Annotated in this window: 51 protein-coding genes and 1 pseudogene (1 of these 52 running past the window's edge); 23 read left to right on the plus strand and 29 right to left on the minus strand. The window is 59.3% G+C overall.

Features of this window, described 5'->3' with window-relative positions; genetic code table 11:
• Nucleotides 1-569: 569 nt before the first annotated feature.
• From JMN37_RS08595 to JMN37_RS08610, 4 genes are read right to left on the minus strand one after another with little or no spacing between them, the layout of a single operon-like run.
• Nucleotides 570-1,694: a cysteine desulfurase family protein gene (locus JMN37_RS08595; protein ID WP_070363537.1), complete on the minus strand. Its 1,125-nt coding sequence runs from the start codon at nt 1,692-1,694 to the stop codon at nt 570-572.
• Nucleotides 1,695-1,699: 5 nt separating this feature from the next.
• Complete coding sequence (locus tag JMN37_RS08600) at nt 1,700-2,854, minus strand: THUMP-like domain-containing protein (RefSeq protein WP_252931737.1); 1,155 nt, start codon at nt 2,852-2,854, stop codon at nt 1,700-1,702.
• Nucleotides 2,851-3,708 carry an NUDIX hydrolase gene (locus JMN37_RS08605; RefSeq protein ID WP_070362603.1) on the minus strand — a complete coding sequence of 286 codons (858 nt, stop codon included), beginning with the start codon at nt 3,706-3,708 and terminating at the stop codon, nt 2,851-2,853. The genes JMN37_RS08600 and JMN37_RS08605 overlap by 4 nt, the downstream gene beginning before the upstream one ends.
• Nucleotides 3,709-3,732: 24 nt before the next feature.
• Complete coding sequence (locus JMN37_RS08610) at nt 3,733-4,575, minus strand: ABC transporter ATP-binding protein (protein WP_070362604.1); 843 nt, start codon at nt 4,573-4,575, stop codon at nt 3,733-3,735.
• A gap of 210 nt (nt 4,576-4,785) precedes the next feature.
• Here JMN37_RS08610 and JMN37_RS08615 point away from each other — a divergent pair, with 210 nt between their 5' ends.
• Nucleotides 4,786-6,810 carry a maltotransferase domain-containing protein gene (locus JMN37_RS08615; RefSeq protein ID WP_252931739.1) on the plus strand — a complete coding sequence of 675 codons (2,025 nt, stop codon included), beginning with the start codon at nt 4,786-4,788 and terminating at the stop codon, nt 6,808-6,810.
• 34 nt (nt 6,811-6,844) lie between these two features.
• Nucleotides 6,845-9,049 (plus strand): 1,4-alpha-glucan branching protein GlgB, encoded by a 2,205-nt coding sequence (gene glgB, locus JMN37_RS08620; protein WP_252931748.1) that lies wholly within the window; start codon nt 6,845-6,847, stop codon nt 9,047-9,049.
• A gap of 56 nt (nt 9,050-9,105) precedes the next feature.
• On the opposite strand, the gene JMN37_RS08625 is transcribed toward glgB, so the two are convergent.
• From JMN37_RS08625 to rho, 19 genes are all read right to left on the minus strand, one after another.
• Nucleotides 9,106-9,984 (minus strand): tetratricopeptide repeat protein, encoded by an 879-nt coding sequence (locus tag JMN37_RS08625; protein WP_252931749.1) that lies wholly within the window; start codon nt 9,982-9,984, stop codon nt 9,106-9,108.
• A 3-nt stretch (nt 9,985-9,987) separates the two neighbouring features.
• The gene (locus JMN37_RS08630; protein WP_070362607.1) at nt 9,988-10,293 is read right to left on the minus strand and encodes an MTH1187 family thiamine-binding protein; all 306 of its coding nucleotides are present in this window, start codon (nt 10,291-10,293) and stop codon (nt 9,988-9,990) included.
• A gap of 10 nt (nt 10,294-10,303) precedes the next feature.
• On the minus strand, nt 10,304-10,591 hold the full coding sequence (locus JMN37_RS08635; protein ID WP_370296028.1) for an Rv1322 family protein: 288 nt from the start codon (nt 10,589-10,591) through the stop codon (nt 10,304-10,306).
• Between the two features lie 15 nt (nt 10,592-10,606).
• Entirely contained in the window at nt 10,607-11,299 is a 693-nt protein-coding gene (nucS, locus tag JMN37_RS08640) for an endonuclease NucS (RefSeq protein ID WP_070479532.1), read from the minus strand.
• 45 nt (nt 11,300-11,344) lie between these two features.
• Entirely contained in the window at nt 11,345-11,818 is a 474-nt protein-coding gene (locus tag JMN37_RS08645) for a DUF2550 domain-containing protein (RefSeq protein ID WP_252931751.1), read from the minus strand.
• Nucleotides 11,819-11,987: 169 nt separating this feature from the next.
• Entirely contained in the window at nt 11,988-12,362 is a 375-nt protein-coding gene (locus JMN37_RS08650) for a F0F1 ATP synthase subunit epsilon (protein ID WP_070362610.1), read from the minus strand.
• 9 nt (nt 12,363-12,371) lie between these two features.
• Nucleotides 12,372-13,865, minus strand: a complete 1,494-nt coding sequence (atpD, locus tag JMN37_RS08655; protein WP_252931753.1) for a F0F1 ATP synthase subunit beta — start codon at nt 13,863-13,865, stop codon at nt 12,372-12,374.
• Between the two features lie 3 nt (nt 13,866-13,868).
• On the minus strand, nt 13,869-14,843 hold the full coding sequence (locus tag JMN37_RS08660) for a F0F1 ATP synthase subunit gamma (RefSeq protein WP_070362612.1): 975 nt from the start codon (nt 14,841-14,843) through the stop codon (nt 13,869-13,871).
• Nucleotides 14,844-14,895: 52 nt separating this feature from the next.
• Nucleotides 14,896-16,566, minus strand: coding sequence for a F0F1 ATP synthase subunit alpha (gene atpA, locus JMN37_RS08665; protein WP_252931755.1), 1,671 nt, complete (start codon nt 16,564-16,566; stop codon nt 14,896-14,898).
• Between the two features lie 9 nt (nt 16,567-16,575).
• Entirely contained in the window at nt 16,576-17,409 is an 834-nt protein-coding gene (locus JMN37_RS08670; protein WP_252931757.1) for a F0F1 ATP synthase subunit delta, read from the minus strand.
• A gap of 5 nt (nt 17,410-17,414) precedes the next feature.
• The gene (locus JMN37_RS08675) at nt 17,415-17,984 is read right to left on the minus strand and encodes a F0F1 ATP synthase subunit B (protein WP_070362615.1); all 570 of its coding nucleotides are present in this window, start codon (nt 17,982-17,984) and stop codon (nt 17,415-17,417) included.
• 47 nt (nt 17,985-18,031) lie between these two features.
• Nucleotides 18,032-18,277 (minus strand): ATP synthase F0 subunit C, encoded by a 246-nt coding sequence (locus tag JMN37_RS08680; RefSeq protein WP_252931759.1) that lies wholly within the window; start codon nt 18,275-18,277, stop codon nt 18,032-18,034.
• A 106-nt stretch (nt 18,278-18,383) separates the two neighbouring features.
• Entirely contained in the window at nt 18,384-19,178 is a 795-nt protein-coding gene (gene atpB, locus JMN37_RS08685) for a F0F1 ATP synthase subunit A (protein WP_070362617.1), read from the minus strand.
• A gap of 441 nt (nt 19,179-19,619) precedes the next feature.
• The gene (locus tag JMN37_RS08690) at nt 19,620-20,081 is read right to left on the minus strand and encodes a Cg1360 family ATP-synthase-associated protein (protein WP_252931760.1); all 462 of its coding nucleotides are present in this window, start codon (nt 20,079-20,081) and stop codon (nt 19,620-19,622) included.
• 11 nt (nt 20,082-20,092) lie between these two features.
• Entirely contained in the window at nt 20,093-21,235 is a 1,143-nt protein-coding gene (locus tag JMN37_RS08695) for an MraY family glycosyltransferase (protein WP_070362618.1), read from the minus strand.
• Nucleotides 21,236-21,895: an L-threonylcarbamoyladenylate synthase gene (locus JMN37_RS08700; RefSeq protein ID WP_070362619.1), complete on the minus strand. Its 660-nt coding sequence runs from the start codon at nt 21,893-21,895 to the stop codon at nt 21,236-21,238. It abuts the gene before it with no gap.
• 37 nt (nt 21,896-21,932) lie between these two features.
• Nucleotides 21,933-22,799 carry a peptide chain release factor N(5)-glutamine methyltransferase gene (prmC, locus tag JMN37_RS08705; RefSeq protein ID WP_256472885.1) on the minus strand — a complete coding sequence of 289 codons (867 nt, stop codon included), beginning with the start codon at nt 22,797-22,799 and terminating at the stop codon, nt 21,933-21,935.
• Nucleotides 22,786-23,859, minus strand: a complete 1,074-nt coding sequence (gene prfA, locus JMN37_RS08710; RefSeq protein WP_071573404.1) for a peptide chain release factor 1 — start codon at nt 23,857-23,859, stop codon at nt 22,786-22,788. Before prfA ends, prmC begins: the two co-directional genes overlap by 14 nt.
• Nucleotides 23,859-25,679 carry a transcription termination factor Rho gene (gene rho, locus JMN37_RS08715; protein WP_252931762.1) on the minus strand — a complete coding sequence of 607 codons (1,821 nt, stop codon included), beginning with the start codon at nt 25,677-25,679 and terminating at the stop codon, nt 23,859-23,861. The genes prfA and rho overlap by 1 nt, the downstream gene beginning before the upstream one ends.
• Before the next feature lie 304 nt (nt 25,680-25,983).
• Here rho and JMN37_RS08720 point away from each other — a divergent pair, with 304 nt between their 5' ends.
• The 5 genes from JMN37_RS08720 to mobA all read left to right on the plus strand — a co-directional run bounded on the left by JMN37_RS08720 (nt 25,984) and on the right by mobA (nt 31,235).
• Complete coding sequence (locus tag JMN37_RS08720) at nt 25,984-27,726, plus strand: long-chain fatty-acid--CoA ligase (protein WP_070479523.1); 1,743 nt, start codon at nt 25,984-25,986, stop codon at nt 27,724-27,726.
• Nucleotides 27,727-27,788: 62 nt separating this feature from the next.
• Nucleotides 27,789-28,907, plus strand: a complete 1,119-nt coding sequence (gene moaA / locus JMN37_RS08725) for a GTP 3',8-cyclase MoaA (RefSeq protein ID WP_252931764.1) — start codon at nt 27,789-27,791, stop codon at nt 28,905-28,907.
• 6 nt (nt 28,908-28,913) lie between these two features.
• A complete protein-coding gene (locus JMN37_RS08730; protein WP_252931765.1) occupies nt 28,914-30,146 on the plus strand; it encodes a molybdopterin molybdotransferase MoeA in 1,233 nt (410 codons plus the stop codon).
• Between the two features lie 17 nt (nt 30,147-30,163).
• Complete coding sequence (gene moaC, locus JMN37_RS08735; RefSeq protein ID WP_070976335.1) at nt 30,164-30,643, plus strand: cyclic pyranopterin monophosphate synthase MoaC; 480 nt, start codon at nt 30,164-30,166, stop codon at nt 30,641-30,643.
• Between the two features lie 10 nt (nt 30,644-30,653).
• Complete coding sequence (gene mobA / locus JMN37_RS08740; RefSeq protein ID WP_252931767.1) at nt 30,654-31,235, plus strand: molybdenum cofactor guanylyltransferase; 582 nt, start codon at nt 30,654-30,656, stop codon at nt 31,233-31,235.
• Between the two features lie 7 nt (nt 31,236-31,242).
• Here mobA and JMN37_RS08745 read toward each other — a convergent pair whose 3' ends face one another.
• Nucleotides 31,243-31,731: a molybdopterin-binding protein gene (locus JMN37_RS08745; protein ID WP_252931770.1), complete on the minus strand. Its 489-nt coding sequence runs from the start codon at nt 31,729-31,731 to the stop codon at nt 31,243-31,245.
• A 215-nt stretch (nt 31,732-31,946) separates the two neighbouring features.
• Between JMN37_RS08745 and JMN37_RS08750 the strand changes: the two genes are divergently transcribed.
• The 7 genes and pseudogenes from JMN37_RS08750 to JMN37_RS08780 all read left to right on the plus strand — a co-directional run bounded on the left by JMN37_RS08750 (nt 31,947) and on the right by JMN37_RS08780 (nt 43,086).
• A complete protein-coding gene (locus tag JMN37_RS08750; RefSeq protein WP_252931772.1) occupies nt 31,947-33,236 on the plus strand; it encodes an MFS transporter in 1,290 nt (429 codons plus the stop codon).
• A 56-nt stretch (nt 33,237-33,292) separates the two neighbouring features.
• The gene (locus JMN37_RS08755) at nt 33,293-37,027 is read left to right on the plus strand and encodes a nitrate reductase subunit alpha (RefSeq protein ID WP_252931774.1); all 3,735 of its coding nucleotides are present in this window, start codon (nt 33,293-33,295) and stop codon (nt 37,025-37,027) included.
• A pseudogene (narH, locus tag JMN37_RS08760) lies at nt 37,027-38,607 on the plus strand (nitrate reductase subunit beta); the annotation flags it as partial. The gene JMN37_RS08755 and the pseudogene narH, both read left to right, overlap by 1 nt.
• Nucleotides 38,608-38,750: 143 nt before the next feature.
• Nucleotides 38,751-39,446: a nitrate reductase molybdenum cofactor assembly chaperone gene (gene narJ, locus JMN37_RS08765; RefSeq protein ID WP_252931778.1), complete on the plus strand. Its 696-nt coding sequence runs from the start codon at nt 38,751-38,753 to the stop codon at nt 39,444-39,446.
• A gap of 15 nt (nt 39,447-39,461) precedes the next feature.
• Nucleotides 39,462-40,220, plus strand: a complete 759-nt coding sequence (narI, locus tag JMN37_RS08770) for a respiratory nitrate reductase subunit gamma (protein WP_071568634.1) — start codon at nt 39,462-39,464, stop codon at nt 40,218-40,220.
• 120 nt (nt 40,221-40,340) lie between these two features.
• Nucleotides 40,341-41,126 (plus strand): molybdate ABC transporter substrate-binding protein, encoded by a 786-nt coding sequence (gene modA / locus JMN37_RS08775; RefSeq protein WP_252931780.1) that lies wholly within the window; start codon nt 40,341-40,343, stop codon nt 41,124-41,126.
• A gap of 22 nt (nt 41,127-41,148) precedes the next feature.
• Nucleotides 41,149-43,086, plus strand: a complete 1,938-nt coding sequence (locus tag JMN37_RS08780) for an ATP-binding cassette domain-containing protein (RefSeq protein ID WP_252931782.1) — start codon at nt 41,149-41,151, stop codon at nt 43,084-43,086.
• Here the strand turns inward: JMN37_RS08780 and JMN37_RS08785 are convergent.
• Nucleotides 43,083-43,337 (minus strand): MoaD/ThiS family protein, encoded by a 255-nt coding sequence (locus tag JMN37_RS08785; protein ID WP_177221715.1) that lies wholly within the window; start codon nt 43,335-43,337, stop codon nt 43,083-43,085. The two genes, JMN37_RS08780 and JMN37_RS08785, sit on opposite strands and share 4 nt — an antisense overlap.
• Nucleotides 43,338-43,382: 45 nt before the next feature.
• Between JMN37_RS08785 and JMN37_RS08790 the strand changes: the two genes are divergently transcribed.
• The 4 genes from JMN37_RS08790 to JMN37_RS08805 are packed head-to-tail and all read left to right on the plus strand — an operon-like array spanning nt 43,383 to nt 46,536.
• A complete protein-coding gene (locus tag JMN37_RS08790) occupies nt 43,383-44,552 on the plus strand; it encodes a molybdopterin molybdotransferase MoeA (RefSeq protein ID WP_252931784.1) in 1,170 nt (389 codons plus the stop codon).
• Nucleotides 44,553-44,563: 11 nt separating this feature from the next.
• Nucleotides 44,564-45,046 carry a MogA/MoaB family molybdenum cofactor biosynthesis protein gene (locus JMN37_RS08795; RefSeq protein WP_370296032.1) on the plus strand — a complete coding sequence of 161 codons (483 nt, stop codon included), beginning with the start codon at nt 44,564-44,566 and terminating at the stop codon, nt 45,044-45,046.
• Nucleotides 45,036-45,527, plus strand: coding sequence for a molybdenum cofactor biosynthesis protein MoaE (locus JMN37_RS08800; protein ID WP_252931786.1), 492 nt, complete (start codon nt 45,036-45,038; stop codon nt 45,525-45,527). Before JMN37_RS08795 ends, JMN37_RS08800 begins: the two co-directional genes overlap by 11 nt.
• The gene (locus JMN37_RS08805) at nt 45,514-46,536 is read left to right on the plus strand and encodes a ThiF family adenylyltransferase (RefSeq protein ID WP_252931788.1); all 1,023 of its coding nucleotides are present in this window, start codon (nt 45,514-45,516) and stop codon (nt 46,534-46,536) included. The genes JMN37_RS08800 and JMN37_RS08805 overlap by 14 nt, the downstream gene beginning before the upstream one ends.
• Here JMN37_RS08805 and thrB read toward each other — a convergent pair.
• The 4 genes from thrB to argS form a co-directional block, all read right to left on the minus strand.
• Nucleotides 46,533-47,462 carry a homoserine kinase gene (gene thrB / locus JMN37_RS08810; protein WP_252931789.1) on the minus strand — a complete coding sequence of 310 codons (930 nt, stop codon included), beginning with the start codon at nt 47,460-47,462 and terminating at the stop codon, nt 46,533-46,535. The genes JMN37_RS08805 and thrB overlap by 4 nt on opposite strands.
• Before the next feature lie 30 nt (nt 47,463-47,492).
• Nucleotides 47,493-48,845: a homoserine dehydrogenase gene (locus JMN37_RS08815; RefSeq protein ID WP_252931807.1), complete on the minus strand. Its 1,353-nt coding sequence runs from the start codon at nt 48,843-48,845 to the stop codon at nt 47,493-47,495.
• 97 nt (nt 48,846-48,942) lie between these two features.
• The gene (gene lysA, locus JMN37_RS08820; RefSeq protein WP_252931791.1) at nt 48,943-50,274 is read right to left on the minus strand and encodes a diaminopimelate decarboxylase; all 1,332 of its coding nucleotides are present in this window, start codon (nt 50,272-50,274) and stop codon (nt 48,943-48,945) included.
• 9 nt (nt 50,275-50,283) lie between these two features.
• The gene (gene argS / locus JMN37_RS08825) at nt 50,284-51,936 is read right to left on the minus strand and encodes an arginine--tRNA ligase (RefSeq protein ID WP_252931793.1); all 1,653 of its coding nucleotides are present in this window, start codon (nt 51,934-51,936) and stop codon (nt 50,284-50,286) included.
• A gap of 234 nt (nt 51,937-52,170) precedes the next feature.
• Between argS and JMN37_RS08830 the strand changes: the two genes are divergently transcribed.
• The 5 genes from JMN37_RS08830 to JMN37_RS08850 all read left to right on the plus strand — a co-directional run.
• Complete coding sequence (locus JMN37_RS08830; protein ID WP_252931794.1) at nt 52,171-53,847, plus strand: L-lactate permease; 1,677 nt, start codon at nt 52,171-52,173, stop codon at nt 53,845-53,847.
• A 48-nt stretch (nt 53,848-53,895) separates the two neighbouring features.
• Nucleotides 53,896-54,681: a (Fe-S)-binding protein gene (locus JMN37_RS08835; RefSeq protein ID WP_252931796.1), complete on the plus strand. Its 786-nt coding sequence runs from the start codon at nt 53,896-53,898 to the stop codon at nt 54,679-54,681.
• Nucleotides 54,678-56,207 carry a lactate utilization protein B gene (locus JMN37_RS08840; RefSeq protein WP_252931797.1) on the plus strand — a complete coding sequence of 510 codons (1,530 nt, stop codon included), beginning with the start codon at nt 54,678-54,680 and terminating at the stop codon, nt 56,205-56,207. Before JMN37_RS08835 ends, JMN37_RS08840 begins: the two co-directional genes overlap by 4 nt.
• 2 nt (nt 56,208-56,209) lie before the next feature.
• Nucleotides 56,210-56,854: a LutC/YkgG family protein gene (locus JMN37_RS08845; protein WP_252931800.1), complete on the plus strand. Its 645-nt coding sequence runs from the start codon at nt 56,210-56,212 to the stop codon at nt 56,852-56,854.
• A gap of 80 nt (nt 56,855-56,934) precedes the next feature.
• Nucleotides 56,935-57,671: the 5' end (the start) of an alpha/beta fold hydrolase gene (locus tag JMN37_RS08850; RefSeq protein ID WP_330166369.1), read on the plus strand. It continues 841 nt past the right edge of the window; only the first 737 of its 1,578 coding nucleotides appear in the window; its start codon is at nt 56,935-56,937; its stop codon lies off the right edge, out of view.

Raw genomic sequence — 57,671 nt, forward strand, 5'->3', positions numbered from 1 at the left:
GTTATACGACCATCGCTGAGCATAGACAGGCACTGAGTGCATAACTACGAGACAAAGTCCCTCGTGATGCACTCCAACAAAACATCCGCAGCCCCGATTGTTCAACACATCTAGCCCCACAACCTGCACACATAGCTTAAAAAACACTCAGAAACCATCGCAGCAAACCCAACATGTTCAACAAACCCACCGACACCTGTCGACGGGTGTTCAACAATCAACCCACCCGTATATTATGCGCTCTAGTGCAACAGTAGGTAAGAGAATACTAAGCAAATCGGGATTACCAGGCACGACATGTGTCATTCGACACGTGTCGCCGACACTATTAATGCACAATCTTTTTATACCAAAAACCTTTCATGGTCTGGTGTAGCCAAACTTAGGCCCTATGGATGCGTTAGGCAGACCTTTTCGTGATCGTTGAACAGTTGGTACCCCCGTGTTTTACCCCCGTTGGGTTGGGTCGAAAGTATGAAAGGCCCGAACCAGCATGATGCTTGTACTGGTTCGGGCCCGGCAAACAACGCCAACACATCGACGTTAACTCGCCCACTATCGCGTGAGATCTACATGTTCCCCGCCGCTCGCGCCTTCGCAACTACATCAGCGATGTTCTGGACAAAGTAGTCGACGTCCTCACGTGTGTTCGTTCGCCCCAGCGAAATTCGTAGCGCGCCCAAGCCGAGCGCTTCCTCCACGCCCATCGCCTCAAGCACATGACTCATTCGGGTCACACCACTTGCGCATGTAGACCCAGTTGATACAGCGATGCCCAACGAGTCGAGCAGCATCAGCATCGCGTCCCCGTGGGCACCGCGGAACATGAAGTGGGCATGCCCCTCCACAGCTGGCTCCTGGGTTGTTACCACCACGTCCGGGACCTCACGCTGTACACCTGCCACGAGTGCATCGCGAAGTTCCTTCACGCGTTCGCGTTCACGATCCATCTCAGAGCATGCTTCCGCCAGTGCTACAGCTGTTGCAGCGGCAGAGGCCACGTCTACCGTCCCTGGTCGCAGTCCACGTTCCTGGCCGCCACCGTGAATCGATGCGGTCGGCGCCGGCGAGCGTTTCGCTAGCAGTAGGCCGGTTCCGCGTGGCCCACCAAACTTATGTGCGCTCGCTGCCAATGTGGTAGCACCGAGGTCGTGGAAGTGAACGGGGACCTTTCCAACGGCCTGCACAGCATCCACATGAACAGGAGTGTTCTGAAGCGCAGCTCTGCGAACAACCTCCTTCACTGGCTGGAGTGCGCCAGTCTCATTGTTTGCCCACATCACTGCGGCCACAGCTGCCGGAGTGTCAAGCGCCTCGAGGTCCGACAGGTGGCCGTCGTCGCCTACCGGGAGCCAATCCACGTGCTGTGCTCCTAGTGCCTTGACAGTCTCGAGCACTGCCGAGTGCTCAACCGGTGAACACACCACCCGGTCCCCTTGCTTGCCACGCATGGCTTCGTAGAGACCGCGGACCGCGATGTTGTCTGCCTCGGTGCCCGAGCCTGTGAAAATCACTTCAACCGGGTCCGCGCCAAGCAACTCCGCGACTTGTTCTCTTGCATCGGCAAGCACCGCGTTGGCTTGGCGTCCCGCTGCGTGTTGCGCACCGGGATTCAACGCACCTGCGTGTTCAACCCAGGCATCGATTGCTACCTGACGCATCGGAGTAGTTGCAGCGTGATCGAGATACTTCATGCGCACTACCCTACGCGCTGATGCTCCCTTGCCTCGCAAATGTATGCAGTCGGGCTGTTGCCTGTTCGCGCAATAAGTACCGCCATCTGTCGGTGCCCTTTCAGCTTCATCTTCTTCCGAAGCTGGTCCGGGTTGACGTCTACCCCGCGTACGAGGATCTCAAGCGCCCCCGCTTGGTAGTTGGCCAGTGCTGCCTTAAGACGCTTGAACGGCACAGCCTCTAAGAAACGGAAGCCACTCGTTGCTGCGGGAAGCTCATCACCCGTAAGAAATGCAATGTGCGGGTCCACCATCCACAAGCTGTGCCGGTGCGCCCAGTGGCGAACTAGCCCGGCGCGGATGATCGCTCCGTCGGGCTCGATCATCCAAGTACCTGGTTCGGCGACAGTGGTGTCGTCAGGCTCGTCCGACCTCACTATCTCTCGCGAACCGTCCGCGCGCAGCACCACCGCTTCGCGAATGCCGGATCCGAAACCTTCTGTGTACAGGCAGGTTTCTTTGACGCCGCCATCGAGAGAGACGACGCTGACGAGCCCGCTCCACTCGCTGTAGTCGATTCCGGGTGCACACTTTACTGCGAGTTCTCTGCCACGATGTGCTTCCACGAGGTCTGGCAGGGGTGGTAGGAGTTTTGCTGGGTCGGTGATTCGTCGGCCGTTGGCGCGTCGTGCTGGGTCAGCCACGATGACATCGGCGCGGCTAATGGGTTGCAGTGCATCGGCTTGGCAGAGGAGCACGTTGGCGTCGGCAAGGTTTGCTTGAGCCATCGCAAGCCGTACGCGATCGAGATCGGAGCCTATCCAAGAGAGCTGTTGTTTTCTTATCGACGCCCCTTCGCTTCCCACTGAACAGGTCACGTCGTGGACCGTGGCTGCTCCGAAATCCTTGATCAGCTGCGCTCTGTATTCGGCAACGAACTGTGGCGTTGCTTGTTGCGCGGCGTCGCTATCGGTAAGCCAATGTTCGGGCATCTTCCCACGGGCGCTGCGCTGCGCAGCGAGTAACTCCGAAACGACACGGGCATGATCGCCGAATTCCTTTTCCAGTACGGCTCTGTCGCGAATTAGCGTACTTGGAATGAGTTCGAGGTCCGGTCCAAGCGCCAGAATCTTTTGCAGGTTGTCCCGTAGGAACCCAACCTCGTCCAAAGTAAAACTCATTTGGGCGTCCCGATCCTATCTGTCGGGTGCTGGTGGAAAAACTCGTGGTAGCGCGGATCATCGGCGGGGTCTCCGATGATCGGGCGCATGTCGGCGTTGCGTGCAAGTTTGACCGCATCCTCGAAGGTGTCGCAGGAGCACAGCTGTTGGAGTTGCCCCCATGTTGATGGCACGAAGCGAACGAGCCCGGCGCGCCATCCTTCCATGAGTAGCTTCGGGGAGAACCAGTTTGCGTCGTCTGCCTCGCCGGTTTCCGCGTCTGGTTCTTGTCCGATGGGTGCTTTTGCGAGGAAGCTGAAGGTGTCGAACCAGTTACCTCGGTGCGAGCAACCTACCCAGCGTGCAAATGGGATGAGGAGGTCGCTGCAGACGTTGAGTTCATTGGCCTGCAGCATGTCCGTAAGCGAGATCTCGTGCGAGACGAGTTTGAGCCGTTGGTCGTGGAAAGGACGTGCGTCGCCGAGTAGGGTTCCTTCGTCGTCAACGGCGAGCAGTGTTCCGGTTTCTTCGAACAATTCGCGAACAGCAGCAAACAGCAGGGCATGTGCCTTGTATTTGGTGACGCCGAGCCTTCGTGCAACAGAGACTGCCGACTTGCCAATCCACAGGTCTCCGTCATTCCAGGCGCGGGGTGGGAAGTCGCGACTATCGACGCCACCTCCGGGAAAAACTGTCATGCCTGGGTAGTTTTTCATGCTCATGACTCGTTCTTGCATCCACACCTTGATTCCGTCGGGAGTGTCGCGGATAAGGATGACGGTGGCAGACAGGCGTGACCCGTTGAACCCACTGGTTTCTGTTGCGTCGACGGCGTCTGTTGCGTCGACAGAAAATGCGCCGGTTTTGCGGTACACGGTGCTCCACCTCCTCGCGTGGTGTTATGCGCGGTGCGCACCACTTCGTGCGCTTCGTGCACGGCGTGCATAGAACCGGCCGTCGTCGTGCTGCACTTCGATTGGCTGGTGATACGCCTTAGAGACGTTTTCACTGGTCAATACGTCTTCGATAAGACCTTGGGCGATCACTGTTCCTTCGTCGAGCAGCAAGGCATGTGTAAAACCATATGGGATTTCTTCCAGATGGTGGGTGATCATCACCATAGCTGGCGCATCGGGGTCGAGTGCGAGGTCGCCGAGGTATGCGATGAGGTCCTCGCGTCCGCCGAGATCCATACCTGCCGCCGGTTCGTCCATGATGAGCAGTTCTGGGTCGATCATGACCGCGCGGGCGATGAGGACGCGCTTCTTTTCTCCATCTGAGAGCGTTCCCCACGTGCGGTCGATAAGGTGCATAGCCCCGACCTGTTCCAGGACTTCGAGTGCTTGCTCGTAGTCGACGTCCTCGTACTGCTCGCGCCAACGCCCGACGACCGCGTAGCCTGCGGAGACGACGACGTCACCTACTTTTTCACTTGGCGGAATCATCGAAGCAATCGCTGAGGACGTCAATCCGATTGCCGCGCGAAGGTCACGCATATCTGTTTTACCGATGCGCTCTCCGAGTACGAATGCGACGCCGCGCGATGGGAACTCTTGGGCAGCCGCCATTCGAATCAGTGTGGTTTTGCCGGCGCCATTTGGGCCGACGATGACCCAACGTTCGTCGAGCTCCACCTGCCAGTCGATAGGGCCAACAAGCGTGTTGCCTCCGCGAATAAACTCGACTCCTCGGAAGTCGATAAGCAGATCTGGATCAGTGGTTGGTTCGTTCACGGCTACCATTCTGGCTTCTTTCTACTTCGGCGTCTTGGTGGATAGAAAAACAAGCGACTGAGTTCTCAGTGTAACCATATCGTTGTATGAGAATCGCCACGGATGAAAGCGAACCCTTATGTCGATATTTAACGCGAGAGTTAGCTAGTCTGAGAGAAGAAAGAGCACACCTATAGGTGTGTCCGACTTCCATCGGCCACATGTGAGGACAAAAACGACATGGTTGCACGCTTTGGTATCGACGACGTACGCCCTCAAGTTTCCGGGCGAACTCTTCCGGCAAAGGCGGTGGTAGGTGAGGTTGTGCCAGTCTCTGCCCTGGTGTGGAGAGAAGGCCACGACGCTATCGCTGCAAGCTTGGTTATTACGGATCCGAATGGAGAACAGTACTCCATTCACATGCAGCAAGAACCGTACCGCCCGGACTACACCCACGCGGTGTTTGTCCCCGATGCTCAGGGTCTGTGGCGCTACCGCGTCGATGCCTGGAGTGACGTCATGGCGACGTGGCGCAACGCCGTCACAAAGAAGCTGGAGGCCGGGCAGACTACCGAAGAAATGGCGAACGACATCGCCCACGGCATCCACCTTTTTGAAGCCGCAATTGCGCAGACTCCGGCCCCAGACCGCGAGGTGCTCGAGCGGGCCGCTGCGGCGCTTGATAATCCCGCGCTGCCACTGGCTGAACGAATTCTCGCCGGCATTTCTGACGAAGTACTCGAAGTTCTCAATGCTTTTCCGCTTCGGGAGCTCGTCACCCATGGGCCTATTTGCGATATCTACGTAGAACGACGCGATGCGCTGGTGAACTCGTGGTACGAGCTCTTCCCGCGTTCCACCGGCGGTTGGGACGATGAAGGCAACCCGGTTCACGGTACCTGGGCTACCACTGCGAAGGCGCTCGATCGCGTTGCTGCAATGGGCTTTGACACGGTCTACTTCCCTCCTATCCACCCAATCGGTGAGATCAACCGGAAGGGCAAAGACAACACACTTGTCGCCGAGGAGGGTGATGTCGGCTCCCCGTGGGCGATCGGTTCACGAGACGGTGGGCACGATGCCTTCCACCCGCAGCTCGGTGGTGAGAAAGAGTTTTGCGCGATGCTTGACCATGCGCACGAACTCGGATTGGAGGTAGCGCTGGATTTGGCCTTGCAGGCTGCGCCGGATCACCCTTGGGCGAGCGAGCACCCCGACTTCTTCACCATCTTGGAAGACGGCACGATTGCTTACGCCGAGAACCCGCCGAAAAAGTACCAGGATATCTACCCGATCAACTTCGATAACAACCCGGAGAAGGTCTACGAGGAGATTTACCGGGTTGTCATGTACTGGGTAGACCTGGGCATCCGAACGTTCCGTGTGGACAATCCGCACACGAAGCCGGTGAACTTCTGGCACTGGTTGATCACCCGCGTCCACGAGACGCACCCCGACGTCATCTTCTTGGCCGAAGCGTTTACCCGCCCACCAGTGATGTACGGGCTGTCGAAGGCAGGGTTCTCCCAGTCCTACACTCACTTCACCTGGAAAGTATCTAAGAGTGACCTCATCGACTTCGCTGAGCACATGGTCGACGTCGCGGATGTCTCGCGCCCGAACCTCTTCGTGAACACGCCTGACATCTTGCACGCCTCGCTGCAGTACGGAGGTCCAGCCGCGTTCGCAATTCGCGCCACGCTTGCCGCCACAATGAGCCCATTGTGGGGCGTATATTCCGGCTTTGAGCTCTTCGAAGGCGAAGCCGTCGCAGAAGGTAGCGAAGAGTACAACCACTCCGAGAAGTACGAACTGCGCCCACGCGACTTCCAGACAGCCCTCGATAACGGGCAGTCTCTAGAGCCTTACATCACTTCGCTGAACCGCTTCCGCAAGGCGCAGTCTGCGCTGCAGCAGCTACGTCAAATTCGCTTCCATCACGTGGACAACGACCAGATCCTCGCATACTCGAAGGTTGATGCGATCTCTGGCAACGCGGTCCTCGTCGTCGTTAATCTTGACCCATGGAACGCGCAGGAAGGCACGCTGTACCTCGACGCGCCGGCAGTTGGTCTCGAATATGGTGCGCAGTTTGCCGTCCATGACTTGGTAACTGACGCGTATTACGACTGGGGATCAGAAAACTACGTGCGCCTCGCACCGGAAGTCAACGTCGCTCACATTCTGAAGCTGCCTGATGTTGCGCCGCAGAAGCGAGAAGCGCTCGCATTCCGACAAATTTCAGATCACGACTACCGCCCATAACAACCGCGACCAAACAGACGCTAGAAAGATCATTATGTCTGCAAATTCAGTCAACCCAGCACTGCTGATCCCGGCACACGATCGGCACCGCCTCCTCGAATGCAAGCACCACGCACCGCACGACTTCTACGGATGGCACGCAGCACCCGAGGGCTCCCTCATTCGCACCCGATTCCTGGGCGCAACGAACGTCGAGTTACTCATCCACGATGAGATCCGGCAAATGCAGTCCCTTGGCGACGATATTTGGGCGATCGGCTTGACCGACACCACTGCGCCCGACTATCGCTTCAAGGTGCACTACCCCGAGGGCGACCCGGTGACCGTCGCCGACGCATATCACTTCCTGCCTACACTCGGCACGCTCGACCTGCACCTGATTAGCGAAGGCCGCCACGAGCGTCTCTGGGAGGTGCTCGGCGCCAACGTCCGTACCTACGAGACGACGCTCGGCACCGTCACTGGTACCTCGTTCGCTGTATGGGCCCCGAACGCACAGGGCGTAGCCGTCGTCGGTGACTTCTGTGCGTGGAACCCAAACCAGTACCCGATGCGCGTCCTCGGTTCGACTGGAGTGTGGGAGATCTTCATCCCGGGCATTGAGGCAGGCACCACGTACAAATTTGCAGTACAGACGTCCGACGGCCGTCGCATCGACAAGGCCGACCCTCTGGCGAAGCAAACGCTGACGCCTCCAGAGACCGTCTCCGTGGTTGCCGCCCCTTCCGAGTTCGAGTGGACAGATGAGGATTGGGCGCAAAAGCGCAGCGAAGCAGACCCGACCAACTCCCCAATGAGCGTCTACGAGTGCCACGTCGGCTCATGGAAGAAGGGCGCAACCTTCCAGACGATGCGCAACGAGCTCGTACCGTACCTCGTGGAAAACGGCTTCACCCATGTCGAGTTCCTCCCGGTGGCCGAGCATCCATTCGGTGGCTCTTGGGGCTACCAGGTCACGGGATACTACGCCCCAACCGCCCGTTGGGGAACTCCAGATGATTTCCGCGCACTCATCAACGACCTACACGCTGCAGGCATCGGGGTCATCGTCGACTGGGTCCCCGCACACTTCCCAAAGGATGACTGGTCGCTCGCCCGCTTCGACGGCACCGCGTTGTACGAGCACCCCGACTGGCGCCGTGGCGAGCAAAAAGACTGGGGCACCTACGTCTTTGACTTCGGACGCAACGAAGTTCGCAACTTCTTGGTCGCAAACGCTCTGTACTGGTGCGAAGAGTTCCACATTGATGGCCTCCGCGTCGACGCCGTCGCGTCAATGCTCTACCTTGACTACTCCCGCCAACCCGGCGAATGGCTTCCAAATCAGTTCGGTGGGCGCGAGAACTGGGACGCTGTCCAGTTCCTGCAAGAGATGAACGCTACGGTTCACCGCAACCATCCAGGCATCGTGACCATCGCGGAGGAGTCCACCGCCTGGCCAGGCGTGACCGCTATGACGGAACACGACGGCCTCGGTTTCTCCCTGAAGTGGAACATGGGCTGGATGAATGACACACTCGAGTACTTCTCCCTCGACCCGATTCACCGCTCATACCACCACAACGAAATCACGTTCTCCCTCGTGTACGCGTTTTCCGAGCAATATGTCCTGCCGTTTAGCCACGACGAAGTAGTCCACGGCAAGGGCTCGCTTTGGCAGCGCATGCCAGGCGACGACTGGAACAAGGCCGCAGGCCTTCGCACGCTCTTCGGCTATATGTTCTCCCACCCAGGCAAGCAGCTCCTCTTCATGGGCTGTGACTGGGGCCAGACCACCGAGTGGGACGAAGCGAACTCAATCAACTGGGATAATATTTCTGACGGCTGGGGCCACGAGTACCACCGCGGTATCCAGCAACTAGTTCGCGACCTCAACCGAGTGTACGTCGACACCCCTGCGTTGTACGCGCAGGACAACGTGCCTGCCGGATTCCAGTGGGTCAAGGGCGACGACTCACAGCACAACATCCTCGCCTACCTCCGGTGGGATACCGAGGGCAACCCTGTGCTGGCCGTCATCAACATGTCCGGAGCTTCCCAGCCAAATTACCGGATCGGCCTGCCGGTCGCCGGTGAGTGGGAGCTACTCATCAACACGGACGCAGGCGTCTACGGCGGTGCCAACAACGACCTGCCACACACTGTGCACAGCGACGATGTTCAGTGGGATCACTTCCCTCACTCGATCGAGCTGCACGTACCAGCAATGAGCGCACAGCTGTACAAGCTAAGCCGCTAGAACGCTAGAGCCCGGGCCTCAGGAGTTCCTGCAGGCCCGGGCTTTTGCATGTCACGCTAGAACAGCGCACTCGCAAGCTTCGTACGAGCGGCGAGCACACGCGGGTCGCCGGCGTCGAAAAGCCCGAAGAGCTCGAGCAGTCGCTCCTTCGCCTCTGGAGACTGCTTGATCAAGCCCAACAGACGGTCGAATGCTTTCTCAGGCGCACCGGACACGAGCTCAGCATCAGCAGCCACCAGCTGTTTCGCGACATCGTCAGGGTGCTCCGCAGCATCAGCAATAGGATCAACCGACAAGTTCGCAGGGTCAAGCCGCTTGACGACGGCCACCGTCGCCTTCGCCTGCGCAACCTCCTTGTTACCAGGCTCCTCGCTCAGCATCGCATCGTAGATAGCCGTAGCCTGATCAAAATCACCTGCCTGCATCGCACGAGCTGCCTCTTCCAAACGCGGGTCCTCTGCTGGGGCAGCATCCTCAACGGGCTCCTCGTCTAGGCCCTGCAACTGCCTGCCAACGTTGCTCACCAATGCCTCGAGCCAAGGCTTCAATTCTTCCTCCGACTGATCCCCCTCGAAGCTCGTCAGTGGGCGCCCAGCAGCAAGCGCGAGCGTAGTCGGAACAATCCGTACACCAAGCGCCTGCGCGATCTGCGGAGTGGCATCAGCATCAACGTATGCGTACGCGAATCCTCGCTGACCGGTAGCCAACTTGGTCAACGTCGCCCGTAGCGACTCCGAATCAGCTGAACGCGCACTACCGACATGAACGACAACCGGAATCTGCATTGAGCGCTGCAGTACCTTGGATTCCAAATCTGCCTCAGTAATCGTAAATACTGGGACAAACCCCTCGCGCTGCATTTCCTCGCGGGCCTCCGCTTGCTTCGCTACCTGAGCTAAATCAACGGCCCCTGCCGTAAATTGTGGTCCTGTCACGTCCTAGTTCTCCTCAAGATGCTTGTTCAAAGACTCCATCTTCTGGTGGAGCATATCTGTAAACCCACGGCGGATATCCGCCTTAATCACCAGCGAAACACGTGGAGACACTTCCTCCACCGCTTGCGTCGCACGCTTAATAACGTCCATGACTTCGTCCCATTCACCCTCAACCGTGGTGAACATGGCTGTCGTCTCATTCGGCAGCCCCGATTCACGAACTACTTTCACGGCGCGTGCCACGGCCTGCGACATCTCCGCGTTCGGCGTGTCAGTGACGGCTGGTGCTACTGAAAATGCTGCAATCATGCCTCATACCCTACCGCCTCGACCAACAATGTCTATGCCAGTGTCGGCGATCATCCGCCCCGCGCCCCACTTCCTTCGGCCACGCAACGACATGGGCTACTCCCGGAGGAATGTTCTGATTACACCCCGGGCACACGTAGAACTTCCGCGCTGCGGAAGAACCAATCTGACGCACTTTGTAGATCTCACCATGCGTCCACCGCGGCCCTTCCATTTCCTGGGTGCCGATAAAGGTGGACCCATCCCGCGGGAGTATATAGCTCGGCTGGATGTTTTGACGCCGATTTCTTCGCGGCACTGCTACATCGCTCCTCTAAAACAGGCGCAGCTCGTCTGATTCGATTCCACGCAGGTCGTCATAGTCCAGCACAATACAGCGAAAACCACGATCTTCCGCGAGCGTGCGGGCCTGAGGCTTAATCTCCTGCGCAGCGAATACACCCTGTACTGGACGAAGTACGCTATCGCGGTTAAGCAGTTCAACATACCTGCTGAGCTGCTCGACGCCGTCGATCCCTCCCCGGCGTTTCACCTCAACGGCAACTGTCTTGCCGTCTGCGTCCTTGGCGAGCAAGTCGACTGGGCCAATCGCCGTCGGATACTCACGGCGGACGAGCGTAAACCCATCGCCGAGCGTAGAAATATGCTCAGCCAACAGCTCCTGTAGGTGCGCTTCCACCCCGTCCTTCACAAGACCTGGGTCTTCACCGAGCTCCACGTTGGTATCAGACACGATCTCCTCGACCGTTATGCGAAGCTGTTCGCCTTTTGGGTTCTCCACGATCCACAACTCGTCCCCCGTGTCTTCCCCATCAATATCCACGACGGCTTGTTCACGTATCGTGCACGGCGGTGTCATCCAGTTCAGTGGTTTATAAGCACGGTCGTCTGCGTGGATCGACACAGACCCGTCAGCTTTCATCAAAATAAGGCGAAGCGCAGACGGCAAATGCGCATCGAGACGACCAACATAATCTACTGAACAGCGAGCAATGACAAGACGCATGGATACTAGGCTACCGGTCGTGTCATTCTGCACGGAATTATCCCGCTAGTAGCGCTGATCGCGGCCGCGGTCACGCAGCGCACGCCGACGCAGCGCCTCGTAATCAACCTTTTCCTGCCGCTCATCAGGTGCAGACTCAATCCATGAAATCAACGCCATCTGCGCGCGCTTCTGGCCCGCGAATTCAATATCGCCATCGGCACCGTGCAGCAGTACGGCTTCCTTAATCCCTGGCATGAACGACTGCTCTTCTAGACTCAGCGCTCGCATTCCCTCGAAGCTGGTCTGGGTGCGCTCAATGCACATGTCGTACTGGAATGACAAGGACCGCAGTTTATAAAAACGGAGCTCCTCCGCGTGATAGATCAGCACACCGTGGCGCCAACCGTGGACCCCGGTGGCCGGGAGTTGTCGGAACAGGCCTATCGCGCCGGAGTTGCGGAACATTAAAAAGCGCCACACACACACAGTGATAACAAAGAACACAAAGAACAATGCCACGTACAGTAAAACGATCACATTGCACCTCTGCTTCGTTCAAACCGACCTTGATGAAAGTATGCGCTTCATTTTAGCGACCTTCGCTGCCAGTGCAAGCAACGAAGAAACGGAAAGCCCCGCTGCTAAAACAGCGGGGCTTTACAAGGTTGAGCGTGGCGCTCTACCTTCCTCCTACGCGGTGACCGCGTTAGCGAGATTCACTGCGACGGACGGCAGCAAGCTCGGCCTCTGCACGAGACTTCGCGAGTGCGTCATCAATGTTCTGAAGCTCTGCCTGAGCTTCATCACGATTCACTTCGTGGGCGAAGATGGCGTAATCCGCAAGAATGGTCACTTTGTCACCTTGCACGGAAAGGAACCCACCCTGGACGGCGGCGACGATGCGCTCGCCGTCGATTGGGCGGATGGTCACGACACCATTGTCCTTGAGCTGACCAAGGATGGGTTCGTGGCCAGGCAGAATGCCGATCTCACCTTCGGTAGTCTGAGCAGTCACGATGCTTGCTGGACCCTTCCAGAGCAAACGGTCTACCGAGACTAATTGAGCGGTAAGTTCAGCCATTATTGCCTCCTAGCCCTGCAGCTTCTTGTAGGCAGCCTCAACGTCATCCAAGCCACCCAGGCCGTTGAATGCCTGCTCTGGGTATGTATCGAATTCACCGTTGCACAGCTTCTCGAAGGCGTCGATGGTCTCCTCGAGAGGTACGTAGGAGCCCTCGTCGCCGGTGAACTTTTTAGCGACGAAGAAGTTCTGGCCCAGGAAGCGCTCGATCTTACGAGCACGCATAACCGTGACCTTATCCTCTTCGGAAAGCTCGTCCATACCGAGAATTGCGATGATGTCCTGCAGTTCCTTGTTCTTCTGCAGAATACCGATAACTCGCTGTGCAACCTCGTAGTGACGCTCGCCAACGATACCTGGCTCAAGGATGCGCGAGGTCGAGGTCAGCGGATCCACTGCTGGGTAAATACCCTTGGAAGCAATGGAACGCGAAAGCTCGGTGGTTGCGTCCAGGTGAGCGAAGGTCGTCGCTGGAGCCGGGTCGGTGTAGTCGTCAGCCGGAACATAAACTGCCTGCAACGACGTAATCGAACGGCCCTTGGTCGAGGTAATGCGTTCCTGGAGAACACCCATCTCGTCTGCCAGCGTTGGCTGGTAACCCACGGCCGATGGCATACGACCCAGCAGGGTCGAAACCTCAGAACCAGCCTGGGTGAAACGGAAGATGTTATCGATGAACAGGAGCACGTCCTGGTTCTGAACATCGCGGAAGTACTCCGCCATGGTCAGGCCGGACAGCGCGACACGCATACGAACCCCTGGCGGCTCATCCATCTGGCCGAAAACAAGGGCCGTATCTGGAAGAACGCCCATGTCCTCCATCTCGAGGAAGAGGTCCGTACCCTCACGGGTACGTTCGCCGACGCCGGCGAACACGGAGGTACCGGAGAACTCGCGTGCAATACGCGTAATCATCTCCTGGATGAGAACTGTCTTACCGACACCAGCACCACCGAAGAGGCCAATCTTGCCACCCTTCACGTAAGGGGTAAGCAGGTCGATGACCTTAATGCCGGTCTCAAGGATCTCGGTCTTGCCTTCCAAGTCCTTGAACGCTGGTGGCTCGCGGTGGATGCCCCATCGCTCACCACCGACGCCGACCGATGGGTCGTCCAAGCACTGACCAAGCGCGTTAAACACGTGGCCCTTGACCTGGTCGCCAACCGGAACGGAGATCGGATTGCCGGAGTCACGTACCTGTGCGCCACGAACCAGACCGTCGGTTGGTGCCATGGCGATCGTGCGGACGAGGCTGTCGCCCAAGAACTGGGCTACCTCAAGCACGATGGTGCGGGACATTTCGCCGAGGTCGATGTCAACCTCAAGCGCGTTGTACAAAGCGGGCAGCTCGCCACGCGGGAACTCCACGTCGACGACTGCGCCGATGACGCGCACGACGCGGCCATTCTCAGACCCTGCCGGGTTCTGAGCGAAATCGGACTCATTCTGAGCCTGACCCGTTGGCTCCTCGCCGAGCTCGTCGTAAGAGTGAGCAGTAGTCATGATTTAGTCACTTTCTCCACTACCAGACAGCGCGCCAGCGCCGCCGATAATCTCGGTGATTTCCTGGGTAATTTTTGCCTGACGGGCTTGGTTAGCCTCACGGGACAAGTTGTTCGCCAATTCGGTCGCATTGTCCGTAGCGTTCTTCATCGCCGTACGACGTGAAGCGGACTCCGCTGCAGATGCCTCCAAGAAAATCGAGTACAGCGAGCGAGAAACATACGCCGGAAGCAGTTCGTCCATCAGCGTATCCGCATCAGGTTCGAAATCCATGTCCGGTTGCACATCCCCACTTGTGGTGAGCATGTCTTCCTGCTCGTACTCGTAATCCTCAAGCACCGGCTCAATCGGCAGCAACTGGTGCACCCTGGCTTCTTGTGTCAACATCGACACAAATTCTGTGTACACCACGTGAACCTGGTCGAAGCCACGAACCTCCTGACCCTCAGGGCCATGCAGGCCCTCGCGCCACTTAGCGGTCCCTTCAGAGCTCGCCATGAAGCCGTCGATCAGGTGGCGACGAACGTCGTGGGTCGCTTCCCACGAAGGCTTCTGGGACCAACCGGTCCAAGAGCCTTCGACCTCCATATCGCGGAAACGGTAGTGGGTTACGCCCTTACCGCCCGTGATGTAGCGGACGACTTCGTAGCCAGCTTCCTCAAGCATGCGCTCGAGCTCTGCTGCCTTCTTCAACACGTTGTGGTTATACCCGCCGGCCATACCGCGGTCTGATGTGACCACGAGGACTGCTGCGACTCGACCATTCTCACGCTCACGGAGCATGGGGTGATCGAGGGAGCTCGCAGCTGCGAGGCGTTCCATGACGTCTTTCAGCTCGTCGGCATACGGCTTTGCCGCTTCGACGCGCTGCTGTGCCTTGGTGATCTGCGAAGTCGCGATCAGCTCCTGGGCTTTAGTGATTTTCTTCGTGGAGTTTACAGACCTAATACGGTCACGTAGTTCGCGAAGTGTTGCCATGGTTTACTCTCCTCCCTTCCTATATGTAGACGTTTACGTCTTGTTCCAAGAACTACTTCTTGGAACGGCCGACGTTAAGGGTATTTTTCTTGACCTCACGCTTGTCCAGCGGATCCGCCTCTGGCTCGCGCACGATGTGCTCACCGGTGGAGGACTGGAACGAGCGAGCGAAGTCATCATTGACGCGCAGCAGCGTCTGCTTGCTCGTATCGTCGAGCGCAGCGCCACCGGAGATCTGTTCGTAGACTTCCGGAGCGACGGAGCGAATGTGCTCCTGCAGCTCGAACTCGTAGCGACGCACGTCTTCGACGGGAACGACGTCAAAGGCGCCTTCGTTTGCAAGCCAGATAGATACGATCTGGAACTCAACAGGCTGCGGAGCGTTCTCCGACTGCTTGAGGAGCTCTACGAGACGCTGACCGCGCTCGAGCTGGCGCTTCGAAGCTGCATCGAGGTCGGACGCGAACGCAGCGAACGCTTCCAGGTCACGGTATGCAGCAAGGTCGAGACGCAGGTTACCTGCAACCTTCTTCATACCCTTAGTCTGCGCAGCGCCACCGACACGGGACACGGAGATACCCACGTCAATAGCTGGGCGAACACCCTGGTTGAAGAGGTCGGACTGGAGGAAGACCTGGCCGTCTGTAATCGAGATGACGTTGGTAGGAATGAACGCACCCACGTCGTTAGCCTTCGTCTCGATGATCGGCAGTGCGGTCAACGAGCCTGCACCCAGCTCATCGTTCAGCTTCGCAGCACGCTCCAGCAGACGAGAGTGCAGGTAGAATACGTCACCTGGGTATGCCTCGCGGCCTGGTGGGCGACGCAGCAACAGCGAGATGGCGCGGTATGCCTCTGCCTGCTTGGTCAGGTCATCGTAAATCACCAGCACGTGCTTGCCCTGGTACATCCAGTGCTGGCCCAGTGCTGCACCGGAGAACGGTGCGAGCCACTTGAAACCTGCGGAGTCGGATGCAGGAGCAGCCACGATCGTGGTGTACTCAAGCGCACCATGCTGCTCAAGGGTTGCACGAACACCGGCAATCGTGGAGCCCTTCTGGCCCACTGCGACGTAAATACAACGAACCTGCTTCGACGGGTCACCGGTTTCCCAGAAGTGCTTCTGGTTCAGGATGGTGTCGATGCAGACTGCAGTCTTACCAGTCTTACGGTCACCAATGACGAGCTGACGCTGACCACGACCGATTGGGGTCATGGCGTCAATAGCCTTGATACCGGTCTGCATTGGTTCCTCAACCGGCTGGCGGTCGAGAACGCCTGCAGCCTGCAGCTCAAGCGCGCGCTCTTCGTTGGATTCAATTGGACCAAGGCCGTCAATTGGCTGGCCCAGTGGGTTAATAACGCGGCCGAGGAATTCCTCCCCAACCGGGATGGACAGAACTTCGCCTGTCCGCTTTACTTGGTCGCCCTCGGTGAGGGTCTCGAAATTACCCAGAACCACGACACCGATCGAATCGGTCTCAAGGTTCTGTGCGACGCCAATGACGCCGTTCGGAAACTCGAGCAGCTCATTCGTCATGCATCCTGGCAGCCCGGAAACCTGGGCAATACCATCTGCAGCCGAAGTCACCACGCCGACCTCCTCACGGGAGGCCTCCGCGGAGTAGCTCGAGGTGTAGTTCGCTATCGCGCTACGGATCTCATCGGAGGAGATCGTCAGCTCCGCCATGTTCTTCCTGCTCTCGGTAGTTTGTTCCAGCATTATCTCTTACTAAAGGGTCGCGTTGGCGAGAAGGTCGGTGCGCATGCGGTTCAACTTACCGCGCGTCGACCCGTCAATTAGTTCATCGCCGACTCGGATGGTCAGTCCACCGAGGAGGCTGGGGTCAACCTCAGAATGGATCGCCATCTCACGACCGTAAATGTTCTCAAGTTTCTGTGCCAGTGCATCGCGCTGCGCATCAGAGAGCGCCTGTGCGGTGACCACACGTGCCACGGCCTTCCCACGCAACGCGGCGACGTCAGCTGCCAGAGCTGCGAGATCGTCTACCGGGTGGTGTTCTGGACGGCCAATGACCTGCAAAGCTAGCGCTTCAGTAACCGTGGTGACCTTGCCGTAAATGACATTCGCAAGCAGACCGCGCTTCTGTGCGGCTGTAGCGGTTCGGTCGGAGAGAAGCTGAGTAAGCTTCCGCTCCTTCTCAAGCAAGGTGGAGAGTTGGTACAGCTCGTTTTCGACCTGCTCCAACTGCCCTTGAGCCTCCGCGCCCTTCATCAGCGCGCGTCGACCTAGGTTGATCAGGCCTGCGCGGAATTCGCGCGGGTTTGACCACTCCTCGGAAGCTGCTGCAGCAAGGATCTGTGCCGTAGGCTCTGCCACCTTGGCACCGAAAACATCGTTGATGATCCCGCGACGCTGCGCGGCATCAAGCGAGCTATCAGCGACAGCGATGCGCAGTGCACGCTCGGCGTCCAGCTGATCCACGGTCAGGAACAATTCCGTACCGAGCTGCAATGCAACAGCAACGGTGTCCCCTGCCCCTTGAATCAACTGATCAAGCTGCTCAGAAACTTTTGTTTGTGCTTCGCGACTAGCTGCCTTCATTTCGCCTACTTCCTCGTAGAAACGTTGTCGAGTTCGGCGAGGAAAGCATCAATCGTGTTCGAGCGGCGGGTATCATCCGAAAGCTCGGTACCCAGCAGACGCTCTGCCAGACTGATGGAGTTCTGACCCATCTCGTTGCGCAGTTCAGCGACGACCTGCTCGCGGGAAGCCAGAAGCTGCTTTTCGCCTGCTTCAACAATTCGACGAGACTCTTCCTCAGCGCGCTCACGAAGTTCTGCCTGAATCTCCTTGCCCTTTGCTCGGGCAGCTTCACGGATCTCAGCAGCTTCGGCACGTGCCTCAGCGAGTTCAGCGTTGTTCTTTTCTAGAGCAGCCTTAGCCTCGGCCTGGGCAACCTGAGCACGCTCAATGCCGCCCTTGATTCGGTCTTCGCGCTCCGCCAGTACTTCCTGGAACTTCGGAAGGACAAACTTCCAGAAGAGCAAGAACACGATGACGAAGACAACGGTCGACCAAACCACGTCGTACATGGCAGGCAGGAGAATGGACGGCTCCGTCTCGAGCGGAAGCTTCTCTCCCTCTGCCAACACGAAAATATCGTTGACGTTAGTCATTGGTTGCTCCTGATCTAAAAAGTGTACGTGGAATTCGTGAGTTCTTTTTAGAACAGGAAGCCTGCAACGAGGCCAATCAGGGCAAGTGCCTCAACGAAGGCGATACCCAGGAACATGGTGGTACGCAGCTGGCCGGCCATCTCTGGCTGACGTGCCATACCCTCAACGGTCTTACCGACCAGCATGCCGATGCCGATGCCAGGGCCGATGGTTGCGAGGCCGTAGCCGATGGTGCCGAGGCCACCGTAGTTGGTGACGGTCTCTGCTGCCTGAGCAAGAATGATGTCGTTCATGTGAAAGTCGTTCCCTTTCTTGGTGTTTGCCTGCAACGCTTCCTGCAAACAAACGAGTGACAATTTGTATGGGGTTTATTCAGTTTGACCAGTAGGTTGCGCTTTGTTAATGCGCGTCTGCATGCAGCGACAGTTCGATGTACACCGCAGTCAACAGAGCGAAGATGTACGCCTGCAGGAAGATAATGATCAACTCATACAGGGTGAACAGCAACGCCGCGATCAGGGTCAGCCCTGACACACTCGTCCAGGCCGAGATCTGCCAGAAGAAGAAGTTCGTAGCAGAGTACAGCAGAACGAGAATGATGTGGCCAGCCAGGAAGTTCGCCATAAGACGAAGTGCCAGCGTGACCGGACGCAGAATGAACGTCGAGAAGAACTCGATCGGCACAACAAGGAAGTGCAGAGCGAACGGCAACCCAGGAATCACGGTCGAGTGCTTGAAGAAGGCAACGCCGTAGCGCTGCACGCCCGCGTAGATCATCGCGATGTAGGCGACAACGGCCAGCACAATCGGCATACCGATACGTGCGTTTGGCGAGATGTTGAGGCCAGGGATGATCGTGGCGACATTCATGAACAGGATCGTGAAGAAGATTGTCGCGATTACCGGCAAGAAACGCCGGCCCTCTTTCTTCCCCAGCGTGTCTTCGGCGATGTGGATGCGGACGAAATCCACGCCCAATTCACCGATATTCTGCAGACCCTTAGGAACCAGTTTTGGCTTCCTAAAAGCAATAACAAAGAGGACCACCAGTACTGCCGCCATGAACAGGCGAACCAGCATGATGCGGTCCAGCGCGAACCAGCCATTGGCGAAATCTTCACCAATAAACTGGTCGAACGTGTGCCCCGGGAAAAATTCTGGACCCAATTGGGGTGCGTGGAATGTACCCTTCATGGCCAAAGTTGTAACGCTCAGCGTTCTCTCCCGTTCTCGGGCCGCACTTAACGTGCGGTGCGATGGACGTCTCCAACAAGCTGTCTCCGTGGCGGACTCCGTCGCACATCTTCTACCACGGGACAGGGGATGTATTTTCGTGCTTCTTCCAGCGAAAAATAAGGAAGCAGCAGACCTTAACTAACCCGCCCGATACTTTAACAGGTCACAGCGTATTTTCACGCTTTAGGGGGTCTTCCAAAGCTTCTTCTGAGCATTTTTCGGTTACACGCCATTAAATATGGCTGGTACTGGCGTTTTCACCTAAAATGTTACTTCCCCCACACCCGTTCCAAAAAGGGGTAGACACCCACAAATTCGGTAGGAATTCCCCTACATTCCGACATAGAAAAGCGTTGCCACCCCAAGGCGAGGGGGTAGCAACGCAAATGTCTGTATGTCTTAAGGCTTCTGAATATATGCCGTTCGTACGCTCAGTACCCCCATAGCTTCGGCGCCTAACGCAACAACAAGTGCCGCGATCGTAGTTACACCGAATGCTGTCGAGTCGTAAAACGTTGCGTTCCGAAGCCCGAGCAAGATAAGCACGATGACGACCATCTTGATGAGCCAACCTCCGAGGACGACAGCCATCGTGGTTGTAGGGGTGGAATTAGACGTCGCAAGAACACTGATAGCGGTCAACAGCACAAAGCCACCACCAATACCGATCCCCATCAATACAGCCCAAAGACCTGGCGCGCCGCTCACGGCTCCCCATGCCATCAGCGAGATGATAAGCAGCGCCAGCAATGCCAACGTTCCAAAGCGCAGTGCACGCAGCAGCGGTCGCCGTTGGTTCTCATACTGCTCAGTGTCTGACACTTCCAGGTTCGGCGTCACAGGGTTCTTTGGAGTATCCACGATTGGACATCCTACACAGATACTGGGCCAATCTTGCCTTTCAGCCATGGAATGAGCGTCGCAACAAAGGCCACCACCAACGAAAGGACGGTAAAAGCTACAGCAAATCGGGTGGGGACGATCGAAAAGCTCACCGCACCGAGGGCTACTGCAGAAATCCACATATAGAGGACCAAAACAGTGCGTCTGTGTGTATGCCCGAGGCGAAGCAGTCGGTGGTGAATATGTCCGGCGTCTGCCTCCCACGGTCGCTGTCCACGAATCACCCGTCGAATAACCGCCCAAATCAGGTCAAGCAACGGCAAGGCAATTGCAGCAAGCACAACGATGATTGGGCTCACTAATGCCACCATGTCCGCAGCCCCATAGAGTGACATGTTGATCTTGCCCGACGCTGACGTCGACGCGGCTGCCAGCAGCAATCCAATAAGCATCGCGCCTGAGTCTCCCATGAAAATTCGGGCAGGCTCGAAATTATGCGGCAAGAACCCGGCACAAATTCCGACGAGAATCGAGCAAATGATCGCCGGCGGGTAGGCCGAAACAGCACCACCCTGGTCGTGGAGCACAGTGAGGGAGAAGAGAAGGATAGCTCCCCCGGCGATCATCCCCAGGCCAGCAGCGAGTCCGTCAATGCCATCAACAAAGTTCACAGCGTTGATAATCAACACAGTGAAGAACGCGGACAACAACATACCCTGCACTTGATCGAGGATTAGCGTGGTCCCCTCCCCAAACGGGACGTAAAAGACGGTAAAGACCAGTCCAAGAAAGCTCATGAGGCCAGCTACCAAGAGTTGTCCGCACAGCTTTACGACGGCCCCAAGCTCGTAGAGGTCGTCGATAATTCCAAGAATCACGATGCCGCTCGCACCAGCGAAGACTGCCGTCATCTCGGGCGTCACCGGTGCGAACCCACGTGTGAGCGCCGGGAGCTGCTGCGCAAGAAAAAGGGCGCACACGAGCCCTGTAAACATGGCAAGGCCACCGACAGAAGGCGTCGGCTGGGTATGCACATCGCGTTTGCGGATCTCTGCCACCCTGCCCGTCCGAACGAGCGCTGTGCGCACCACGCCTGTGAGCAGGTAGGTGATCGCTGCGGCAACAAGCAGAACCAAGCCCAATTCACGCAGCGGGACTCCGGCGCCGCCCATCTACTTCCTCCGCAACTGCTCTGGGTCAAGTTTTAGGACTTGAGCAATGCGTTCCGTGCTGATAGCTCCCTCTCGCAGGATGACTGGGCTAGGGCCAGAAATATCGATAATCGTTGACGGGGTGCCAACTTCGGCGGGCCCACCCTCGAGATACACGCCGACTGCCTCCCCGAACTGCTGGCGTGCAGCGGCCGCGTTGAGCGCTGGTGGATTGCCCGTCAGGTTCGCCGACGAGACTGCCATCGGGCCAGTTCGCTGCAGAAGTTCAAGCGCCAGGGGTTGATTCGGCATCCGCAACAACACGGTGCCACGAGTGTCGCCGAGATTCCAGGGAAGGCTCGGGGCTTCCGGAACGACGATCGAAAGCCCTCCCGGCCAAAATGCTTCAACGAGAGTTTTAGCGGTGTCCGTGAACTCCCGCACGAGCCCCTGGATAGTAGTCCAAGACCCTACCAACACTGGCACCGGCATATCGGGGCCCCGCCGCTTCGTTGCCAGCAGTGTCGCCACCGCCTGGTTATTAAATGCGTCGGCGCCGATGCCGTAGACGGTGTCAGTAGGAAGGACGATGCAACGCCCCTCTTTCACTGCGGCTTCTGCTGCCTGCAGTCCTTGTTCGCGTTCTTCTGGTTCGAGGCACTGGAAAACCCTACTCGCCATAATGCTCCTCGTCTCCTTTGTTCAGTACCGGACTAGCTTACTCGCTCCGCTTCCGGGCACAGACAAAGCGGTGCTTTCCGGTGAGGTCCGCTAACCGCTCCACTCTTTCGAACGTGCCGGATGCTGTAACGGCGTCGACAGTCAGGTCAGAAGTTGCGTCATCATGCTCAACTGCAAATACTCCGCCCGGTTTCAATAGCGTCGCAGCCACCGGCACCAGGCCACGTATCGCGTCCATACCGTCGTCTCCGGAAAAGACTGCCTCCGGTGGGTCTACGTAGACCTCTGGGTCCAGACCGTCGGTATTGGGGACGTACGGCGGGTTGCTTACCACCATGTCTACGGTGCCATGCAGCGTAGACAACAAGTTGTGATCAGTCATGTCCCCTTCGACGATCCGGACGTTCAAGCCGAGTTCATCGCGATTTCGTTGGGCATACTCGCGAGCAGCTTCGGACCGCTCCACCGCGATCACCTCGGCGCACGGTACCGCATTCGCGATGTAGAGCGCGAGCGCGCCCGAACCAGTGCCCAGATCCACGACAGTGGGCGCCTGCGAGGTAGCGGACTGCTGCAATGTCTTCACTGCCCAATCGGCTAGGACCTCGGTCTCCGGCCGCGGGATAAACACACCCGGTCCGACACGCAGCGTCAGAGGCCCAAACGGCGCGGCCCCAACGATGTGCTGGAGTGGTTCGCGCGATGCCCGGCGTTGAATCGCTGCTTCAAACGCTGTTTCAAACTCCTGGTCAACGTCGAGGAACAGTACGTTCATCGGGGTGTCGTCGAGAAGCCAGGCAGCGATCAACCTCGCGTCGACTGCTGGCGTGGCAACGCCCGCGGCCGCAAGCTGCTGCGCGCCACGGGCGATGACCTGTTGAGCGGGGAGTTTACTCGGCTTCAAGTCGTTCCTGCCGCTCGTGCGCCTGAAGCGCTGTAATCAGATCGTCCATGTTTCCGTCAAGCACGGTGTCAAGGTTGTTCGCCTTGTAGTTGATGCGGTGATCCGAAATACGGTTTTCGGGCCAGTTGTAGGTCCTGATGCGCTCAGAGCGGTCCATCGTCCGCACCTGGGAAGCGCGCCCCTCGGCGGCTTCGGCCTCGGCCTTTTCGCGCTCGAGTTGGTCAAGGCGAGCTTGCAGCACCTGCATCGCGCGAGCTCGGTTTTGGATCTGCGAGCGCTCGTTCTGACAGGTCACCACGATATTCGTCGGCAGGTGGGTAATACGCACGGCGGAGTCAGTGGTGTTCACACCCTGGCCGCCCTTGCCGGAGGATCGGTAGACATCAACGCGAATGTCTTTCTCATCAATATTTACCGACGCCACTTCGTCCGGCTCCGGGAACACATATACACCCGCGGCCGACGTCTGAATGCGGCCCTGCGACTCAGTGACTGGCACACGTTGCACGCGGTGCACGCCACCCTCAAATTTCAGCTTGGACCATGCACCGTCACGTGATGGCGTCTTCGCCTTCACCGCGACGGTCATATCCTTTACGCCGCCAAGGTCCGACTCGGACAAGTCGAGCACTTCCCAGGTCAAGCCGTGCTTCTCGCAATACTTTTGGTACATGCGGGCGAGGTCACCAGCAAAGAGGGCCGCCTCTTCACCGCCAGCACCGGCCTTGAGCTCCATGATGATGTCATCACCATCGTGCTCGTCGCGAGGTGCGAGCAGGTCCGCGAGTTCCTCCTCAAGCGCGACGATCTCTTTCGCAAGGCGTTCAGCTTCTTCGGCGAACTCTTTGTCTTCGTACGCCATCTCAGCCGCAGCTTCGTGATCTTCCCTCGCCTGGTTCAGCGCGTCGTTGACCTTGATGATCGGCTGCAGTTCGGCGTAGCGCTTTGAAAGCTTCCGGAATTTATCCTGGTCGCCCGCAATATCTGGGTCGCCCATCTGGGCCTGAATGCCCTCGTATTCGGCGACGTAGTCGTCGACAAGCGAAACTTCGCCAGCCATTAGATGTACTCCTCTGCGTCTTGATCAGCCACCATTGGTGCCGAGTTGGCGACGCCCATCAGGAACTCGCCGTTGCTCTTCGTCTTCTTCAACTGCTTGATCAGCATGTCGATGGACTGCTGCGGGTCAAGTGCCGACAGGATTCGACGCAACTTGTGCATCACGCGCGCTTCATCCGGCCCCATGAGCAGGTCATCCTTGCGGGTACCGGACGGGTTGACGTCGACAGCTGGGAAGACCCGGCGTTCCGCGATCTTACGATCAAGCTTCAGCTCGGCGTTACCGGTGCCCTTGAACTCCTCAAAGATGACGGTGTCACCAGCGGAGCCCGTCTCCACCATCGCCGTAGCGATGATCGTAAGCGAGCCACCCTCCTCGATGTTGCGCGCAGCACCCAGGAAGCGCTTCGGCGGGTACAGCGCGTTGGAATCAACACCACCGGACAGGATACGGCCCGATGCCGGCGACGAATTGTTGTACGCGCGACCCAGGCGCGTGATCGAGTCGAGGAGGACTACAACGTCTTGCCCCATCTCCACGAGGCGCTTTGCACGTTCAATTGCGAGCTCCGCGACGGCGGTGTGCTCTGACGGCGGGCGGTCGAAGGTGGAGGCGATAACCTCACCCTTCACACTGCGTTGCATGTCCGTGACTTCCTCAGGGCGCTCGTCAACGAGGACGACCATCAGGTAGCACTCTGGGTTGTTCTTCGCGATTGCGTTCGCGATGTTCTGCAGAATTGTCGTCTTACCAGCCTTTGGAGGGGAGACGATCAGTGCACGCTGACCCTTACCAATCGGCATGACCAGGTCGATCACTCGCGTGGTCAGGATGTTTGGCTCTGTCTCCAGGCGCAGACGCTTATTCGGATACAGCGGGGTCAGCTTGTGGAACTGCTTGCGCTGCTTAGCGTCCTCCGGCGTCATACCGTTCACGGAATCAACACGGACCAACTGGTTGTAGCGCTGGCGGTTGCGGCCAGAGCCATGCTGGTGACCCTGCCCGTTCGCGCGCACCTGACCGATGACCGCATCGCCGGAGCGCAACCCATTCGCCCGAACGAGGCGGTTGTTCACGTACACGTCTGCGCTGCTCTGACGGTAACCAGTGGTGCGGATGAACGCAGCGTTGTTGTCAATGACGTCGACGATGCCGGCTACTTCCTGCAGCTCTTCTGGTGGGATGTTCTGGTTATCCTGCTGGTCACGGTTGTTGTCACGGCCGCGGCGTCCACGACGGCCTCCCCCGTCTTCGTCATGGTCGCGGTTGTTACGACCGCCGCGGTCATTACGTTGGTTGCGGCCACGACCGCCGTTGCCGTCGTTGCTATTTTCAGGCTTCTCGTCGGCCGAGCCGTTATCGTGCTTTTCGGGCTTATCGTTCTTCTCGTCGTTCGAGTGCTTCTGTTCTGCGTCGGCATCGTGGGACTCATGATTGTGTCGCGCACGGTTTCGGCGAGCACGGCGTGCCGCAGATCGGGACTCATAGCGCCCCTCGTGCTGCCCGGACTGCTGCTCTTTGCCCTTTTCCTCTTTGCCCGTCTTGTCGCCTTGTTCCTCACTATTTTCAGCGGGATCTGCGGCCTTGCGGGTGGCGCGGCGACGGTTGTCGCTGTGAGTTTCCTCTTCTACTGCCTTCGCAGGTTCTACCGCCTTCGCAGGAGCCTTTCCAGGCACGGTGCCAGTAGTAATTGCTTGGATAAGCTCGCCCTTCCGCAGACCGGAGACACCTTTGAGGCCTTTTTCTGCAGCAAGTTTGCGCAGTTCAGGAATCTTCAGCGCTTGAAGGTCAGTTCCTGCTGCGTTTCCCGTATCTGTCACGGATGTCCTTTCGTCACTTCGCCAGCAAAGAGAGTGAACACTGATTCGAAGCTTTCGTGTGCATTGTGTCGTTTCGTTCACTGTGCGCTGCAACTTCGTTAACAGTAACTGAATTGCCTGCGCGCTCCCCCATGGTCAGTGAAAACCATGTAATAAAACTACGCCACTGCACGTAGATTGCAAAAAGGGGAAGCGGATCGATGAGGTTGGCTGCGCAGCAAAGTTCGTGCGATGCGCATGATCCGCCTCGTATTGTATCGCATGATTGAATTGCGCGTGCTTCATTCGCGCTAAAGTGGTGCCCATGCTTTCAACGATGCAGGAAGTGCCGTTTTCCGTCGGTCGCATTTTGGAGTATGGGCGCACCGCTCACGCCTCGACGAAGTGTACGACGTGGGGGCCCACGGGCGCCGAAGAGTGCACGTTTGCGGACATTGGCGCGCGGGCCAGCGCTTTTGCCAACGCTGCGGAAAACTTGCTGGGCATTGACGGGGACCAGCGCGTGGCTACGTTCATGTTTAACTGCTCCGAGCATATTGAGGTGATGTTTGGTACCGCCGCGAAAGGCGCCGTCTTCACCCCACTGAATATTCAGTTGATGCCGGATCAGATTGCCTATGTGGTGAACCATTCAGAGGCGAAGGTCATTGTGGCTGATCCGCGGCTGGCTGAAAAGCTTGGCCGAGTGATGGAGATGTGCCCGCTGGTTGAGCACATTGTCTTTATTGGCGCTCTGCTCAGCGACGACGTCCTTGGGTTGTCGTTCGGAGCTGCCAAGGTGCATAGCTACGAGCAGCTTCTCGACGGCCAAGCAACACGGTACTCGTGGCCGGAACTGCCAGAAAACACTGCAGCCGCACTGGTGTATTCGACAGCAACGACTGGCGCGCCAAAAGGCGTGGCGTATTCGCACCGCTCTCTTTGGCTCGAGGCGATGACGCTTCGCTCAACGGATTCACTAGCGATTACGCACGGCGAGTCTTTCCTGTGCTGCATCCCCATCTATCACGTGTTGAGCTGGGGCGTACCGTTCGCAGCGTACGTCACCGGCGCACCGATGGTGCTACCAGGTGCCGACGTTTCCGCACCGACGCTGGCAACGATTATTGCCTCGACGCACCCACGCGTAGCGCACGGCGTACCGACGCTGTGGATCCAGCTAATGGTGCACTATCTGCATACGCCGCCTGAGCGCATGAGCTTGCAGGAGATCTTCGTCGGAGGCTCTCCTGCCCCGCCTGCACTGATCAAGGTGTGGGAGGAACGTTACGGTGTCGACGTCGTCCACGTGTGGGGCATGACGGAAACGTCTACTGTCGGCACGGTGGCACGCCCACCATCAGGCGCTTCAGGCGAAGCTCGCCAAGCGTATCGCGTGTCCCAGGGACGGTTTGTGCCATGGCTGGAATACCGCGTGGTCAACGATGGAGAGGTGATGGCATCAACAGACCTTTCACAAGGCGAGATGCAGGTACGAGGAAATTTGGTTGCCAACGGCTACTACCACTCGCCAACCCAAGAAAAGGGCGAGTTGGCCTCGACGTTCCGCGGCAAAGAGATTAATGACGCCCGCCACCACTTCACTGAAGACGGGTGGCTGCGCACTGGTGACGTCGGAACAGTCACCGCCGATGGCTACATGACGTTGTACGACCGTGCACGCGACGTTATCCGATCTGGCGGCGAATGGATCTATTCCGCGCAGGTGGAAAACCTCATCATGGAAGCCGAAGATGTCATCGAGTGCGCTGTGATTGGCTTCCCCGACCGCCAGTGGGGCGAGCGCCCACTGGCTATTACCGTGCTTTTGGACGATATCCCGCGCACCGCTGAAACAGCGGAGCGGCTGCGAAAGAATCTCGCCGATGTGTTACCAACATGGATGGCACCTGAGTATTGGACGTTCGTCGACGTGATCGACAAGACTTCGGTGGGCAAGTTTGACAAGAAGGACCTAAGGAAACACCTCGCCAAGGGCGACTATGAGATTATCGCGCTGCCTGGCCCGGGTAACCGCGGAAGGAAGGCACAAACACCCGAGCAATAAATACGGGTTTTTCACTGCTAATTCTTGACCTGGCGTATTTCGTACTTATTATTGACAGCACTATGCCCATTCACCTTCCTCTTGCATCGCCGTTAGCGTCCCGCGCAGCTTCCGACGGTCCACTCGCACCAAACGCCAGCTTGGACCCAGGTGAGCAGCCCGCCCCGCGCACGCTCGACGATCGTTTTGGGCGTACGGCACGAGACCTCCGGGTCAGCCTTACCGACCGCTGCAACCTGCGCTGCACGTACTGCATGCCTGCAGAGGGCCTTGAATGGATGCCAACTGAAGAGGCACTCACCGACGAGGAGACGATCCGGCTGATCCGCCTGGCTGTGGAGCACCTCGGCATCCGCCAGGTGCGTTTCACAGGGGGCGAGCCACTCCTGCGGCGCTCGTTGGAACGCATCATCAGTGAGACGAAGACCATGCGCACCGACGAGGGCGTCGCACCCTCAACTGCGGTCACCACGAATGCCCTGGGCCTTGCGCGCCGGGCGCAGGGGCTTGCCGACGCCGGCCTCGACAGAGTGAATGTGTCGCTCGATACCACGGATCGGGGGCTCTACGCACAGCTCACCCGCAGAGACCGCATTGACGACGTGTTTGCGGGCATCGACGCCGCAGTGGAAGCAGGCCTTCAGCCGGTGAAGGTCAACGCGGTAGTGATGCCGGGCATCAACGAAGACGGTGTCACAGACCTCGTGCGCTTTGCGCTGGAACGCGGGCTGCAGCTGCGCTTTATCGAACAAATGCCGCTGGGCCCACGCGAGCAGTGGAAGCGCACCGACATGGTGACGGCGCATGACTTGGTTGAGCGTCTCCGCCACGATTTCACGCTTGCACCTGCCGTCGAGCCGCGGGGTTCTGCACCCGCTGCCCTATGGGATGTCACAGACGGTACTCGCAGCGGCAAGCTCGGGATTATCGCGTCTGTGACACACCCTTTCTGTGGCGCCTGCGACCGAACCCGCCTCACGACTGACGGCTCCATCCGGTCCTGCCTGTTCTCGAAAGCGGCCGACGAGGTCTCGCTCCGCGACGTCATGCGTGGGGGTGCCTCCGACGCTGAGCTCGCGGACCTCTGGTCGAAAGCCATGTGGCTGAAGAAGCCCGGACACGGCATTGATGACGAGGGCTTCCTGCAGCCGGAGCGCCTCATGAGCGAAATCGGTGGTTAAGAACTAATGAACACTCTTCCTTCTGTCAACGAACATTTGGCCCGTGTCCTGGCTGCGGCGCGGCCCCGCGTTAAGCGCGACGTCCCATTAGGTGACTGCGTAGGCCAGGTACTCGCAGCCGACGTCGTGGCACGGTTCCCAGTGCCACCTTTTTCAAACTCGGCGGTCGACGGCTTCATAGCCCACGAGTCGGATCTATTCGGTGACGGGCCGTGGGTACTGCCTGTAGCTGGTGAGATCCCGGCCGGACATGACGCAATCGATTGTCCGGCTGGCCATGCAGTCCGAATCATGACTGGCGCACCGATGCCGCAACAGGACGGTCTTCATGTCGTCCCCGTCGAGCAGACGAATATCCCTCGAGGCCCTTATCCTCTCCCTGACGAGGTCCAGATTGCTTCTGTTGACCTTGGCCGTTCCCACACCCGACATGCTGGTGAGAATGTCGGCGTCGGTGAAGTCGTTGCGCGAGAGGGAACACGGATTGATGCTGGCACACTCGCCGCACTTGTCGCCACTGGTGTCCGCACTGTGGACGTTTTCGAACGCCCAACCGTCGCAGTCGTCTCTACTGGCGACGAGCTCGTTGCCTGGCCCGGCGACATTCGCGGCGCGCAAATTCCCGATTCAAACCTGCCAATGGTAGCGACGCTTCTGCGCGAAAGCGGCTACGCCAAGGTATTCACGATGCACGCTGATGACGATACGCAATCGACCGAGGTCTTACTCCAGCAAGCCGCGCAGCAGGCAGACATCGTGGTCACCACCGGCGGAGTCAGCGCTGGAGCGTACGACGTAGTCCGCACTGTCACAGCCTCCTCACCAGATATGTGGTTCGGCCATGTCGCCCAGCGCCCGGGAAGTCCGCAGGGCGTTGGACGATGGTCCGAAGCTGCTTTTATATGCCTGCCCGGAAATCCAGTTGCGGCGTTCGTCTCGTGCGCGCTGTACGCGATCCCGTTACTGCGCGCGAGTGCCGGGGACCGCACGCGTTGCAGCATGGACGAGCGAACAATGGTGGAAGCGGACGTCGATACGCACTTCCCCGCCCCGCGTGCTGATCGTCATGTATTCGTACCTGTGCGCCTGCACACCGAACACGGGGCTGTCCGCGCTGAAGCCTTTGCCGGCGGACATGGCGGCTCCGGATTCGTGGCTTCCCTACCTGCAGTGGACGGAATCGCGGTCCTTGCCCCTGGAACCGACGCCCCCACTCGCATCCCAGTGATGCTGTTTTAAAGAAAGAAAGACTCAACATGAAATTTACCCATCTCAATGCTGCTGGCCAGGCCTACATGGTTGACGTTACGGAGAAGCAGCCAACCGTTCGGAATGCAACCGCGCAAGGTGAAGTCGCTTGCTCGCCTGAGGTGATGAAGGCACTTCGTGAAGGCACCGTGCCGAAAGGCGACGTGTTAGCCGTTGCACGCGTCGCAGGCATTTCGGCTGCGAAGCGTGTGCCGGACTTGCTGCCTCTCGCCCACACGATTGGCGTACACGGCTGCGCGGTAGACGTGGAGTTGCGCGAAGACCACGTTTTCATCGAGGCCACCGTTCGCACGGCGGACCGCACCGGTGTCGAGATGGAGGCGCTGACCGCTGTCAGCGTTGCGGCACTTGCCATCGTGGACATGGTCAAGGGTGTCGACCGCTCGGCATTTGTGCGCCGGATGGGAATCGTGGCCAAGTCTGGTGGTCGATCTGGCGACTGGTCGCGCGAGCTTCCCGAGGCATAGCATGCGAGGTGTGCGAGACGTGCAACACGAGTGGAAGGATGTCGGCGTCGTTGTGCTCGCTGGGGGACGCTCGACCCGAATGGGCGCTGACAAGGCACAAGTGAAAGTAAACGGCATCCGACTCGTTGATGCGGTGTGCGCCCGCATTCCTGATGGTGTGCCGCGCATCGTCGTCAGTCCGCAACCGCTGGGAGTGCCTACGGTGAGTGAGGATCCGCCGTTCGGGGGTCCCGTCGCGGGGATTGCTGCAGGGCTCTCGCGTATCAACGCCCCCTTCGTCGCCGTCGTCTCCGTCGACGCACCACAATCCCCTGAACTGATCCCGGCACTCTCCCGAGCCGCTCGCGACGGTGCGGACGTTGCGGTCATAGAGGCCGCGGACGGGTATCTGCAACCGTTATGTGCGGTGTGGAACCGGGCCTCCTTAGTAGCTGCACTCGACACTGCGGGCTCACGCGACATTCCCGCGAAGCGCCTCTTCGACGCGGTTGAGCACATAGTACGTGTTCAGGGCACTGGCGCTGAGCGTGACTACGATACCCGGTTGGAACTCGACGAGCTTGGGGACGTCGAGTTTCCCGCTACCGAATAGCGTCTGGTTAGCGAACCCACTCTGTCAGACTCGGCCACAGCGCAAGGATGACACCGAGGGTGTCTCGCACGCCGCCGTGTGAACTCGGAGCGTTGACGATGAGGCTTGCACCAGGCTCCCGGGAAGTGAGACCAATGAGGCCTCGGCAAAGTCCGGCGCGCGGTGAATGCTCCAGCCCGTCGATCAGTACTTGGGTTTCGATGCCGTGGAGCCGTGTGGAGATGAACTCTTCGCTTACTTCAGGGGTGAGGTTTCGGGGCCCCAGTCCGGTACCACCACAGGTGAGGATGAGCGAGTTCCCGCCCTTCACCGCCTGTGCCATTGCGCCCCGGAGCGCTTCGTCACCCTCTGGAATGACTACGGGAGGTGCGACCTGAAATCCAGCCTCGGTGAGCAGCTGGGTAGCGGCGGGGGAAGCTTTATCCTTTCGCTCGCCGCCGAAAACTCGGTCCGAAACGACGATTATTACCGCTGTAGGGTCCGTTGTTTTTTCCATGAAGTGTTCCTTCCCTGGGCAAATACCAGCATCTGTACAAATCACCGAATTAAGACACACATATGTTGCGTAATTATACACGACTTTTTTCGTGGATAAGTTGATAGTAGCAGCTCACTGCTACTATTCTTAATATTAGTTGCGGGTTTTTCTGACATTTTTATTCACCCGGAGCATGTAGACCTTTATTGTATTTCTGAAGAGGATTTCACTCCATGTCCAAGCTTGACACTTCCCAACGGGTACTCACCGGTTGGGACGCTGAAGATCCAGAAAAGTGGGACGCTGGCATTGCATGGCGCACACTTTGGATCACGACGATTTCGATGTTCTTCGGGTTCGTCACCTGGTACATCGTGGCGGCGATTGCGCCGCGGCTCAATGAGATCGGGTTCGACCTCACTGCTGCACAGCTTTACTGGCTTACTGCAGTCCCAGGACTGGCAGCTGGTATCTTCCGCCTGATTTGGATGTTCTTGCCACCAGTTCTTGGTACCCGAAAGCTCATTACGCTTTCGACAGCACTCTTCCTCATCCCACTGGTCGGCTGGTATTTTGCGGTCCAGAGCCCCGAGACTTCATACGCAACCCTGTTGATCCTGTCCTTCATGACAGGTATCGGCGGCGGCATCTTCTCTGGCTTCATGCCGTCGACGGGGTACTTCTTCCCGAAGGCAAAGTCCGGTACAGCGCTCGGCCTCCAAGCCGGCCTGGGCAACCTCGGCATGTCGTTCGTGCTGTTGCTGGCACCTTGGCTCATCGGCATCACGATGATCGGATCCATCGAGGCATCGGACGGCTCCGGAACTGCAATCAACGTGCACAATGTCCCAGCGTTCTTCGTCCCTTGGGTCATCATCATGGTGATCGTGTCCTGGCTGATGCTGAAGGACGTTCCGGTCAAAGCAAACTTCCGCCAGCAGATCGATATTTTCGGAAACAAGAACACCTGGATCCTCACCATCATTTATGTAATGACGTTCGGTGCACTTGCCGGGTTCGGCGCGCAGCTTGCTCTGTTGATGAAGAACTCCTTCGGTGAGAACGCGACGAAGCTGCTCGGATGGGCGTTCATGTACGCCCTGCTTGGTGCGCTGATCCGCGCACTGTGGGGCCCACTGTGCGACAAGTACGGCGGTGCAATCTGGACGTTCGTCGCCGGTGTCGGCATGACCGTCACCACTGCAATTGCCGCAATTTTCCTTGCCCGCGGTGGCGACGCCGCAGCACCGTTCTTCTACACGATGCTTGCCATGTCTGTCTTCGCTGGTATCGGCAACGCCGGCACGTTCAAGCAGATGCCGATGATCCTGCCGAAGCGACAGGCAGGCGGTGTCATCGGCTTCACCGGCGCAATCGCCGCGTTCGGCCCGTTCATCGTCGGCGTGCTGCTCACGCTGATGAGCGCACCAACGTTCTTCTGGGGCTGCGTGGTCTACTTCATCTTCGCTACGGCACTCACATGGATCTACTACGCCCGTCCGAACGCTCCGTTCCCTGGTTAACATCCATTTCATTCACGACCCCGTTTTCTCACTTTCATCCAAGGAGATTGTGAACCATGACTGATGCGACACAGTCCAACCCGCTGTTTAAACTTGGTGGGTTCGTTCGCAAAGGCGACGTCACGCCTTCCGGCCAGCAAATTTTCCTCGAAGGCGGCCGACAAGCCGACGTGTTCTACCGCAACCGTTGGTCCTTCGACAAGATGGTGCGCTCCACACACGGTGTGAACTGCACCGGTTCCTGTTCCTGGAAGGTTTACGTCAAGGATGGCGTCATCACCTGGGAATCCCAGGCGGTTGACTACCCGACTACCGGCCCTGACTTCCCAGAGTACGAACCTCGAGGGTGCCCGCGTGGCGCATCCTTTTCCTGGTACACCTACTCGCCTACGCGCATCCGCTACCCGTACGTGCGTAGCGCGCTGCTGGAGATGTACCGCCACGAAAAGAAGCAACACGACGGCGACCCTGTCCTCGCCTGGCGTGCGATCCAGGAAGACCCAGTCAAGCGTCGCGCCTACGTCGGTGCCCGCGGCAAGGGCGGCCTGGTGCGCGTTGCCTACGAAGAGGCCGTCGAGATCGCTGCAGCAGCACACGTGTACACCATCAAGCAGTGGGGCCCGGACCGCATCGCTGGCTTCACAGTGATTCCTGCGATGAGCCAGGTCTCCTACGCCGCCGGTACCCGTTTCTTGGGGCTGATCGGTGGCGCGATGCTGTCCTTCTACGACTGGTATGCAGACCTGCCCCCTGCCTCCCCGCAGACGTTCGGCGATCAGACGGATGTGCCTGAGTCGGGCGACTGGTTCAACTCTTCCTACCTGATGATGTGGGGCTCGAACATCCCGGTGACCCGTACGCCGGACTCACACTTCATGACCGAGGTGCGTTACAAGGGCACCAAGATCGTCGTGGTTTCCCCGGACTACAACGATGCGGCGAAGTTCGCCGACGAGTGGATGCGCATGTCGCCGGGCACCGACGGCGCGCTCGCCTTCGCGATGGGCCACGTTATCTTGAGCAAGTTCCATGTAGCGCAGCAACCGCAGTACTTCATGGATTACATGCTCAAGTACACGGATGCGCCGTTCCTGGTAGAGCTTGATCAGCTCGAGGACGGCACCTTGGCTCCAGGCAAGTTCCTCACCGCAGACAAGCTTGACGACGCCTCCCTGGCCAGCAGCGATAACGCACAGTACCGTCTGCTCAACATTGAAGCGGACGGTACCGTTGTCGACCCAGGTGGCACTATCGCGGACCACTACAAGACCGATCCGGGCAAATGGAATCTCCGCCACGATAACGCGAACCCGGTGATGTCCATGGCGGATACCAACTCCTACGGCACAGCCGAGGTGTGCTTCCCACGCTTCGACATGGATGCCTCGCGCGAGGCTTTGGACTCGGACGGTCCTATCGGCGCTGGCGTCTACCGCCGCGGTGTTCCGGTCCGCGAGGTCGCAGGCCGCACCGTCACCACCGTGTACGACCTCATGCTGGCGCACTACGGTGTGAACCGTCCGTCGCTGCAGCTGCCTGGCTCTTGGCCGGCTGACTTTAACGACGCCTCTGAGGTCGGCACGCCCGCATGGGCAGAAGAGCTGTCGAGTGTTCCGGTTGCGCAGATCGAGCGCATCGCTACAGAGTTCGCGCAGAACGCGCTGGACTCGAAGGGCCGCTCCCAGATCATCATGGGCGCGGGCGCGAACCACTACGTCCACGCGGACTCGATCTACCGCACTTTCCTTGCGCTGACTTCTATGTGTGGCACCCAAGGTGTCAACGGCGGCGGTTGGGCGCACTACGTGGGTCAGGAGAAGCTGCGCCCTCAGTCGGGCTGGAGCCAGTACGCGTTCGCGAATGACTGGAACCGTCCGCCGCGCCACATGATCGCCACCGGTTTCTACTACCTGACCACGTCCCAGTGGCGGTACGATAACTCGAAGGCTTCCAGGATGGCCTCGCCGCTGGCTCGTAAGGGCGCGTCGGAAGATAAGTTCCTGTCGGAGACGCTGGTCGAGGCCATGAAGCGTGGCTGGATGCCGTCGTATCCGCAGTTCAACCGCAACCCACTGCTGCTTGCTGAGCAAGCGAAGGAAGCGGGCATGGATGTGAAGGACTACGTCGTCGACCAGTTGGAGTCTGGCCAGATGGAGTTCGCTGCTGAGGATCCGGATGCTCCGGAGAACTGGCCTCGCATCCTGCTGAACTGGCGCACGAACCTGATGGGTTCTTCGGCAAAGGGTACCGAGTACTTCCTGCGCCACATGTTGGGGGTTGATTCGGATGTCTCCGCGGAAGAGCTGGCCGAGGATGAGCGCCCGAAGTCGATTCGCTGGCGCGAAGAGGCACCGATGGGCAAGCTCGACCTGATGATGACTACGGACTTCCGTAACACCTCGACCACCCTGGTGTCAGACATCGTTTTCCCTGCGGCCACCTGGTACGAGAAGAACGACTTGTCCACGACGGATATGCACCCGTTCATCCACACTTTTAACGCTGCGATCAACCCGCCGTGGGAGGCCCGCAGTGACTGGGAGATCTTCCGCGATATGTCCGACGCTGTTTCCCGCATGGCCGGCAAGTGGCTGGGAGTACAGACGGACATCGTCACCGCGCCTATCTCCCACGACGCACCGGACGAGATCAACCCGAACATGGCGAACGGCGTGGTGCCCGATGTCAAGGAAGTCGGCATGATTCCGGGCCGAACGATGGCAAAGCTGGTCCCGGTTGAACGCGACTACACCAAGGTGTTCGAGAAGTGGATGTCTTTCGGCCCACTGACCGAGAAGGCTGGTACGAACGTACACGGCACGCCGTTTAACGTTGAAAAGCAGGTTGGTGAGCTCTTCGGTATGAACGGCGTCGCTGAGACTGCTTCAGCAGGCGACCGCCCAGCATTGAACTCTGCGGTGAAGGCCGCACAAGCGATCCTGCACCTGTCCGGTGTGTCCAACGGCGAAGTCGCACGCAACGGTTTCGAAAACCTGGGCAAGATGCTCGGTTCGGACACTAGCGAGTTCTGGGAAGGCACCGAGGACGCCCAGATCGTGTGGGACAAGGTCAAGGAACGCCCGCAAGAGGTCATCACCTCGCCGGAGTGGTCTGGGGACAAGCGCGATGGGCGTCGCTACACCGCGTTCTCACTGAACCTCGCGATGGACAAGCCCTGGAACACGCTTTCCGGTCGCATGCACTACTTCATCGATCACGACTGGTTCATTGACTACGGCGAGCAACTCCCCGTGTTTAAGCCACCGCTTGACCGCATGCGTCTTAATGGTGAGACCCGTCCGGGCGAGATTCTCAAGGGCGAGGACGGCAATCCAGAGATCACGGTGCGCTACCTCACCCCGCACAATAAGTGGTCGATTCACTCGCAATACTTCGACAACCTTCATGTTTTGTCCATCTCCCGCGGTGGCCAGGTCGTCTGGATGTCGGATGCGGATGCTCAGAAGATCGGTGTCAAGGACAACGAGTGGGTTGAGCTCTACAACCGCAACGGTGTTGTCTCAGCGCGTGCTGTGGTCACCCACCGCATTCCGGAAGGAACGGTCATCATGAACCACGCGCAGGAACGCACAGTGGGCACACCACTGAACGAGCGTTCCGGCCGACGTGGCGGCACGCACAACTCGCTGACCCGCATCACCATCAAGCCACTGCATGTGGCTGGTGGCTACGGCCACTTGACCTACGGATTCAACTACATCGGCCCAACCGGCAACAACCGCGACGAGGTTACCCGCATCCGTCGTCGCTCCCAGGAGGTGCAGTACTAATGCGAGTTATGGCGCAAATTGCCATGGTCATGAACCTGGACAAGTGCATCGGATGCCATACGTGTTCGGTGACGTGTAAGCAGGCATGGACCAACCGTGAAGGCACGGAGTACATCTGGTTCAACAACGTTGAAACCCGTCCCGGTGTGGGCTACCCACGCTCGTGGGAGGACCAGGAGAAGTGGAAGGGCGGCTGGAAGCTTGACGGCAGCGGCAAGCTCAAGCCACGCCAGGGTGGACGTATCAAGCGTCTGGCCACTATTTTCCACAACCCGAACATGCCGACGATCGAGGATTACTACGAGCCGTGGACCTATGAGTACGAGAAGCTCATCAGCGCCCCAGCTGGCCAGAAGACGCAGCCGACGGCTCGGCCGAAGTCGCAGATCACTGGCAAACCGATCGACACGATCTCCTGGTCTTCGAACTGGGACGACAATCTTGGTGGTTCGACGGCAACCATGGACGATGACCAAGTCCTGGAGAAGATGAACCTGGAGGTGAAGAAGGAAATTGAAGAGTCCTTCATGTTCTACCTCCCGCGCATCTGTGAACACTGCCTGAACCCAACGTGTGTGTCTTCCTGCCCGTCAGGCGCGATGTACAAGCGCACTGAGGACGGCATCGTCCTGGTTGACCAGGACAGCTGCCGCGGCTGGCGCATGTGCGTCTCTGGCTGCCCGTACAAGAAGGTGTACTTCAACCACAAGACGGGCAAGGCCGAAAAATGTACGCTGTGCTACCCGCGCATTGAGGTCGGCCAGCCGACCGTGTGCTCGGAGACATGTGTGGGGCGTCTGCGTTACCTTGGCGTACTGCTCTACGACGCGGACCGTGTTGCAGAGGCGGCGTCGACACCCGATGAGAAGGACCTGTTTGAGGCGCAGAAGTCGCTCTTCCTCGATCCCCGTGACCCTGAGGTCGTCCGCGCGGCAACCGAAGAGGGTATTCCTCACTCCTGGATCGAGGCTGCGCAGAACTCCCCAATCTATGACCTGATCTTCACCTATGGTGTGGCGCTGCCACTGCACCCAGAGTTCCGCACGCTGCCGATGGTGTGGTACATCCCGTCGCTGTCGCCGATCGTTGATCAGGTGACGAAGACTGGCGCCGACGGCGAAGACCACAAGGTGTTGCTCAGCGCAATTTCAAATATGCGCATCCCGCTGGAGTACCAGGCTGGTCTGTTCACCGCTGGCGATACCGTCCCGGTGGAGCTTTCCCTCCGCCGCCTCGCCGCGATGCGTTCCTACATGCGCGACATCAACCTGGGCCAGCCTACGAATGAGGCGATTGCAAGTGCCGTCGGCATGACGGGCAAGGACCTGGAGGCGATGTACCGCCTGCTGGCGATTGCCAAGTATGACGACCGCTACGTCATCCCGACCACCTCACCGGAGACCCCGCGTGGTGTGTCCTCGCTGGATCCGTTTGGTGGCGTCGATCCAGCCAGTGGCGATCTCATGGCCAACCTCGGTATGGGCGCGCCGAGTGCCTGCCACGAAGAGGCCGACAACGCTCAGCCTGGCAAGGTGTCCCTGATGTCGTGGACCGGCGACCGTCCTGACGCGATGTTCCCCACCGCGTTGAAGACTCGCGAGCCGAAGACCGCAAGCGAGAACTACCGCCCTGCTGCACCAGAGGCCTCCACTCCGGCGCCGAACCCGGTTGAGGAAGGCCCGAGTGCTGACGGCAACATCGCGCGACGCGAGGGTGAGCAGTAATGAGCACCCGGACCCAAATCGGGGTTGTGCCCGAGGAGCTCGTGACACCGGTAGCGTGCGATACGCAGCAGCGCCAGGTCGCAGCGATGGCGCTCAGCCTCATGTTGCGTTACCCGGAGGAGGAGTTCTTCTCCACGGCGGAGACCGTCGAAGAGCAGCTCGGGCTGCTTCCAGCCCCTGTTGCTGCGGAAATCACGGAGTTCATTGGCAGGGCACGGGGCCTCGGCTTGTTGCCGCTCCAGGAGCATTACGTTGAAACCTTTGATCAGCGTCGTCGCTGCGCGCTGCACCTCTCCTACTACTCAGTGGGCGATACCCGCCAGCGCGGTGCCGCCATCTTGGCATTTCGCCAACAGTTAGCTGGCCTGGGAATGGAGGAGATCTCCGAGGAACTCCCCGACCACCTTTGCGTGGTCCTGGAGGCGCTTGCGCTCGCTGACGCGGACTCTCAGCAGCACGCGTTGGAGATGATTGCCTCGCACCGCGACGGACTTGAGGTGCTGCGTCATGCTCTGGTCGGACTGGGTAGCCCGTACGCTCACTTGCTCACAGCAGTGTGCATGCTGCTCCCAACCATCAGCGAGGAAACAATTGCTCGCTACATCAACCTGATTCGCCAGGGCCCTCCTGCGGAGATGGTCGGTATTGAAACTACTCCCCTGCCGTTTCCAACGGCTTCTCCCAACCACAATTAAAGGACTGAACTCACTATGACTGGTATTGAAGAATTCCTGTGGGTGGCCTTTCCCTGGTTGGCCATCGCCGCGTTTGTCATCGGCATTATTTGGCGCTGGCGCTATGACCAAATGGGCTGGACTACCCACTCGTCACAAATCTACGAGTCGAAGTTATTGCGGCTCTCCTCGCCACTATTCCACTGGGGCATGGTCTTCGTGGTCATTGGCCACTTGATGGGCCTGGCGATTCCGAAGTCGTGGACCCGCGGCATGGGCATCAGCGATCACGCCTACCATCTCATCGCAACGATTCCAGGCACCATCGCTGGCATCGCCGTGGTGTTGGGGCTGCTTGGTTTGCTCTACCGTCGTGTGGTCAACCGTTCGGTGTTCTTATCGACGGCCACCTCCGACAAGTTCATGTATGTGTTCCTCACAATCGCAATCTGCTCTGGCTTTATCGCGACTGTCTCGACGCAGGTGTTCGGGGTGCCCGGCGGCTATGACTACCGTGAAACGATCTCGCCGTGGCTACGCCAACTGTTGATCTTTAACCCGATGCCCGACTTGATGGTCCAGGCACCGTGGCAGTTTAAGGTCCACGTACTGGCTGGCTTCACGTTGATCGCCTGCTGGCCTTTCACACGCCTTGTCCACGCGTTCTCGGCCCCGGTGGGCTACTCCACCAGGCCGTACGTGGTCTACCGCTCGCGTGGCCAAGAGGTCCAGGGCCGCCGCTCTGAAGCGCAGTGGGAACCGATTCGCTCGAACGGACGCCAGCTGAAGCACTAGCGTTTCCACCCGCTCGCCAGTGCTGCCCCCGGAGCTCTTCTTCCGGGGGCATTCTTCGTATCTACCCCTTTTTTAAGATAATTTATATTCATATTCAAACCACTACTCGAAGGAGTTCTCATGCGCTCTACTCGCCTTGCCGCATTGTGCGTCGCTGCCCTGGCCGCGACGGGTCTGACCGCCTGTACCGGTGGCACCGATTCCGAAAGCACCGCCTCAAAAGCACCGACTGCTGAGGCACCCAGCGACCTCATCGTTATGGGCGCAGCCTCCACGCGCGTGCTCAACGAGGACCTTTCGGAGATGTCGGAGAGCAACCTCGAGTTCGTCAACGCCGGTTCCTCTGACCTGGTGCAGCAGCTGAAGGAGGGCGCACCTGGTGACGTGTTGATCACGGCTGACCAGAAGAATATGGACAAGGCTGTCGAGGCGGGCGTCGCAAAGGATCCTAAAGTCGTAGCGACGAACTCGATGGTGCTCGTGGTGCCGAAAGGTAACCCTGCAGGTGTCAAGAGCGTCGAGGATGTACAAAAAGAGGGCGTGAACCTGGTTGTGTGTGATGCACAGGTCCCATGTGGCTCGGTGACCAACGAGCTTGTCGCGGCGAACAATCTCACCATCAACCCTGTGTCTCTGGAGCATAGCGTCTCCGACACCCTAGGCAAGGTTGTCACCGGAGAGGCCGACGCTGGTTTCGTGTACCGCACCGACGCTGCTGCGGCTGGCGATGCCGTTGAGGTTCTCAACATCCCTCACGCTGATGAGAAGCCGAACTCCCTCGTCGCCGCTGTGACCACCAACACCACCGACGAGGCTGCCGCACAGAAACTCTTCGAACTGCTTGCAAGCCCAGAGATGGCCGTCGTGTGGGAGAAGTACGGCTTCACCCCTGCTGCGCAACAGTAACCACCGGGTAGAGTCCGTATTCATGCAGCAATCAACGCTTCGCCAGGCCCCACGCCAGACACCAATGTTGGTGTGGGGCCTGGCGCTTCTTGCACTCGCCGCCATTGTGCTGCCGATCCTGGCGCTTGGTGCACGTGTGCCATGGGACCAGCTCGGTGAGATCCTTGCCTCCGCATCGACACAGCAGTTGCTCCGCGTCACGCTGCGCTCCGCTGTCCTGGCGTGCGTCATCACACTCCTGCTGGGCACACCGCTTGCGCTATGGATGCAACACTTGCGACGAGGTGCAGGCCTTGCGCGAGTACTCGTGCTACTTCCGCTAGCGATGCCGCCGGTCGTCGGTGGTTTAGCGCTCAGCGCGTTTCTCGGACGCCGAGGCTTGGCTGCGCCGCTGTTGGACGCGCTGCATATTCAGTTCGCGTTCGCGTTTCCGGGTATCGTCGCTGCACATGTGTTCGTTGCGCTGCCGTTCGTTGTCATCACACTTGACGCGGCGCTGCGGCAACTCGATCCGGAGATTACATACTCGGCCGCAGGCGTGGGGTTGAGCCCCTCGACGATTACTCGCAAGATAATCCTGCCTGCAATCGCGCCCTCACTCGTCTCTGCGGCCGGGCTGGCGTTTGCGCGCTCGCTCGGCGAGTTCGGCACCACGTTGACCTTCGCCGGCTCGATGCCTGGCACCACGCGCACCATGCCGTTGGGCATCTATATTGCCCGCGAGGTAGACCAAGATGTGGCGTACGGTCTTTCGGCCCTTTTGATTGCGCTGGCTGTCCTGACACTCGCTGCATCAACGCTGCCAACCGTCTTCCTGTCCCGCTCACGCTCCCGCGAAGTCTCGCGCGCTACACGCGACGTAGACACGCAGCGTCTCCGGGCGCTCACTAGCCCGGAAGACGGCGGTGTACCAGTCACTATCGGGGATACAACGTTTCCTGCCAACGCCACCACGGCGCTCATCGGGATGAACGGATCAGGCAAGACCACACTGGCTGGTAGGATCGCCGGGCGCCTCGGAGGACTGCGAACCACCATTGGTAATCGCGCGGTTGACGAGGGTACGGCGTCGAGCAAACTCGTACCTGCGCATAAGCGCGGCGTTGTCCTGCTGACCCAGAACCCTGGGTTGCCCCCGACCTCGACCCCACTCAAGGCGGTCGCGATGGTCACGGGCAGCAAACAGCGTGCGCTTGAACTGCTGACATCAGCTGGACTACGCGACCTTGCAGACGTCCCCGTACGCGCCTTATCCGGCGGCCAGGCCTCACAAGTCTCACTTGTGCGCGCGCTCGCCCCGCGTCCCCGTGTGCTGATCCTTGACGAGCCGCTCGCTGCCATCGACGTGAATTCGGCACATCACTGGCGTCAGGTGCTGCGGGCCACCGCGCACGACCGCACCACAATCGTGATTACGCACAACCCGTTGGATGTCGCTAACCTCGCGGAATACGTCGCAGTAATGGACCGCGGCAACGTGATCAGCCTGCGTTCAACAGTTGAAGAGCTCAAGGTCCCGGCTACGCAGTTCTCTGCCCGCCTCGCCGGCGTGAACTGGCTACCCGCGAGCGTGAACTGGATCCCTGCGCATATGGTGGGCGCCGCTCACCAAGGTTCCGCTGCGCTCGTGGCGACAACCATTGGTGAGCTCACGGGCATAGCCTCAGAGCAGTGCGAGCAGCGCGACGACGCCGTTGTGGTCTTTGCACCACAAGCCGTCTCACTGCACGTGCCTCCAGCAGCTGTACCCGAGGAATACAACGCGCTGCGTGCCACCGTGGCCACGGTCGATGTCAGTACCGCAGGCGGACTGACCGTGGAGCTTGATGTCCACGGTGCGGTAGTTGCACTTCCAGTCGAGAGACAAGAGGCGCTCGATGCAGGCATTGAGCCCGGAGCGTCTGTGACGTGCTACGTCAAAACGCAAGACATCGCGATCCACCCGAAACCGACGGACTAGCCCCCGGCGAATGGTGGCAGCACATCGACGCGCTCAGCGGACTCGAGTGAGTCAGTCTGCTGGGCGCGTTTTCCGTCGATCAGGAAGCTGCAGCGCGTCAGGATGTCTGCGAGGGTTTGACCGGCGTCGGTGGTGCCGTGGTGGCGCGAAGCGGCGTCGTCAAGAAGTTCCTGGAGCGTGGCAAAGTTCCCAACTTCTTCCTGTGCGACGCCTGTGGCCGCTCGTGCTGCGGCAAAGTAGTGAATTTGCATGTTGCCCATGCTAGCGAACTGCGCGTGGCGCGTAGAGTAAGCGGCATGACACGAAGTACTGAGGAACACCTTCGCGAGGTACAGCGAACGATTGGGCATCGTCCGTCGGAGCGCATCAACATCGTTGAGGCTGGCAAACAGCAGCACGTGCTCGGCGCGGACGTTGTTGCTGTCCGCGAGCAGCCGTCCTTTGATAATTCGCAGATGGACGGCTACGCCCTGCCCAAAACTGAGGCGCATACGGCGCTGATCGGGCCCACGATCGCCGCCGGCGCAGATCCCGACGAGCTGTATCCGAAGGGACTTCAAGATGTCGTGGCGCCGATCATGACCGGCGCTAAGCTGCCACGTGGCACAGCAGCGGTTGTCCCAGTGGAGCGCTGTACCCCGCCGACGTTTGGTGCCACAGGCGAGATGGTGCGAGTACCCGCAACCGAGCGTGGTCAGTTCATGCGTCTGGCAGGCAGCGATGTGCAGCCCGGGGCTTGTATTGCGCGCCGGGGCGACATCGTGACGCCTGCGCTCGTTGGCGCTGCGATCGGCCAGGGAATCGATACCGTTGAGGTAGAACGCACTGCCCGTATCCTGGTAATAACTGGTGGCGCAGAGGTGACCCCACATGCCCAGGGGGCAGGCCCCGCAACGATCCCAGATTCAAACGGGCCGATGCTTGAGGTGCTCGCGGCTCGCCACGGCATCGACGTGGCAGCACGTCTATTGACCAATGATGACCCGAAACGGCTCGAGCAGGAGGTTGCAGCGGCGATCGAGGCGCACCAGCCCGATGCGATTGTGACTTCGGGTGGGATTAGCCACGGCAAGTTTGAGGTCATCCGGCAGGTGTTTACCGATGGCTGGTACGGCCACGTGGCTCAACAGCCCGGCGGGCCGCAGGGGATTTCGACGTTCCAAGGTGTCCCGGTGCTGAGTCTGCCAGGCAACCCGATTTCCACCATCGTTTCTTTCGTCCTGTATGTCGCACCGGTGTTGGGCCGCTCGGAGCCGCCGCTGCGGATAGCCGTCGACACGGAGGTTACTGGTATCCCCGACAAGGATCAGTACCTGCGCGGAGAGATACGCAATGGCCGTGCTCATCCGTTCCGCGGAACGGGTTCGCACCTACTGACGCAGGGGGCCACCGCAACATGCCTGATCCGTGTTCCCGCGTCAGCAACCATACCTGCAGGAACACCGGTCACTGTGTATCCGATGTAGGTTGAGTGACTATGGATATGAATCATCGCAGTGCGCGGGTCATCGTGGCTTCTACGCGTGCAGCCGCCGGTGTCTACGAGGACAAGTCCGGGCCGATCGCCGTCTCGTTCCTACGAGAGGCAGGCTTTGATACCCCCGACGCGACCGTCGTCGCCGACGCAGATCTTGCAGACGCAGTGCACGAGGCACTCGCAGCGTCCCCATCGGTGTTGCTGACCTCAGGAGGCACCGGTATTACGCCGGATGATCAAACGGTTGATATCGTGGAACCTCTGTTAGATCGGCAGCTGCCGGGCATCGTGCACGCATTCTGGACGTACGGCCAGCAACAGGTCGCAACCGCAGTGTTATCGCGGGCTGTTGCCGGCGTGGCGGGACGCACGTTCGTCATGACGCTTCCGGGTTCACGCGGCGGGGTGAAAGACGGGTGCGCCGTACTCGCCCCCCTGCTGGGTCACATCACCGCACTCATAGAAGGATCACATGAGCACTAATTCGCAACCAACACCGACTCCGGACCCTCAGTTCGTGGCGGAGCAGGTCAACACAGTTATCGACGCCCTCATCACTGAGACCCCCCTCGAGCGCTTCGCGGCGGACGCTTCCACTGACACGATGACGCGCTCTATGGGTGCACTCGTCCGCTTCGAAGGCGTTGTACGCGATCACGACGGCGGCCAGGCCGTGCGCTCGCTGACGTACGAATCCCACCCCAGCGCCCAAGATGAGCTTCGCGCCATTGTGGAAGACATCGCGCAGCACCATCCGGTGAGGATCTGGGCTGCGCACCGGGTAGGCCCCGTCCCGATCGGTGAGATGGCGTTTCTGGTGCTCGTCGCCGGGGCTCACCGTTCCGAGGCGTTCGCTGCCTGCGAGGAGGTCACCGATAGGGTGAAGGCTGAGGTCCCAATCTGGAAAGAGCAGTCCATGACGGATGGCGCAACACAGTGGGTGGGGATCGATGACGCTCGATGAGCGCTACCTGCGTCAAACAACACTCATTGGTGATAAGAAGCAGCAGAAGCTTTTCGACGCCCACGTCGTCGTCCTCGGCGCAGGTGGCCTAGGCTCGCCCACCTTGTTGTACCTAGCCGGGGCGGGCGTTGGCACGATCACCATCATCGACGATGACCGAGTGGACCTGTCCAACCTGCACCGCCAGGTCATCCACACCACCGACGCCATCGGCACCGCAAAAACGGATTCGGCGAAAGTGCAAATGCAGGCGCTCAACCCAACGGTCACCGTGCGCACCGTAACGGAACGCCTTACGTGGGACAACGCTCTAGAGATCCTCAGCGGGGCCAACGTCATCGTCGACGGAACCGACAACTTCCAGACGCGCCACATCGCATCGCACGCCGCCGCCCGCCTGGGTGTGCCGCACGTGTGGGCTTCCATCCTGGGATTCGAAGCACAGCTCACAGTATTTTGGGCAGGTCACGGACCCGTCTACGAAGACATCTTCCCCGCCCCGCCAGCGCCCGGAAGCGTGCCGTCGTGCTCCCAGGCAGGAGTGGTTGGCCCGCTCGTAGGCGTCGTAGGGTCAGCGATGGCGATGGAGACCATCAAGCTCATCACTGGGCTCGGCTCGCCGCTGATTGGACAGCTCGGCTACTACGACTCTCTTTCAGGTATGTGGGAGTACGTGCCACTGGTCGCCGACCCCGAAGTCACCGAACGAGTTTGCACGAGCGCGCCCCCACAGGGGCCCGCGGAGGTCACCACCATTCCTGAAGGCGCCACGATTCTCGACGTCCGCGAACCCGAAGAGTTCGCAGACTTCCACCTCGACGGCGCTATCAACGTGCCCCTCGGCACCATTATCGATGGCTACACCCCACCCGAGGCCACACCAGGGACCATCGTGGTCTGCGCCCGTGGTGCACGTTCGGAGCAAGCTGTCGCAGCGCTCGATGCGCGTGGCGTGACCGGCACGGCGAGCCTGCGCGGGGGCGTCGAACAGTTCCGTCCCCGCGGTTAAACGCGGGTCAGCTCACCACGCACCGGGCCCGCAACCTCGAGTTCGATTACGCGTAGTCCGGCCTCGCGGGCGTCGTCAAGCAACGCTTCATCGACGTCGGTCGTGGTCAGGACCAACGCTGTCGGGCCTGCACCAGAGACGAACGCTGCGTACCCGCGGTTGCGCAAGCGGTTGACCCACTCAGCGGTCACCGGCAGCACGTCAGCACGGTACGGCTGGTGAAGGCGGTCGCGCGTGCCTTCCCACAGCAGTTCGGGGTGAGACTGGATTGCCACAGTCATCACCGCAGTACGCGACACATTGAAGCGCGCATCCGTGTGCGTGACGTGGCTCGGCAGCACCTGGCGTACCGCATTCGTCGAGGCGTGGAAATTCGGCACCAACGCTACCGCACGAATCGACGGATCAACCGGAACCGCGACGGCGCGGTACACCGGGTGCGATACCCCATCCACGGGGATCTCAGTCCAGGATACGACTGCCCCTCCAAGCACCGAAGCAGCAGCGTTGTCGGGGTGTCCCTCGAACGCCGATGAAAGCTGAACAACTTCATCGGTGGACAGCGGGTTGCCCGCAAGCGTGTTGGCAGCAACAACCCCCGCCACTGCGGCAGACGCCGACGAACCAAGCCCGCGCGATTGCGGGATATTGTTCGTGCACACCACGCGAAGGCCCGGCACAGAAACGTCAGCAGCCTTCAGGCCTGAACGAATCGCCTTGACCACCAAGTGAGAACCATCGCGCGGCAAATCATCAGCACCCTCGCCGAAAATCTCCACCTCAAGACCGGATTCGATGACCTCAACCTCGACGGTGTCGTAGATAGAGAGAGCGAGGCCCAACGTGTCGAAGCCCGGGCCGAGGTTCGCCGACGACCCTGGAACCGTCACAGTCGCCTTCAGTCCTACTTCAATGTCTGTCGCCATGATGTGCTCCTTGTCTGTAGGTCGTGTGTCTTAGGCATCCAGGCGGATTACGGAGTTGACTTGCTGCACGTCCGGGTGCCGGGACAGACGATCCACGATGTCCCGCAGATCCTTTTCCAGGGCCTTGTGCGTCACCACGATCAGGTGTGCCTCGTCACCGGACTCCTCCTGGCGCACGGCAGACAGCGACACGTTGGCCTCTGCGAACTTGCGGGTGAGCTCCGCGAGCACGCCGACGCGATCGTTGACTGTCATGTTCACGTGGTAGCGTGTCGCCACCTCATCAAAACCGACCACTGGGTAGTTTGCGTACGGGTTTTCGGCTGGTGCTCGACCACCGTGAACCTTGTTGCGGGCCGCACCGACCAGGTCGCCCAGCACTGCGGAAGCAGTCGGTGCGCCACCGGCGCCGTTGCCGTAGAACATCAGGCGACCAGCGGCCTCAGCCTCAACGAAAATAGCGTTGTACGATTTATCAACGCTGGCCAGCGGGTGATCGTTCGGGATCAGTGTCGGGTGCACACGAGCGTTGACAGCCTTGGTCTTACCATCCTCATCGTAGAGGCGCTCGCAGATAGCCAGCAGTTTGATCGTCTGGTTCGACTGCTTCGCCGCGTCGATGTCCTCAGCGGTAATCTTCGTGATGCCCTCACACGACACATCATCGAAGGTCACACGAGTGTGGAAACCCATCGACGCGAGGATCGCGGCCTTCGACGCAGCATCGTGACCCTCAACATCGGCGGTCGGGTCAGCTTCGGCGTAGCCCAAGCGGGTCGCCTCGGCCAGTGCCTCCTCGTAGGTCGCTCCAGTCGACGCCATCGCGTCAAGGATAAAGTTCGTCGTACCGTTGACAATGCCGGAGATGCGCTGGACCTGGTCACCGGCAAGCGAGCGACGCAGCATACCAACTACGGGGATCGCTGCCGCGACCGCGGCCTCGTAGTACAGGTCGACGCCTGCTTCGTTCGCGGCGTCGGCAAGCTCGGACCCGTGTGCAGCAACCAGTGCCTTATTCGCAGTGACAACTGACTTGCCAGCCTTCAACGCAGTCAGCACCAGCTCACGCGGGTAATCGATACCGCCGATGACCTCCACGACAACGTCAACGTCGTCGCGCGTAATCAGGGAGCGCGCGTCATCAGTCAGTTCGATGCCCTGCACCTCAGGTGCGTTCTTGTGCTTCTCCACGTTGGAGACCGCAACGCCACGCACTTCGAGGGGACCACCAATACGCTGCTCAAGATTTTCAGAAAACTCCTGAATGAGGCGCAGCACCTCGCTGCCCACGGTGCCTTTACCCAAAATGGCCACGCCAACCGGCTGGCCAATCCCAAGACCAGGGTAGTTACCGTTACGACTCTCTACGGATTCGACCGACATCTCTAGACTCTCTCCTACTTCGATACTGGCTTCGATACGGGTGTTCACCTACGGCGCAGTGTACCGCTTTGTCTGTTTTGCACAGAATACAGTCTTATTAATATTCACGCGAGAGAATGTCTTCAACAGTTTCTCGACGCACCATCGGCTTGACTTTTCCAGCACGGACGGCGACCACTGCCGGACGTCCAAACGAGTTGTAGTTCGAACTCATTGGGTAGCAATACGCCCCAGTCGCCGGCAACGCAATAAGGTCCCCACTGACGATGTCGTTCGGCCACTGCGCGTCCTCAATGAGGATGTCACCGGACTCGCAGTGCGACCCCACGAGGCGCGTTTCCACCGGCTGCCCTTCCGCAAACCTGTTGACCAACCTTCCCTCGTAGACGGCGTCGTACAGCGCGGGACGGATGTTGTCGCTCATGCCGCCATCGACGGAGATGTAACGACGCGTCTTGGTGAACGAAATCTCTACATCCTTCACCACACCCGCGCGGTACAACGTAATTGCAGACGGGCCAGCAATCGCGCGCCCAGGCTCGACGACTGCTGTCGGCGACGCAATCCCGAGTTCTTTGGCAACGTCGTCAACCGCCGCCAACAGATCTTGCGCCACAGCAGCAACATCGAGTGGAGCCTCTTCCTCCAGCTGCGCGATGCCGTACCCGCCACCAAGGTCCAGGAACTCAAGCGCAACGCCGCGCTCATTCCAGATTTGTGCGTACAGCGCCAACACGCGCTCCGCGGCGAGCTTGAACCCTTCCGCATCAAAAACCTGGGAGCCGACGTGGCAGTGCAGACCAGTAAGGTGGAGGTGCTCCGCGTCGATCGCGGCGCACGCCGCCTGGTAGGCGGAACCGGACGCCAACGAAATGCCGAACTTCTGGTCCTCGTGGCTCGTCGCGATGAACTCATGCGTGTGGGCATCCACGCCGGGTTTCACGCGGATGAAAACCTCTTGGGTCGTGCCCAATTCGCCTGCAATGTCATTGAGCTCTCGTAGCTCCTGGTGCGAATCGAGGACAACGTGCGCAACCCCGGACTCAATGCACAGTTGTAGGAAGCTGCGCGACTTGTTGTTGCCGTGCACCGTGATCCGCTCCGGAGGGAACTCGGCAGCAAGGGCGATGCGAAGCTCGTTTTCACTCGCAACGTCGAGCGCCAGGCCCTCCTCGTCAACCCACCGGGCAATGTGCGTGGTCAAGAACGCCTTGGACGCGTAATGGACGTGCGCAGGGTCACCGAAGGCCCGCGCCATATCGCGGCATCGCGAGCGGAAGTCGTCCTCGTCGACCACCATGACAGGCGTGCCAAACTCTTCCGCGATCTCCGGAAGCGGCACCCCCGCGATCGTCACCACTCCGTCTTCTTCTCGCTTGGCATTACGCGGCCATACGTGTGCGGGAAGTGCGTCGAACGCTGCGCTCATGGTTTCCTCCTACATCCGTTCCGGCGCGCTCACGCCGATCATGCCGAGTGCATTCGCCAGCACCTGGCGGGCTGCCATCGCCAGTGCAAAACGCGCGGTGTGCAGCGGTGCAATCTCCTCGCCAGGCTTCGGAAGGATCTGGCAGGCGTCGTAAAACTTGTGGAACGAGCTCGCAAGTTCTTCTGCATAGCGCGCGATTCGGTGCGGCTCACGCAGTTGCGCAGCGGTGCTCACAACCTCGGGGAACTCACCCAGGGTGCGAATAAGGTCGCCTTCTTTTCCGTGCTCAAGAAGTGCAACGTCAGCACCATCGACAGTCACACCCGCTTCCTTCGCCTTGCGCGCGATGGAGCACAGGCGTGCGTGGCCATACTGCACGTAGTACACCGGGTTGTCTGAGGACTGCTTGGTCCACAGACCAAGATCAATATCCAGCGTGGAGTCCACCGAAGAGCGCACGAGCGAGTAGCGAGCACCGTCGACGCCAATAGCGTCCACGAGGTCGTTGAGGGTGATGATCGTCCCGGCGCGCTTCGACATCTTGACTGGCTGACCGTCGCGAACCAGGTTCACCATCTGCCCAATGAGAACTTCGACGGCCTCAGGGTCGTAGCCGAGGGCCTGCGCCGCGGCGCGAAGACGCGCGATGTAGCCGTGGTGGTCTGCACCGAGCATGTAGATGGCCAGCGTGTGGCCGCGGTCAAACTTGTCGGCCACGTAGGCGATGTCGCCGGCGATGTAGGCGGCGTCGCCATCGGACTTGAGGACTACGCGGTCCTTGTCGTCGCCGAACTGGGAGGAACGCAGCCACCAGGCGCCCTCGTTTTCGTACAGGTTCCCGTTGTCTTTCAGCGTTGCAATCGCCTTATCGACGGCCCTGCTCTCAAACAGCGAGTTTTCGTGGAAGAATACGTCGAAGTCAACACCGAACTCGTGCAGGGACTCCTTGATCTGGGCAAACATCATTTCTACGCCAGCTGCACGGAAGGTCTCTTGGACTTCTTCTGGGCTGCCTTCGAGTGCGTTCGGCTGCTGCGCCACGATGTCGTTGGCGATGTCGTTGATGTAGGAACCGCCGTAACCGTCCTCCGGGGTCGGCTCGCCCTTTGCCGCTGCAACGAGGGAGCGCGCAAATCGGTCGATCTGGCCACCGTGGTCGTTGAAGTAGTACTCCCGCGTGACCTCGGCGCCGCTCGCCTCAAGCACGCGGCCGAGCGAGTCGCCCACAGCTGCCCAACGAGTGCCGCCGAGGTGAATCGGACCAGTTGGGTTTGCGGAGACGAACTCGAGGTTGATGCGCTGGCCGTCAAGAAGCGTGGAGTTTCCGAAGGTGTCTCCGGCTGCGAGAATGTCTGCCACCAGCTGCCCCTGTGCGCCCGTGGCGAGGCGCAGGTTCAAAAAGCCGGGGCCGGCGACGTCTGCGTCTGCGATCGCGGGGTTTTCCAGCAGGGCGTCGGCAAGCCACTGCGCGAGCTCGCGCGGGTTCGTACCGGCCTTTTTCGCCACCTGCAGTGCAATGTTCGTGGCATAATCGCCGTGCTCTGGGTTGCGCGGGCGTTCGACGGTCACCACGTCGGGCACGACGGAAGCGTCCAGATTGTGGTCGGAAAGCACCTTGACGGTTGCTTCATGAATTGTTGTAGCGAGATCAGCTGGAGTCATGGGCAAACAGTCTAATTCACACTCCGGACATTCTTTCTATTCCCCCACGATTGCCCGACTGCCCTCGGTCGGCTACCCCCGCCAGCTTCCGAAACAATGCGACTAGCTCGCGCTTCCACCGCACTCAACCATTTGTGTGACCTAGCGTACTTTCAGTTTTTTAAATTGCCGAAATCACTCAAGTACGTTGGGAAGGTATTTTTGTGCAGCCCTCTGACCCCAAGGAGTGTCTCAGTGGACAAGTTTCAAATCGTTACCGATGCTGTCGGGGGAAGCCTCGGACTTTCGGCATTGGTCTCCACGCTCCCCCTCATCACCTTTTTCTTCATGCTGCTCGCAGTCAAGGCCCGCGCGCACACTTCCGGCGCGGTAGCCCTAATCGCCGCTATTGCAGTCGCCATTTTCGGCTTCAACATGCCGACGGAGATGGCGCTCGCCACCGCCCTGCGTGGCGGGTTGTTCGGGCTTTTCCCAATCGTGTGGGTCATCTTGACGGCGATTTGGTTCTACCAAATTACGGTCGCATCCCGGCGCTTTGAGGATCTCCGCCTGGTGTTCGACAAGATGGGCAGCGGTGACGTCCGCATCCAGGCGATGCTCATCGCGTTCTGCTTCGGTGGCCTACTCGAAGCGCTCGCGGGGTTCGGAGCACCGGTTGCAATTACTGCAACGATGATTCTTGCGCTTGGCATCCCGCCGCTCAAAGCAGCGACAGTTGTACTGATCGCGAACACAGCTCCGGTAGCGTTCGGCGCCGTCGCAATCCCCATCACCACAGCGGGCGAGGTCGGTGGCCGTACTCTTGAACAGACGCAGAACATCGCGGCGGTTGTTGGGCACCAGACTCCGCTACTCGCATTCTTTGTCCCATTTATCATCGCAGCAATTATCGACGGCTGGCGAGGCGTCAAAGAGACCGCGCCCATTTCAGTGACGATCGGGCTGAGCTTTGGTATTGCCCAGTGGTGGACGTCGAACCACTTCGCGTACCAGCTCACGGATGTTGTTGCTTGCATCGTCGCGCTCGGTGCAGCGTTCGTAGCACTTCACTTCTGGAAACCAAAGACCACAGCTGCGCTGCGCGACCGCCTCGGCCTGCCCGAATACGAGGACACCACCGACCTGCCTGGCACCCGTGTGTGGATGGCACTGATGCCGTACGCAGTCGTCGTCATCGTCTTCGGTATTGCAAACTTGGGCACAACCGTCCCGCAGTGGCTCAGCTCCTTCAAGATCAGCCTGACATGGCCCGTCATTGAGCGTGGTCTGCTCCTCAACCAGCTCGGCGAGCCGATCAACACTGACTACACCTTCGCCTACATCAATAACCCAGGCACGCTCCTTGTTATTTCCGGCCTCATCGTCGCTATCACGTACATGATCTTTGACGGGAACGGTCTCTACCAGCTCAACTGGGCTCAGGTCGGACGAGAGTTCGTCGATACCTGCTGGCGCATGCGCTGGTCCGCAACCACAATCATGCTGGTACTCGCATTGGCGTACGTGATGAACTACTCGGGGCAAACGGTCTCTATCGGTGAGTTCTTTGCAAACATGGGTGGCGTCTTTGCCTTCGCAGCACCAATGCTTGGCTGGATCGGCGTCGCTGTTACTGGCTCCGATACTTCCGCGAACGCGCTCTTCGCCAACCTGCAAGTGACTGCGGCGAATAAGTTGGGGCTGAACCCAGACCTGATGCTGGCGGCGAATACGACCGGTGGTGTCGTCGGCAAGATGATTTCGCCGCAGTCGCTCGCTATTGCCGCAACAGCTGTGAATATGGAAGGCAAAGAGTCCGAACTCTTTAAGAAGGTCGCTGGCTTCTCCGTGGCGTTTTTGGTGGCCGTGTGCCTGATTGTGTTCCTGCAAACCAACATACTGAGTTTTCTAGCGCCAACTGTTGTACCGTAGACGTATTACCATTATCTGTATCGTTCACGACCAACAAAGGAGTCCACATTGCGAGTAGCACTGTTTTCTACTTGTATCGGTGACGCCCTGTTCCCTGACGCTCACAAGGCTTCAGCGCTTGTTCTCTCTCGTCTGGGCTACGAAGTAGTCTTCCCTGAGGGCCAAACCTGCTGTGGCCAGATGCACGTCAACACGGGCTACCAGGAACAAGCTGTGCCGATCATTCAGACATACGCCGATGCGTTTGCCGACCCTTCCATCGACTATGTTGTGGCCCCCTCCGGCTCGTGCGCAGGCGCAGTTCGCGAACAGCACGTGCGCCTCGCCGAACGATACGGCAACAAAGCACTTGTCGACGGCGCTACACAGGCAGCGAATAAAACCTACGAGCTCACCGAGTTCATCGTGGACGTCGCTGGCGTGACCAACCTCGGCGCGTTCTTCCCACACAGGGTGACCTACCACGAGTCTTGCCACTCTCGCCGTTTCCTGAAGGTCGGCGACCGCCCATACAAGCTGCTTGAAGCCGTCGAAGGCATCGAGCTTGTGGACCTGCCGAACGTGGAAGAGTGCTGTGGATTCGGCGGTACTTTCTCAGTAAAGTTGCCGGAAGTGTCCGCTGCGATGGTCTCCGACAAAGTGCGCCACATTAAGGACTCGAAGGCAGAGTTTGTCACCGCCGGCGACTCGTCATGCTTGATGAACATCGCTGGCGCGATGAGCCGCCAGCACAACGGCATCCGCGCCCTGCACATTGCAGAGATCCTCGCATCCACGAAGGAACATCCGTGGACGCCTACGACCGCTGCGTACTCGAAGGAGAAAATGCTGTGAAAGTTGCACTCGGCAAACCAACGATGCCCCCAGTGGCGCACGGCCCGAGCCACCTGCGTGGCTCGGAGCGCTTCGGACAGGCTGCGCACCATGAGCTCGATAACGTTACAAAGCGTCGCAACCTCAACTACGCGACTACGGCTATTCGCGTAAAGCGTCAAAACGTTGTCGACGAGCTCGACGATTGGCAGGAACTGCGCACTGCTGGCTCAACTATCAAGCAAGATGTCGCGGCCCGCATGCCTGAGCTGCTCGAGGAGTTCGAGCGCAACGTCACTGCACGTGGCGGTCACGTTCACTGGGCACGCGACGCCCAGGAAGCTAACGAAATCATCGCTTCGCTCATTGAGGAGACAGGCGAGACCGAAGTCGTCAAGATTAAGTCGATGGCGACGCAGGAAATCGCGCTCAATGAGGAGCTGGAAAAGCGCGGCATCCATGCACAGGAAACCGACCTTGCGGAGCTCATCGTGCAGCTCGGCGAGGACTTCCCGTCACACATCCTGGTGCCAGCGATCCACCGCAACCGCGAAGAGATCCGAAACATCTTCGTGGACAAGATGCCAAACACCGACGACTCGCTGACGAACAATCCGGCAGAGTTGGCCGAAGCCTCTCGCATCTTCCTCCGCGAGCAGTTCATGAAGGCCAAGGTGGCCATCTCTGGTGTCAACTTCGGTATCGCTGAGACCGGCACGGTCTCCATCGTCGAATCCGAGGGCAACGGCCGCATGTGCCTGACGCTGCCGGAGACACTGATCTCCGTCATGGGTATCGAGAAGCTGCTGCCGAAGTTCGAGGACTTGGGTGCGTTCTTGCAGCTACTTCCGCGCTCCTCCACCGGCGAGCGTATGAACCCGTACACCTCACTGTGGTCAGGCGTGACGGAGGGCGACGGCCCACAGAATTTCCACATCGTGCTCCTGGACAACGGTCGTACCCACGCGATGTCGAACGAGATTGGCCGCGAAGCACTGAAGTGCATCCGCTGCTCTGCTTGCTTGAATGTGTGCCCGGTCTACGAGCGCGCTGGTGGTCACTCCTACGGCTCGACCTACCCTGGCCCAATCGGTGCGATCATCACACCGCAGTTGACCGGCATGGAGTCTGCCGAGGACCCGAACTCGTCGCTTCCATTCGCCTCGTCGCTGTGCGGTCGCTGTAATGAAGTCTGCCCAGTAAAGATCCCAATCACGGACATCCTGCTTGAGCTGCGTCACCAGAAGGTAAAAGAGCACAAACCGTTCCTGGAATCCACGGCCTTCGGCGCTATTTCCCTGCTGTGGGGCAAGCCTGCACTGTGGAACGCTGCGATGCATGTTGTTTCACTAGGTCGCGTGCTCGGCGGTTTCAAGGGCGAGATTTCCTCGATGCCAGGCTTCGTTGCTGGCTGGACTGACTACCGCGACGTGGCAGTGCCACCGAAGAAGTCGTTCCGCCAGTGGTGGAACACGGACGAAGCAAAGGACCTCCTCGCAGAGGCCCGCCGCGAAGGGATCCCAGCGAATGTCAGGAAGGATGGCTAACAATGTCAAGCACCCGAAATGAGAGCGCGAAGCGCGAGATTCTTGACCGCATCCGCACTGCACAAAAGCTTTCGCATACCCCTGAGCACGTGGAGCCAGTACGCGAGTACCGCACGACCAGCGATCACACCCCTGAGCAACTGCGTGAGATTCTCATCGACCGCCTGCTGGACTACAAGGCGACGGTTGTAGAGACAACCGAGGAGACCCTTGCCGCAGACATCGCCGACATTCTTGCAAAGCGCGAGGCAACCGACATTGTCTACGCCCCAGGTCTTGACGCCGCGCTGTTCGAGAAGTTCGACGGAAGTGCCCGCCCTGACGATCCGTCAAGCGATCCGCGGGAACTCGGCCCCATCGGTGCCGCGGTGACCGACTCGCACGTCACGTCAGCTCAGACCGGCTCGATCGTGCTCGAAGCTGGCGAGCTGTGCGGTCGCCGTGCGCTGTCGCTCGTCCCCGACCGCCACGTGGTGATCGTCCGCCCAGAGTCGGTGGTCTACGGCGTGCCAGAGATGATCACTCGCATCGATCCGGAGAAACCCGCTACCATGATTTCTGGTGGTTCCGCGACCTCCGATATCGAACTCGTTCGCGTCGAAGGCGTACATGGACCCCGCGACCTGATCGTGATGGTTGTGAAGTAACAGCACACCGTCGACTTTGCCCTACCGGTCAGCGCATCGGTAGGGTTTTGTCATTTTCGCCCATGAACGGAAGGAATGCAGTGCGCATCTCAGATTCAGTAATTGCAGCGCTCAGTTTGCTTGGCATGGCCGTCGCAACGCCTGCCGCTGCGCAGCCAGCACCGGCTGTGCAATGGACCAAGTGCCCGAAAGAAGTGAAAGATCCTACAGCGCAGTGTGGGCAAGTCGACGTCCCAATGCGCTACAACCAGCCGAATGGCGCGAAGATCCAGGTCGGGTTCGTACGCGTGCCTGCGAAAACCCAAGCTCGTCGTGGCGCACTGTTTACCAACCCCGGTGGCCCAGGTGGCGACGCCTACGCCTACGCTGCCGGCAATATCCTCGAGTTTCCGAAAGAGCTCAACAACGAGTGGGACATCATCGGTGTGCAACCCCGTGGTCTACCTGGTTCCACGGCACTCGAGTGCGCAATTCCCGATGTGAACGATCCTGGCCAAATAGCCAAACTCACCGCTGACAGCCTGTTCAACGCGGGAGGTTTCAACCGCTCGGCTTGCCAGGGTGACAAGCCCGGCTACCCCGAAACCATCACCACGGAGAACACCGCACGCGACTGGGAAGAAGTTCGACGCGCCCTGGGCTACCAGCAGGTTTCTATCCTCGGCGTCTCCTACGGCACCTATCTTGGCTCCGTGTACGCAACACTGTTTCCACAGCACACCGACAAAGTAGTGCTTGACTCCGCCATGGACCCCACCCGCTCCTGGAACGGCATCGCCGCCGACCAACAGGCAGCATACGAGAAAGCGCTCAACGA

Origin of the sequence: Corynebacterium lipophilum (assembly GCF_024102595.1) — a bacterium.
GTDB classification, from domain to species: Bacteria; Actinomycetota; Actinomycetes; order Mycobacteriales; family Mycobacteriaceae; genus Corynebacterium; species Corynebacterium pseudogenitalium.

What these genes read in the sequence shown, in the direction of transcription:
- thrB (WP_252931789.1), bottom strand. Translation starts at nt 47,462, where the DNA reads ATGGCGACAGACATTGAAGTAGGACTGAAGGCGACTGTGACGGTTCCA.
- JMN37_RS08675 (WP_070362615.1), bottom strand. Translation starts at nt 17,984, where the DNA reads ATGACTAACGTCAACGATATTTTCGTGTTGGCAGAGGGAGAGAAGCTT.
- JMN37_RS08790 (WP_252931784.1), top strand. Translation starts at nt 43,383, where the DNA reads ATGACACGAAGTACTGAGGAACACCTTCGCGAGGTACAGCGAACGATT.
- JMN37_RS08750 (WP_252931772.1), top strand. Translation starts at nt 31,947, where the DNA reads ATGTCCAAGCTTGACACTTCCCAACGGGTACTCACCGGTTGGGACGCT.
- modA (WP_252931780.1), top strand. Translation starts at nt 40,341, where the DNA reads ATGCGCTCTACTCGCCTTGCCGCATTGTGCGTCGCTGCCCTGGCCGCG.
- JMN37_RS08730 (WP_252931765.1), top strand. Translation starts at nt 28,914, where the DNA reads ATGAACACTCTTCCTTCTGTCAACGAACATTTGGCCCGTGTCCTGGCT.
- JMN37_RS08680 (WP_252931759.1), bottom strand. Translation starts at nt 18,277, where the DNA reads ATGAACGACATCATTCTTGCTCAGGCAGCAGAGACCGTCACCAACTAC.
- glgB (WP_252931748.1), top strand. Translation starts at nt 6,845, where the DNA reads ATGTCTGCAAATTCAGTCAACCCAGCACTGCTGATCCCGGCACACGAT.
- moaC (WP_070976335.1), top strand. Translation starts at nt 30,164, where the DNA reads ATGAAATTTACCCATCTCAATGCTGCTGGCCAGGCCTACATGGTTGAC.
- narJ (WP_252931778.1), top strand. Translation starts at nt 38,751, where the DNA reads ATGAGCACCCGGACCCAAATCGGGGTTGTGCCCGAGGAGCTCGTGACA.
- JMN37_RS08800 (WP_252931786.1), top strand. Translation starts at nt 45,036, where the DNA reads ATGAGCACTAATTCGCAACCAACACCGACTCCGGACCCTCAGTTCGTG.
- JMN37_RS08845 (WP_252931800.1), top strand. Translation starts at nt 56,210, where the DNA reads ATGTCAAGCACCCGAAATGAGAGCGCGAAGCGCGAGATTCTTGACCGC.
- prfA (WP_071573404.1), bottom strand. Translation starts at nt 23,859, where the DNA reads ATGGCTGGCGAAGTTTCGCTTGTCGACGACTACGTCGCCGAATACGAG.
- JMN37_RS08630 (WP_070362607.1), bottom strand. Translation starts at nt 10,293, where the DNA reads ATGATTGCAGCATTTTCAGTAGCACCAGCCGTCACTGACACGCCGAAC.
- JMN37_RS08785 (WP_177221715.1), bottom strand. Translation starts at nt 43,337, where the DNA reads ATGCAAATTCACTACTTTGCCGCAGCACGAGCGGCCACAGGCGTCGCA.
- nucS (WP_070479532.1), bottom strand. Translation starts at nt 11,299, where the DNA reads ATGCGTCTTGTCATTGCTCGCTGTTCAGTAGATTATGTTGGTCGTCTC.
- JMN37_RS08755 (WP_252931774.1), top strand. Translation starts at nt 33,293, where the DNA reads ATGACTGATGCGACACAGTCCAACCCGCTGTTTAAACTTGGTGGGTTC.
- JMN37_RS08815 (WP_252931807.1), bottom strand. Translation starts at nt 48,845, where the DNA reads ATGTCGGTCGAATCCGTAGAGAGTCGTAACGGTAACTACCCTGGTCTT.
- atpD (WP_252931753.1), bottom strand. Translation starts at nt 13,865, where the DNA reads ATGACTACTGCTCACTCTTACGACGAGCTCGGCGAGGAGCCAACGGGT.
- JMN37_RS08805 (WP_252931788.1), top strand. Translation starts at nt 45,514, where the DNA reads ATGACGCTCGATGAGCGCTACCTGCGTCAAACAACACTCATTGGTGAT.
- JMN37_RS08780 (WP_252931782.1), top strand. Translation starts at nt 41,149, where the DNA reads ATGCAGCAATCAACGCTTCGCCAGGCCCCACGCCAGACACCAATGTTG.
- JMN37_RS08610 (WP_070362604.1), bottom strand. Translation starts at nt 4,575, where the DNA reads ATGGTAGCCGTGAACGAACCAACCACTGATCCAGATCTGCTTATCGAC.
- atpB (WP_070362617.1), bottom strand. Translation starts at nt 19,178, where the DNA reads ATGAAGGGTACATTCCACGCACCCCAATTGGGTCCAGAATTTTTCCCG.
- argS (WP_252931793.1), bottom strand. Translation starts at nt 51,936, where the DNA reads ATGACTCCAGCTGATCTCGCTACAACAATTCATGAAGCAACCGTCAAG.
- JMN37_RS08745 (WP_252931770.1), bottom strand. Translation starts at nt 31,731, where the DNA reads ATGGAAAAAACAACGGACCCTACAGCGGTAATAATCGTCGTTTCGGAC.
- moaA (WP_252931764.1), top strand. Translation starts at nt 27,789, where the DNA reads ATGCCCATTCACCTTCCTCTTGCATCGCCGTTAGCGTCCCGCGCAGCT.
- atpA (WP_252931755.1), bottom strand. Translation starts at nt 16,566, where the DNA reads ATGCTGGAACAAACTACCGAGAGCAGGAAGAACATGGCGGAGCTGACG.
- JMN37_RS08615 (WP_252931739.1), top strand. Translation starts at nt 4,786, where the DNA reads ATGGTTGCACGCTTTGGTATCGACGACGTACGCCCTCAAGTTTCCGGG.
- JMN37_RS08695 (WP_070362618.1), bottom strand. Translation starts at nt 21,235, where the DNA reads ATGGGCGGCGCCGGAGTCCCGCTGCGTGAATTGGGCTTGGTTCTGCTT.
- JMN37_RS08595 (WP_070363537.1), bottom strand. Translation starts at nt 1,694, where the DNA reads ATGAAGTATCTCGATCACGCTGCAACTACTCCGATGCGTCAGGTAGCA.
- JMN37_RS08660 (WP_070362612.1), bottom strand. Translation starts at nt 14,843, where the DNA reads ATGGCAACACTTCGCGAACTACGTGACCGTATTAGGTCTGTAAACTCC.
- JMN37_RS08600 (WP_252931737.1), bottom strand. Translation starts at nt 2,854, where the DNA reads ATGAGTTTTACTTTGGACGAGGTTGGGTTCCTACGGGACAACCTGCAA.
- JMN37_RS08700 (WP_070362619.1), bottom strand. Translation starts at nt 21,895, where the DNA reads ATGGCGAGTAGGGTTTTCCAGTGCCTCGAACCAGAAGAACGCGAACAA.
- JMN37_RS08720 (WP_070479523.1), top strand. Translation starts at nt 25,984, where the DNA reads ATGCTTTCAACGATGCAGGAAGTGCCGTTTTCCGTCGGTCGCATTTTG.
- JMN37_RS08670 (WP_252931757.1), bottom strand. Translation starts at nt 17,409, where the DNA reads ATGAAGGCAGCTAGTCGCGAAGCACAAACAAAAGTTTCTGAGCAGCTT.
- JMN37_RS08795 (WP_370296032.1), top strand. Translation starts at nt 44,564, where the DNA reads ATGGATATGAATCATCGCAGTGCGCGGGTCATCGTGGCTTCTACGCGT.
- JMN37_RS08650 (WP_070362610.1), bottom strand. Translation starts at nt 12,362, where the DNA reads ATGGCTGAACTTACCGCTCAATTAGTCTCGGTAGACCGTTTGCTCTGG.
- lysA (WP_252931791.1), bottom strand. Translation starts at nt 50,274, where the DNA reads ATGAGCGCAGCGTTCGACGCACTTCCCGCACACGTATGGCCGCGTAAT.
- narI (WP_071568634.1), top strand. Translation starts at nt 39,462, where the DNA reads ATGACTGGTATTGAAGAATTCCTGTGGGTGGCCTTTCCCTGGTTGGCC.